Source organism: Candidatus Methylomirabilota bacterium, from assembly GCA_035315345.1.
Lineage (GTDB): Bacteria > Methylomirabilota > Methylomirabilia > Rokubacteriales > CSP1-6 > CAMLFJ01.
Window position 1 is genome coordinate 1 of the sequence record DATFYA010000004.1, and the last position, 48,279, is coordinate 48,279.

Consider the following 48,279-nt stretch of genomic DNA (forward strand, 5'->3'; position numbering starts at 1 on the left):
CTCACCGGTCACCTCGTCTTCTCCACCCTCCACACCAACGACGCGCCCGGCGCGGTGACCCGACTGCAAGATCTGGGCTGCGAGCCCTACCTGGTGTCCTCGGTGCTGAGCGGCGTGCTCGCCCAGCGGCTCGTGCGACGCGTCTGCCCGGCGTGTCGCGCGCCCGATCATCCGGACGGGGCCGAGCTGCTGGCCATCGGGATCGCCGACATCGCCGGCGTCGAGCTCTTCCGCGGCAAGGGCTGCGACGATTGCCGGGGCACCGGCTACCGCGGGCGCATCGGAATCTACGAGCTGTTCCGGATCAACGACGAGACCCGCAGTCTCATCGTGCGGCGGGCGCCCGCCGGCGAGATCCGCCGTCACGCGGTGGAGCACGGCATGCTCACGCTGCGCGAGGACGCGTGGGCCAAGGCGTGCGCGGGCCTCACCACGGTGGACGAGATCCTGCGCGTGACCCAGGAGGACACGTAGCGTGGCCGTCTTCGCCTACCGCGCGGCCGATCAGCGAGGCCAGACCGTGGACGGGGTGATGGAGGCGCCCGACGTGCGGGCGGTGGTCGAGCGCCTGCAGCGCGACGACTACTTCCCCATCAAGATCGCGGCGCAGCGCGAGCAGCGTCGCCTCTGGCCCGACATCGGCGGCCGCCGCGTGGCCGGGCGAGACCTGGTGTCGCTCACCCAGCAGCTCGCCACCCTGCTGGAGGCGGGCCTGCCCCTGGACCGCGCGCTGGCCATCCAGGCCGAGCTGGCCCCGACCGCGCGGCTGCGCTCGATCATGGCCGACGTGCTGCGCACGGTGCGGGGCGGTAGCTCGCTCGCGGACGCGCTCGGCAAGCACCACCCGCGCCCCTTCTCGCGCCTGTACATCAACATGGTGCGGGCCGGCGAGAAGGGCGGCGTGCTCGAGACGACGCTCCGCCGTCTCGCCGAGTTCCTCGCCGAGTCGCAGGAGTTCCGCGACGCGCTCGTGTCGGCCCTGATCTACCCCACGATGCTCGTCGGCGTGGGCTCGGCCGCGGTCGTGTTCCTGATGACCTTCGTGATCCCGCGCTTCGCCGCCATCTTCAACGACCTCGGCGCGAGCATTCCCTGGCCGACCCTCGTCCTGCTCGAGGTGAGCGCGGCGCTCCAGCACTACTGGTGGGCGTTCCTCGGCGGGGTGCTGGCCGTCCTCCTGGGGGCTCGCATGGTGCTGGCCACCCCCCGCGGGCGCCTCACCGCCGATCGCCTGCTCCTGCGGCTGCCGCTCGCGGGCGAGGTCATCGTGAAGACCGAGGTCGCCCGCTTCACCCGGATCCTCGGCACGCTGCTCCGGAGCGGGATCGGCATGATCCCGGCCCTCACCGTGGTGAAGGAGATGATGGCCAACCAGGTGCTCGTGGGGGCGGTCGACCGGCTCGCGGACGGCGTGCGGCGCGGGGCCGGCCTCGCCCAGCCGATGACCGACTCCGGCGCGTTCCCGGCGCTGGCCATCCACATGGTGCGCGTGGGCGAGGAGACGGGCCGCCTCGAGGAGATGCTCCTGCGCGTGGCCACCGAGCTCGAGGCGGACACCCGCAAGCTCGTCAAGCGGCTCATCGCGCTCGCCGAGCCGTGCATCATCCTGGTGATGGGCGTGGTGGTCGGCTTCATCGTCGTCGCCATGCTGATGGCCATCCTCTCCGTCACGGATGTGCCGCTGTGAGACGCGCGCCGACGAGCCGGTTCCTGCGGGATCAGCGCGGCTTCTCGCTCATCGAGCTCCTGGTCGTCATCATCATCCTGGGGCTCATCGCGGGACTGGTGGGCCCCCGCCTGTTCGGCCGCGTGGGCCAGAGCAAGCAGGCGGCGGCCCGGGCGCAGATCGAGCTGTTCGGCGCCGCGCTGGACCAGTACCGGCTGGACATCGGCAGCTATCCGCCCGCGACGGTCGGACTGCAGGCCCTTGTCCAAAATCCAAACGTGGCAAACTGGAGCGGGCCGTATCTCAAGAAGCCGGTGGTGCCGCTCGATCCGTGGGGACGCCCGTACCAATACAAGTGCTGTCCGGGGGATCACAGCGACTACGACATCTGGACTCTGGGCGCCGACGCCACTCCCGGCGGCGACGGCGAGAACCGCGACGTGACCTCGTGGGAGGCCCGATGACCGGGTCGCGCGCGGGCTACACGCTGATGGAGCTGGTCGTGGTCCTGGCCGTGCTCGCGATCGCCACCGCCCTGGTCGCGCCCGCGGTCGGGCGGACCGCCGAGGACGTGGCGGCGCGGGCCCAGGTCGCCTCCGTTGCCGCCTTCCTGCGCGGGGCGCGAGAGCAGGCGGTCACGAGCCGGCAGACCGTCGAGGTGCGCGTGGACCGGGACGCCCACGCGCTCCTGCTGCGACGCGCCGCGCGCGAGGGCGAGGACACGCCCCCGGCCCGTCGCGCGTTCGCGGCGGCGCTGCGCGTGGAGAGCGCGACGACCCCGTCGGCGATCGTGTTCCAGCCGCAGGGCATGTCGAGCGGCGCGCGGGTCCTGGTGGAGACGACGGGTCCACGGCTGTTCGTGGTCACGGTCGACCTCCTGACCGGCCGCGTGACCACCCAGCGAGTGGCCCGGTGAGCCGGGGCTTCACGCTCCTCGAGGTCCTGGTGGCCCTGACCATCCTGGCCATCGCCATCGTCACGCTCATGCAGCTGTCGTCGCAGGGCCTGCGCCTGCTTCGGCTCTCCGACGACTACCAGCAGGCGGTCCTGGTCGCGGACCGCGTGGTCCGCGCGGTGGACGTGCCGCGCGAGGGCATCGAGTCGGGCCAGGAGGGCGCCTTCCGGTGGGAGCGCCGGGTGAGCCTGGTGCCGCTGCCCGAGGAGCTGACGCCGGGAGCGGGTCCCAAGCCCAACCTCTTCGCCCTGTCGGTGGCGGTGCGATGGGGCAGCCGCACCCTCGAGGTCGCGAGCCTGCGCGCGGTGCCGGGGAATCCGGGTCAATGAGCACGCGCCCGCGCGGCTTCACCCTGCTCGAGCTGATGCTGGCGCTCAGCATCGTGGCCGTCCTCATGGTCATCGTGTCGGGCGGTCTGCGCATCGGGTTGACCGCGTGGCAGCGCGGCGAGGAGCGCACCGCGAGGCTCGATCGCGACCGCAGCTTGGTCGTCCTCCTCGAGGGCGCGCTGGCCGGCGCGTTCCCGTACCGCGTCACCCCGGGCGACGCCGAGGAGCCTCGCCTGCTCTTCGAGGGCCACCCGGATCGGATCACCTTCGCCACGCTCTCGCCGCCGCTCCCGACCGCGGCGCCCGCCGCGTTCAGCGTCGTCAGCCTGGCCGCCGACCCGGCGGGCCTGACGCTGCGCCAGCAGATCCTGCCGAGCCCGGTTCCCCTCGACCGCGTGGAGCCGCTGCTGGTGGACGCCCACACCAGCGGGCTGCGGTTTCGCTACCTGGGGCAGGAGGCGGACTCCTGGGAAGACGTATGGGACCTGACGCGGGAGGACTCGCTGCCCCGCGCGGTGGAGATCACCCTGGTCAGCACCGTGGGCTCGCGAAGCACCTCGCAGACCATCACCGTGCCCATCCCGGCGAGCGGGCCATGAACGGCGAGCGCGGCGTCGCCCTGATCGTGGTCATGCTGGTGCTCGCGCTGCTGGCGCTGGTGGTCACCGAGTTCGCCTACTCGGCCCGGCTCGAGGCGTCCATGGTGCGCGCCTATCGCGACACGGTCCTCGCCCGGCATCTGGCCGAGGCCGGCGTCCAGCAGGGGATCCGCGAGATCCTGAGCCAGTCGCAGATCGGCGCCCTCGACGAGAGCGGACAGCTCGTCTTCTATCGCGTCCTGCCCGGGCAGACGACCCCGACGCGCGTGCCCCCCCTGCCGCGCACCCGAGTGCCCCTGGGCGCCGGCGAGTTCTCGTATCGCATCACCGACGAGGCGGCACGGCTGAACGTCAACGTGGGTGACCCGGTGCGGATGAACCGGCTGCTCGACGCGCTCGAGGTGGATCGCACCCAGCGCGACATCATCAGCGACTCGATCCAGGACTGGCGCGACGGCAACGAGCTGCATCGCGTGCACGGCGCCGAGAGCGACTACTACCTGAAGCTGGCCGTCCCCTACCGGGCGCGCAACGCCAACCTCCAGGATGCGGCCGAGCTGCTGCAGATCCGCGGCGTCACGCCCGAGGTCTACTACGGAAGCGGGGGCCGACCGGGACTGGGCGACCTGGTCACCGCGGTGGCCCTGAACGCGGTGAGCCTCAACGCGGCGCCGGCGCCCGTGCTCAAGGCGGTCGGCCTCTCGGACGCCGAGATCGACGAGGTCGTGCGGACCCGCGTGCGGACCCCCTACGCGGCGGTGCCGGCACGATTCACGGGTCGCGGCTTCACCACCGGCAGCGCCATCTTCCGGATCGAGGCCGAGGGGCTCATCGGCGGCGTCAGCCGCAGCCAGCTCGTGGCGGTGGTGCGGCGTGGCCGTCCCGGCCGCGTGCTGGACGTGACGGTGCTGTCGTGGCGCCCGGGAGCCGGGTCATGATGCCGGCGCGCATCGGCCTCTTCCTGCACAACGGCCGCGCCACCGTGGTGGCCATCACCGGCCGCGATCGCCTGGAGCACTTCGTGGTGGAGGACGCGGAGGATCCCGCGGCCACGCTGGCCGCGGAGCTGCGGGCCCGCGATGTGAGCGGCCGCGGCATTCGCGTCGGGCTCGATCGGCGGCTCGCGGTGGTGAAGGCGATCGACCTGCCGCGCGCGGCGGGCAGCGACCTCGGGGCGATGGTCGGCTTCGACCTCGAGCGGCACGTGCCCTTCCCGACCGAAGGCGTGCGCTTCGACTGGGTGGAGCTTGGCAGCGGACCCGACGAGCCGCACCGCGTGCTGGTGGGCGCCGTCGAGCGCCGCACCGTGGAGCGGCCGCTCGCCCTGCTGACCGGCGCCCATCGCCGGGCCTCCACCATGGTCATCGCCTGCCACGAGCTGCCCGCGCTGCTCGCCCGCGAGCTGCCGGCCGGGCAGGCGGTCTGGGCGCACCGCCATCGCGAGGGCGCCGATCTCTTGCTGCTCGACGGCCGTCGGCTGCTCATGAGCCGTCACGTCGCGGCCTCGGACGTCGAGGGACTGGCGCGCGAGATCCACCGCAGCCTGTCGCTCGTCAACTGGAGCGACTGCCAGGCGGTCTGGCTGTCGGGTCCCGACGCCGCGGAGCTGGAGCCCGCGCTGGCCGCCGCGCTCCGCACCCCGGTCTCCGAGCCGCCGTACGCCGCGGCCAAGATCCCGCTGATCGAGGCGCTGCCGGCCGACGACCAGGACGGCGGCCTGCTCGCCCTCGCCGTCGCGGCGGGATCGCGGCATCCGAGCCTGAACCTGCTCCCCGCCGAGGCCCGGCCGTGGGCCGCCTCGCGCGAGCAGATGACGACCGCCGCGCTGATCGTCATCACCGGGCTCCTCGGAATCGCGCTGGCGCTGACGCACGTGATGAAGACGGAGCGCTACCTCGACCGGCTGTCGCAGGAGATCCATCGGCTCGATCCGGAGGTGAAGACGGTCGAGGGAATGTCCACCGAGCTGGCCCGCAAGCGCCGCGTGCTCGCGGCCCTGCAGGCGGCGCAGGACGGGCGCGTCCCGGCGCTGCCCGCGCTGCGCGATCTGGCCGAGATGCTGCCGCCGGGGGCGTGGCTGCAGGGCATCACCATGGACGGCCAGGGTATCGAGCTGGTCGGCCAGTCCGACGCGGCCAGCTCGTTGATCCCGCTGCTCGACGCCTCCGACCGGCTCGAGCGGGTCGAGTTCACCTCGCCGGTCACCAAGGCCCAGAACAAGGAGCAGTTCCGGATCCGGGCGTCGTGGGAGCGCCCGCCGATCGAAACGGCGGCACCGGCCGCGGGGAAGGACCGCTGAGATGCCGACGCTGAGCCCCCGCGAGCGGCTCGTGGTCGGCGTCGGCGCCGCCGTCGCGCTGGTGATCGGCGGCTACCTGCTGATCGTCGAGCCGCTCATGAACCGCTCGCGCACCGCCGAGGCCACCGTGCCCATGCGCGAGGAGGTGCTCGAGCGACGCCGCCAGCAGATCGGGCAGAAGGTGAAGCTCGCCGACGAGATCGCCGGGGTCAACGAGCGGCTGCAGGCCGAGTCGAGGCGGCTGCTCCGCGGGCCCACGGCGCCGCTGGCCGCCTCCGAGCTGCAGCAGCTGGTCAAGGACGGCATCGGCGTGGCCAGCGTCGAGGTCCGGAGCGAGCGCGTGCTGCCCGTCACCGACCAGCAGGGCCTGCAGGAGATCTCGATCGAGCTGGCCTTCATGGGCAGCATCCGCGACACGGTGACCGCGATGGCCGCGCTGGAGCGCTCGCCTCACCTGCTCGCGCTGAAGGACGTCAAGATCCGGGTCGTCACCGTCGGCCAGCCGCGCGAGCTGCTGACCACCCTGGTGGTGGCCGGCTATCTCATGCCCGCGTCCATCGGGGCCGCCAAACCCGGAGCGACCAGCGGCGCCGCGCCGGGCCCGCCGATCGGCTCCTCGGTCGGCTCGACGGACGAGGACTAGGCCGTGAACCGGCGCCTGTTCCTCCTCAACGCGGTGCTCGTGCTCGTCAGCGCGCTGTTCGCGGCCGCGCTGGCGCGCGAGCTGCTGACGCCGCTGCGGCTGCCGCCGCCCGGACCCGCGCGCCCCGCGCCATCGGCCACCGCGTCCGGCCCCGAGGCGCCGACCGCGCCGCCCGTCGGCAGCGGTGCGTATCTCGTCATCGTGAGCAAGAACCTGTTCAGCCCGACTCGCGCGGAGGGCCTGGCCGCGTCGGGCGGCGCCCCCTCGGCGCCCAAGCCGCTGCTTCACGGCGTCGTGATGGATGGCCCGCGGAGTCGCGCCTATCTCGAGGATCCGAACGCCAAGCGCATCTACGGCTACGCCGTCGGCGACGCCGTCGCGGGCGGACGCGTGCAGTCGATCAACGGAGACCGCGTGATCATCGCCCGGCCCGATGGACGGATGGAGGTCCTCTTGCAGGATCCGGACAAGCCCAAGCCCGAGCCGACGCCGGCGGGCGCCCCGCCCCAGCCGCCCGCGCCGCAGCAGCCGATGATGGCCCCGGCGCCCGCCCCGCCGACCGGGGGGCCCGTGCCGGCGCCGTCCGGCGCTCGCACCTTGCGCCGCGCACTTCCCGCGGCCGCTCAGGGGACCTCGCAATGATCCCTCGCCGGGACCTCGTGTGCTGGCTGGTCATCGCCGGCATGCTGACCGGCTGCGTGTCAGCGCCGCCCCAACCGGCGCGTCCCAACACGGGCACGCGGGTCGACGTCCAGACCGAGCCCGCTCCCGTCCCGCCGCCGGCTCCCGTCGAGCCCCGGCCGGCCGCCCCGGATCGGACCGAGGCGACTCCGCCGCCGGCCCCGCCGCCCCCGGCGCCGCCGCCCGCCCCGAGCGCGCCGCCGCCCGCGGCCGCGCCGGCCCCGCCGCCGACGCCCAAGGCGCCCGCGCGGTCGGTCGTGCTGAACTTCGACAACGCCGACGTCGAGGTGGTGATCCAGGCCGCGGCCGAGATCGTGGGCTTCAACTACGTGCTGGCCCCGGGCGCGCGCGGGCGCAAGGTCACGGTGCAGACCAGCGGCAAGATCTCGAGCGACGAGGTCTTCGGCGTGCTGCTCACCATTCTGGACGTCAACGGGCTGGCCGCGGTGCGCTCGGGCAACCTCTACCGCATCATTCCCCGCGAGGGCGTGGCGCAGACGCCGGTGAAGACGGTCGTGGGCCGCGAGGTCGCCGCGAGCCTGCCGTCCGACGAGGTCATCACGCAGGTGGTGCCCCTGCGCTACATCAACTCGGCGGATGCGGTGAACCTGCTGCGGCCGTTCGTGGCCGCGCAGGGCGCCATCACCGCCCACCGCGAGACGAATCTGCTGATCCTGACCGACTCGGTGGCCAACATCCGTCGGCTGCTCGACATGCTGCAGCTGGTGGACGTGGAGGTCGCGCTCAACGAGCTGCAGATCATCCCGCTCAAGCACGCCGACGCCAACGAGGTGGCCCAGCTGCTCACGCAGCTGTTCATCGCCCGGCAGGCTGCGCAGCAGGGACAGCCCGGCGCCGCGCCGCTGCCGCCGCTCGCGCCGCCGGGCGGCCAGCCGGGTGCGCCCGGAGCACCGAGCACGGGCCCGCTTGGCCCCGCCGCGGCCGAGACGCCGCTGATCGTGCCCGAGCGCCGCTCCAACTCGCTGGTCGTCCACGCCCGGAAATCGGACATGGAGACCATCCGCCGGCTGCTCGAGAAGATCGACGTCGACATCTACGGCGGCCAGCGCGTGTTCATCCACTTCGCGGAGAACACCAAGGCGCGCGACCTGGCGACCACGCTCGACGCCATCTACGGCCGCGGCGACCGGGGCCCCGCGATCACCGGCACCCAGCCGCAGATCCGCTCCTTCACGAGCATCTCCGGCCTCTCCGGACCGAGCGCCCTGCCCCTGCCGGCGCCGTTGACGCCGCCGGGGCCCATCCTGGGCGCAGCACCGGTGGTGGGCGCCGTCCCGCGGACCGGGCCCGGCGGCTTCCCGGGAGTGTCGGGCGAGGGCGCGCCGCCGTCGGTGGACATCCGCTTCGTGGCCGACGAGGTCACGAACGCGGTCATCGTCACCACGTACCCGCGCCTCTGGAAGGAGATCGAGGAGACCATCAAGCGGCTCGACAAGATGCCGCGCCAGGTCCTGATCGACGTGCTGGCCGCCGAGGTCCGGCTGGACGACGACATGAAGCTGGGCGTCGAGTGGGCGATCCGCTCGGGGAACTTCGTCATCACCTCGTCGCCCTCGGGCCTGCTGCCCGCCAAGCCGCCCCAATCGATCATCCCCTTCGGCGGCCTCGCGGTCCCGCTCGGCCTGAACGTGTTCGCCTTCGCGGCGGACAAGGTGCTGGCCGCGCTCAACGCGCTGTCGACCGAGAACCGGGTCAACGTGCTGTCGAACCCGACCATCATGACCACCGAGAACCGCAAGGCGGTCATCAATGTGTCCACCTCGGTGCCGATCGTGACGTCGCAGCAAGTGCCGGTGGCCACCGGTGGGATCACCGGCAACTCGATCACCCAGACCGTCGAGTACAAGGACGCGGGCATCATCCTCACCGTGACCCCGCGCATCGGCGAGCAGGGCACCGTCGCGCTCGACGTCAAGCAGGAGGTCAACGAGGTCGGGGCCAACGAGCCACCGCCCATCAACTCGCCGCGATTCACCAAGCGGGAGGCCGAGACCTCGGTGGTGCTGCTGAACAACCAGACCCTGGTGCTGGGCGGCCTCATCCAGAATCGGCGCACCAACATCCGGATCGGCATCCCGTTCCTCAACCGCATCCCGATCCTGGGCTATCTCTTCGGCACCACCGAGGAGCGGGTCGAGCGCACCGAGTTGATCTTGTTGATCACGCCGCGCACGGTGGGCACCCCGCTGGACGCCAACCGGGTCACCGATCAGATGCGGCGGATCACGCCGGAGATCGAAAACTCCGTGCGCCAGGCCCCGCGGATGCCGCCGCCCACGCCGACTCCCCCGCCGCGCTAGCCCGCGTCGAGCCTCCGGGCCGGTGTTATCCTGATGGCCCGATGAGTCATCAGCCCATCGACGTCGAGGGAAAGCTCGCGCAGCTCCGCCAGGAGGTCCGACGGCACAACGAGCTGTACTACGTCGAGAGCCGCCCCGAGATCTCCGACGCCGAGTACGACCGCCTCTGGCGCGAGCTGATCGCCCTCGAGGACGCCCATCCCGAGCTGATCACGCCGGACAGCCCGACCCGGCGGCCGGGCGGCCGACGGGCCGAGCTGTTCGCGCCGGTCGAGCACCTCGTCGCGATGCTCTCGCTCGACAACGCCATGACCGCCGACGACGTGCGCGAGTTCGAGGCGCGAGTGCGCCGCGCGCTGCCCGGCGCGACCCCCGGGTACGTGTGCGAGCCCAAGATCGACGGGCTCGGCGTGGCCCTGCTCTACGAGGGCGGCCGACTCGTCCGCGGCGCCACGCGCGGCGACGGACGGATCGGCGAGGACATCACCCAGAACCTGCGCACCATCCGGTCGATCCCGGGGACCCTGATCGGCCCCTTGAAGGGCGCCACCCGGCTCGAGGTCCGCGGCGAGGTCTACATGCCGCGTGAGGCCTTCGCGCGCCTCAACGCCGGATTGGAGGAGGCCGGGCAGCCGGTCTTCGCCAACCCGCGGAACGCGGCCGCGGGCGCGGTGCGCCAGAAGGACCCCGCGGTCACTCGCTCCCGCCCGCTCGAGATCTTCCTCTACCACGTGAGCGTGCTAGAGCCCCCGGCGCTGGGCACGCAGTGGGAGCGCCTGGAGGCCCTGCGGGCCAGCGGCTTCCCGGTGAATCCGCGCTCCGAGCGCTGCGGAGACCTCGACGCGGTGCTGGCCTGCTTCGCCCGGCTGGAGGCCGACCGCGACACGCTGGGTTACGACGCCGACGGGCTGGTGGTGAAGGTGGACGACCTCGAGCAGCAGCGGCGCCTCGGGGCGACCGCGCACCACCCGCGGTGGGCGATCGCCTACAAGTTCGCGGCGCGACAGGCCACCACCCGCGTGCTCGGCATCACCATCAACGTGGGCAAGTCGGGCGCGCTCACGCCCACCGCGCAGCTCGAGCCGGTGGAGCTGGCCGGCGTGACCGTCTCGAACGTGAGCCTGCACAACGAGGACGAGGTGCGCCGCAAGGACGTCCGGGTGGGCGACACCGTGCTGATCGAGCGCGCCGGCGACGTCATCCCCTACCTGGTCCAGGTGGTGACCGCCAAGCGGCCCGAGCCGCCGCCCGAGCCGTTCCGGATGCCCGGCCACTGCCCGGCCTGCGGCGGGCTCGCCGCGCGCGTCGAGGGCGAGGCGGTCTGGCGCTGCACCAACACCGCCTGTCCCGCCCAGCTGCGCGAGCGGCTCTTCCACTGGGGCTCGCGGCGCGCGATGGACATCGAGGGCCTGGGCGAGGTCATCATCCGCCAGCTCGTGGAGCGCGGCCTCGTGCGCGATTTTGCCGATCTCTATGGGCTCTCGGTGGAGACGCTGGCCGGCCTCGAGCGCCTCGCCGACAAGTCCGCCCAGAACCTCCACCGCGCCATCGAGGCGTCGAAAGGCCGCGGGCTCACGCGCCTGCTCAACGCGCTCGGCATTCGCATGGTCGGCGAGCGGGCCGCGCAGCTCCTGGCCTCGCGCTTCGGCACCATGGAGCGCCTGCTCGCCGCTACCGAGGCCGAGATCAACGACATCTACGGCATCGGCCCGCAGATCGCCCAGGCGGTGACCAGCTTTCTCGCGGAGCCGCGCAACCGCGCGACCATCGAGCGCCTGGCCGCCGCCGGCGTGGCGATGCGCGAGGAAGGCCACACCGAGGGGCCGCGGCCGCTGGAGGGCAAGACCCTCGTGCTGACCGGGGGCCTCGTGACGCTCAGCCGCGATCAGGCCAAGGACCTGATCATTCGCCTCGGCGGCCGCGTGACCGGGTCGGTCTCGAAGAAGACCGACTACGTCATCGTCGGCGAGGATGCGGGCTCGAAAGCCGACGATGCCAAGCGACTGGGCGTGGCGACGCTCGACGAGGCCGCGTTCCTCGACCTGGTGGGGCGCTCGTGAGGCGCGCGCTCGCCGCGCTGCTCCTGATTCTCACCACCCTCGTGGCGGTGGCCGGCGCCCAGTCGCGCTCGCCCCTGACCCGCGAGCAGGCCCTCGCCGACCTCCGCGGGCCCGACGTCGAGACCCGCCGGCAGGGCGCCGCGTGGCTCGGCGAGGTGGGCACGATGGCCGACGCACCGGTCCTGCTCGGCGCGCTGTCCGACGCCGACGAGGTCGTCCGCACGCTGGCCGAGCGCTCGGTCTGGCAAGTGTGGAGCCGCTCCGGCGACGCGGAGATCGACCACCTGCTCCAGATCGGCATCGAGCAGATGGGCCGCAGCGAGGGGCCGGCCGCGGTCGCCACGTTCAGCGCGGTCATCCAGCGGCGGCCCGATTTCGCGGAGGGCTGGAACAAGCGGGCCACCGTCTACTTCTTGATGGGCGAGTACGAGAAGTCGCTCCAGGACTGCGACGAGGTGATGAAGCGCAACCCCAGTCACTTCGGCGCCCTGGCCGGCTACGGGCAGATCTATCTCCAGCTGGACCAGCCCGAGCGCGCGCTCGACTACTTCCGGAAAGCCCTGCGGGTGAACCCCAACCTGCGCGGCGTCGCGCAGATCATCCCCCAGCTCGAGCGCGCGCTCATGGAGCGGCGCAAGGGCACCATCTGAAACCGGTTCCGATACCAAGGAGACGACGGTGACGCTCACGACCCAGCAGATCGACGCGCTTCGCAAGATCACCAGCCCCAGCGTGGCCAACGCCATCGAGACCTTCAAGGTGCGGCCCCGGGACGAGGGCAACGTGTCCTCCAGCATCCGTGCCCTCTTCCCCGCGATGGGGCCGATGGTGGGCTACGCGGTCACCGCGCTCATCCGGGCCGAGCGCGGGCCGATCGAGGGCCACCGGGCCAGCACCTTCGGCTGGTGGGACTTCATCCAGAGCATCCCCGCGCCGCGGGTGATCGTGGTGCACGACCTGGACGACCCGCGAGGCCAGGGCGCGCAGTGGGGCGAGGTGCAGGCCAACATCCATCGCGCCCTCGGCTGCGTCGGGGTGGTGACCGACGGCTCGGTGCGTGACCTGGACGAGGTGCGCGCGCTGGGATTCCAGTTCTGCGCCGCGCACGTGTCGGTCTCGCACGCCAACATTCACATGGTGGACTTCGGCCTTCCCGTCAAGGTCGGCGGTGTCTGGATCAAGCCCGGCGATCTGGTCCACGGCGACCAGCACGGCGTGGTGACGGTGCCGCACGAGATCGCGGCCCAGATCCCGGAGGCCATCGCGAAGGTGGAGGCGGACGAGCGCAAGATCATCTCGCTCTGCCAGACCGCCGGCTTCACCGCCGACAAGCTGAAGGCGCTCTACGGACAGATCCGGCCCGGCACGTACTGAAGCGTGACCTGGCGGCCCACCGAGAGCACCTTCTCCTCCCGCTCCGGGCCCCCGTAGCGGGTGTATTCGCCGACGAGCACGAGAGGAGTCCGGTCGTCCGAGAGTTGAGCGCGGGCCCGCCCGCGCTTACAATGCGCGCGGGCGCTCATGATCGAGATCAGACTGCCGCGGGTGGCCGATGAGATCGGCTGCCGCACCCTCGCCGGAGAGGTCATCGGAGAAGAGCGCGCCGGCGCGTTCATCCGATCGCATCTCGAGCGCCACCACCTGATCGTCGCCGAGGCCGAGGGCGAGGTGGTGGGATTCCTCGCCTATCGCATCGACTGGTTCCAGTGCACCTTCGTGACGCTGGTGGTGGTGCGCGAGGACTACCGGCGCAAGGGCATCGCGCGCGAGTTCTACAAGTCGGTGGAGGCGGTCTCGCCCACCCCGCGCCTGTACTCCTCCACCGAGGAGACCAACGCGGTGTCCATCCAGATGCATCGCGCGCTCGGCTTCCAGCCGAGCGGCCACATCGACAACCTGCCCCAGGGGGTCCGCGAGCTGCTCTTCTACAAGCGCATCCCGCCCCGATCCCTGGGCTGAGGCGGCCACGGAGGCGACGGCCATGTCCGAGAAGACCACCCTGCTGGGCGAGGCGGAGACCGAGTTCACCCGCTTCGAGCGCGCGCTCGCCGGCCTCGACGAGGCGAAGATGCGCGAGGTGTGGCTGGGCACGTGGAGCGCGCGCGACATCGTCGCCCACATCTCCGGCTGGCACCGCGAGATGAGCCCGGTGCTGGAGCGGCTCGCCCGGGGCGAGCGCCCGGTGCCGGAGGGCGTCTCCTACGACGACGTGGACGCCTGGAACGCGCGCTTCGCCGACGCGAAGAAGTCCGCGGCCACCGCCGACATCCTGACCGAGCTGGAGGCCTCGCACGCCGAGTTCATGCGGGCGGCCGCCGCGGTGCCCGAGGAACGCTACGGGCCGGGCAAGACCGCCTACAAGATCGTCGACTTCAACAGCCGCCATCACTATCAGGAGCATGGCGGGCAGATCGAGGCCTGGCGCGCAGGCCGATGAAAAAGGCCCATCTGCTTCGTTGCCGCCCTCGGCCGCACGCTCGACGTCACCCTCAACATGCCTACGGCATGTTGACCGTGGGCCACTCGAGCCGCGAGACGCCTCGCGTGCGGCCCTCGGGCGGCGCCTCGCATCTGGACCTTTTTCATCGGCCTGCACCTTTCTAGTGAGGGCCGCGCGGGCCCGATGGCGGATCCTGGTCGTTCCCGCCCTCCTGTACTTCCTGTCCTACCTCCACCGGGTGGCCCCGGTCGTGGTGGCCGGTGATCTCATGGCCGCCTTCGCGGTGTCGGCGGCGACGCTCGGCGCGCTGGCTGCGATCTACCCCTACTGCTTCGCGGCCATGGCCCTGCCCGGGGGCAGCCTCATCGATTTCCTCGGCCCGCGACGGACGCTCGCCCTGGGCGGGCTCAGCATGAGCGCCGGCTCGGTGCTCTTCGGCCTCGCCCCCGGCTTCGCGGTGGCCTTCGGGGGGCGCCTCCTCGTCGGCCTGGGCGCCTCGGTGATCCTGATCGCGTGGCTGCGGCTGGCCACCGAGTGGTTCCGCGCCGAGGAGTTCGGCACCATTGCGGGCGCGGCGCAGAGCGTGGGGTCGATCGGGGCGCTCGCCGGCACCACGCCGCTGGCCCTGCTCGTCGAGCAGATCGGCTGGCGTCAGGGCTTCGTCACCATCGGGACGACCACCGCGCTGCTGGCGGTGGCGTGCTTTTTCACCGTGCGCGATCGTCCGGACCGGAGCGACGAGCGGGAATCGCGCGCGCGGGCCACCGATCCGGGGCTCCGCGAGATCCTCGCGGGCATCCCGAGCGTGATCTTCAACCCGCGCTCCTGGACGGTCGGGGGCATCTCGGGCGGCATCTACGGCGGCTTCGCGGCCTTCGTCGGGCTCTGGGGCGTGCCGTACCTCACCCAGGTGTACGACCTGCCGCGCGTGCGGGCCGCCAATCTGGTCGCGCTGGCCGCGGTGGGCCTGCTGGTGGGCGCCCCGCTGATCGGCTGGCTCTCCGACCGGCTGGAGCGCCGGCGCGTGCCCCTGATGACGATCAGCGGCCTGAACGTCCTCACGTGGGTCGCGCTCGTGGTGCCCGGGACGCCGATCGCCCCCGGCTTCATGCCGCTCGTCTGCTTCCTGATCGGCCTGGGCTCGAGCGTGGTGGTCCTCGCCTTCGCGGCCATCCGCGAGGTCAACGACCCACGATACGTGGGGGTCGCGCTGGGCTTCCACAATCTCCCCACGTTCCTGTCCTTCGGCGTCATGCAGTGGCTGACCGGGATCGTGCTCGATCGGCACTGGGAGGGCACGCTGGTCGCGGGCGTCCGCGTCTACGGGGCCGGGGCGTATCGCGCCGCCTTCGCGCTCTGTCTCCTGCTCGCCGTCGGCGCCTTCGTCTCGGCCTGCCTGGCCCCCGAGACGCGCGGCCGCAACATCTGGAAGGCCGCCTGATGGGCAGCATCCGGGAGCGCGCCGAGGCGTGCTGGGTGGGCCGCGTCGACCCGCGCGAGTTCTGGAAGCCGACCGGCGAGCGCGAGGAGATCGCTCCCGGGGTGTTCTTCGTCCATGCGTTCGCCAACGTCACGGTCGTGCGCACCGGCCGCGGCCTGGTGCTGGTGGACACCGCCAACTACGTGGCCCGGGACCGCACGTTCGCGTCGGTCCGCGCGATCGATCCCGGCCCGGTCCACGCCGCGATCTACACCCACGGCCACGCCGACCACGCGTTCGGCCTGCCCCCGTTCATCGCCGAGGCGGCCGAGCGCGGGTGGCCGCGCCCCCGCATCGTCGGCCACCGGAGCGTGGCCGACCGCTTCGACCGCTACCGAGCGACCGCCGGCTACAACGGCCTCATCAACGCGCGCCAGTTCTCCATCGCCGCGTCCTGGCCCACCGAGTACGACTACCCCGACACGGTCTACGACCAGGCGCTGCGCTTCGAGGCGGGGGACGTCACGCTCGAGCTGCGGCACGCGCGGGGCGAGACGGACGACGCGACCTGGGTGTGGTGGCCGGAGCGGCGCATCCTCTGGACCGGCGATCTCTTCATCTGGGTCGCTCCGAACGCGGGCAATCCGCAGAAGGTCCAGCGCTACGCCGCGGAGTGGGCGGCGGCGCTGCGGGAGATGGCCGCCCGCGGCCCCGAGCTGCTCATCCCCGGCCACGGCCTGCCGATCGTCGGAGCCGACCGCGCGCGGCAGGCTCTCACCGACACCGCGGACTGGCTCGACTCGCTCGTGAGCCAGACCCTCGCGCTGATGAACGCGGGGGCCGGCCTCGAGCAGGTGCTCGGCGAAGTCCGGCCGCCCGCGCACCTGGCCGAGCGGCGCTATCTGCAGCCGGTCTACGACGAGCCCGACTACGTCGTGCGCAATCTCTGGCGGCTCTACGGCGGCTGGTACGACGGCGTGCCCGCACACCTCAAGCCGGCGCCCGAGGCCGAGATCGGGCGCGAGATCGCGATGCTGGCCGGCGGCATCGAGGGGCTCATCGCGCGGGCGCGCGCGCTGGCCGGGGAGGGTCGCCTCGCGCTGGCGAGCCACCTGATCGACTGGTCCATCGCGGCCGGGCCCGATCACGTGGCCGCGCACGCCGTGCGTGCCGAGATCTACCAGCGGCGCGCCGACGAGGCCCGTGCCCTCATGACCCGCGGCATCTTCTCCGCCGCCGCCCGCGAATCCGCCGAGAAATCGACGCCTCCCCCCTCCCCTCAGGGGGGAGGGCCCGGGTGAGGGGCGGCGTCCCATGGCCGCCAGCTACCGACTCGGCCTCGGCCGTCGCGCCGCGAATCGCCTGGTCCGCCTCCTCCTGCGCCTCGGCCTGATGCCCGGTCCGACGTACCTGCTGACCGTGCCGGGCCGACGCACCGGTCGGCCGATGTCCACACCGGTCACGCTCGTCGAGGACGGTGGAGAGCGCTGGCTGGTCGCCCCGTACGGCGACGTCGGCTGGGTCCGCAACGCGCGCGCCGCCGGGCAGGTCAACCTGAGCCGCGGCGGCCGCTCCGAGACCCTCCCGATTCGCGAGCTGAGCCCCGCAGACGCCGCGCCGGTGCTGCAACGCTACGTCACCCGCGTCGCCATCACCCGCCCCTACTTCGACGCGCGCCCCGACTCCCCCCTCACCGCCTTCGAGACCGAATCGCCCCGCCACCCCGTCTTCGTGCTGGGGTCAGGTCTTGCATTACGACATTTCCAAGCGCGCAGCCCGGACCGCCCGGCGTGAAGATGTCGTAATGCAAGACCTGACCCCGGACTAGACGACCTCGTCGGTGCGGGAGAGGACTTCGCCGAAGCGGGAGAGGGCGGGCGGAGGCAGTGACTTGTAGACCTCGGCGATGCGGAGGTTGATCTCGCGGTTCGCGAGGGCGAAGAGGCTTCGGCCCTCGGCGTCGCCTTCCACCAGGAACGGGCCGAGCCGCTCGACCTCGAGCACCCAGCAGGCCTGGGCGATCCCCAGCTCGCGAAGCCAGTGCACGTCGAGCACGCGACGGATCCCGCGGCCGTACGCCGCGCCCATGCCGTAGCCCACGGTGGTGAGGTACACCGCCCGGTGCGGCACGAACCACTCGCGGTAGGCCAGCTCGGTGAGCCCGGCCTTGCCCACGATGACCCGGGCCCCCGAGCGCTCGAACCACGGACCCATCGACTTGCCGAACCGGAAGCTGGCCGTTGCGGTCACCGCTTCGACCACGTGGGTGCCGTCGGGCCGGGTGGCCGCGGCGGGCGAGCAGTGGAAGTTCACGTTGGTGAGCACCCGCAGCGCCTCCGGGAACGGCACGCCGCGGTCGACCACTTGCCGGTAGACACCCTCGCGCGCGGTGTAGAGGGCGCCGCTCACGTAGACGACGTCGCCCAGCTTCAGCGAGCGGATCGCCGCGTCGGAGACCGGCGTGGTGAGATGGACCTCATCCATCGTCACGTCATCGAGCCGCGCCATCGCGGTGCCCATCACTCGATCCCGGACCGGCGGTAGTAGTCGGTGAACCAGCCCGGATCGCTCCGGAATTCCACGCGCCCGTCGGAAGCGATCCGCGCAGTCGCCCGTCGTGACGAGAGGCAGAACTGGTGGATGCCGACCGGCATCCCGCCGGTGTGGGTGTAGGCCAGCTCCACGTGGGTGGCCACCACCATCGAGGTGCCCGCGAAGCCCATCGCCCCGATGCCGATGTAATTGCCGAGCGCGGTCAGCTCGTCCTCGAGCGCGGCCGCGGCGGGGTCCGGATTGCGGCTCCCGACGGTGCGCAGGCACGCCGCCTCCTTGCCGATGCGCACGCACGTGTCCTTGGCCCCGCCGATGCCGACGCCCACGATGGCGGGCTGACAGGCCAGCCCGCGCTTGCCCGACTCGATCAGGGTGTCGACGAAGAAGCGCTTGATCCCGGCGACCCCGTCGCCCGGGAAGAGCATGCGGTAGTCGCTGCCGAAGAGGCCGCCCTTGTGCACGGTGGTGACGTCGATCCAGTCGGCTCCCGGCTCGACCGCGTACGTGATCTCGGGCGCGTGGATGCCGACGTTGTCGTTGCGGTCCTCACGGGTGAGCGGGTGCACCCGGTTCGGCCGCAGCGGAATCGCCTGCGTCGCCTCCGCCGTCGCCTTCCGCAGCGCCCGCTCCAGCGCCACCAAGCCACCCTCCACCACCGCCTCGTTCCCCAGCTTCACGTAATATCTCGGCAACCCGGTATCCGCACACATCGGCCGCCGATCCGCACTGGCAATCTCCCAATTCCCCAGCATCTGATCCAACACGAATCGCGCCAGCCGGTTTCCCTCCCGATCCCGCGCCAGCCGCACCCCCTCCCGATAATCCACCGGAATATCGATCGCGGCCCGAGCCATCAACTCCCGCGCCGTATCCTCCACGAGCTTCACCGAAATCATTCTCGCCATGTCACTCAACGTTCCACGAACGAAGACGCGACCATCAAGATTCTCAAACCAAGACTCCCAAAGCGGTAGCGCAGGGGGCCGCGGGGTGGCCGGTGGGGCGTGGGAGGGGGTCGGCTGACCCGTTCCCGCCAAGGCAAGCAAGGAATCTCATGTCGCTAGATTGGGAACTGCAACCAGCCCAAGACGAAAACGCGGGACGTGGTCAGAGACCCCCTCCCACCCCCGCCGGCCGCCCCGCGGCCCCCTGCGCTACCGCTTACCCTGCTTCTCGTCGCGCCGGAGCTTATATTCCACCGAGTCAACGAGCGCCTGCCACGACGCCTCGATGATGTTGTCCGCCACGCCCACGGTCCCCCACGTGTCATTCCCATCTCCGGACGTGACGAGCACGCGCGTCTTGGCCGCGGTGGCCTTGGCCTCATCGAGGATCCGCACCTTGTAGTCGAGCAGCGCCATCTCCCGCAGGTTCGGGTAGAAGTCCTCGAGCGCCTTGCGGAGCGCGTGGTCGAGCGCGTTCACCGGGCCGTTGCCCGCCGCCGCGGTGTGCTCCTCGATGCCCTTCACCCGCAGGCGTACGGTGGCCTCGGCCACCGGCTCGCCGTCGCCCGCATTCTCCTCGACGATCACCCGGTAGCCCTGCAGCTCGAAGTACGGCCGGTGGTTGCCGAGGGCCCGCTCCATCAGCAGCTCGAAGGACGCCTCCGCGCCCTCGAACAGGAAGCCCTCGTCCTCGAGCCGCTTGAGCATCTCGAGGATGCGCCGGGCGTCGGGCGTGTTCTTGTCCAGATCGATCCCGTACTCGCGCGCCTTCCACAACACGTTGGACTGCCCGGCCAGCTCGGAGACGAGCACCCGCCGCTGGTTGCCCACCGCGTCCGGATCCACGTGCTCGTAGGTCTCCGGATGCTTCAGCACCGCGGACACGTGGATGCCCCCCTTGTGGGCGAAGGCCGAGTCGCCCACGTAGGGCTGCGCGGCCCACGGCTTGCGGTTGGCCAGCTCGGAGACCAGGCGCGAGATGTCACGCAGCTCGCGCAGGTTCGCGCTCGGAATGCACTCGAGCCCCATCTTCAGCATGAGGTTCGGGATGATCGAGACGAGATTGGCATTGCCGCAGCGCTCGCCGTACCCGTTGATCGTGCCCTGCACGTGCTCGATGCCCTCCCCCACCGCGGTCAGGGAGTTGGCCACCGCGCACTCGGTGTCGTTGTGCACGTGGATGCCGAGCGGGGTGTCGGCCTTCACCGCCCGGCGGACTTCTCGGATGATGGCGGTGATCTCGTGGGGGAGGCTGCCCCCGTTGGTGTCGCATAGCACGAGGCAGTGGGCCCCCGCCGACTCCGCGGCGAGCAGCGTGCGCATCGCGTACTCCGGGTTGCGCTTGAAGCCGTCGAAGAAGTGCTCGGCGTCGTAGATGACCTCTTCGAAGTGCTTGAGGAGGTAGGCGACCGAGTCCCCGATCATGGCCACGTTCTCCTCGAGCGTGGTGCCCAGCGCCGCGGTCACGTGGAAGTCCCACGCCTTGCCGAAGATCGTGACGACGGGCGGGCCCGCCTCCACCAGCGCCTGGAGATTGCCGTCGTCCTGCGGGCGCACGCCGGGCCGGCGGGTGGCGCCGAACGCGCTGATCTTGGCGGTCTTGAACACCGCGCCCTGCACGCGCTTGAAGAAGCGCAGGTCCTTCGGATTCGAGCCGGGCCAGCCGCCCTCGATGTAGTGGATGCCGAGGGCGTCGAGTCGCTGGGCGATGCGGACCTTGTCCTCCATCGAGAAGGCCACGCCCTCGCCCTGAGTCCCGTCACGGAGGGTGGTGTCGTAGATCTTGATCGCGCGCGATCGGGACGTCACGGCCATGGGGGGCACATCATCCCGCCCCCGCCCGGGAGGTGTCAAGTTATGCTCGGACGGTGATTCCCGCGATCATGGCCGTGGTGGTGCTGGGGGCCGGCATCGTCAAGGGCGCCATCGGCTTCGGCTTTCCCTCCCTGGCGACGCCGCTGTTGAGCCTGGTGACCGACGTGAAGACGGCGGTGGTGGTGCTGATCCTGCCGAACATCATCATGGACGGCATCCAGTTCGTCCGGCGCGGCGCGCCGATGGCCACCGCGCGGCGCTTCGCGACCCTGCTCGTCTCGGGCGCGGCCGGCATGGTGCTCGGCACCCGCGTGCTCACCATGCTGTCGCCGCGCGCGGCCACGTTCACCCTGGGCTTCTTCGTGGTGGCCTTCGTGATCCTCAGCGCCACCGGCCTCTCGCCGAAGGTGCCCGCCCACTGGGAGCGATGGCTCTCGGCGCCCGCCGGCTTCGTGGCCGGCGTGGTCGGCGGCGTGACCAACGCGCCGGCCACGCCGCTGGTCCTCTACTTCCACGCCATCGGCCTCGGCAAGCACGACTTCGTGGCCTCGGTGGCCTTCACCTTCATCTTCTACAAGGCGGTACAGCTCGGCGCGGTCGGCTGGTACGGGCTGCTCACGTGGCCGGTGCTGTGGATCTCGGTCGGGCTGACCGCGGTCGCGCTGGTGGGGTTCGCGGTGGGACTCCGCCTGCAGGATCGCCTCGATCAGCGAACGTTCAACCGCGCGGTGCTGGTCTTCCTGGGCGCCCTCGGCGCCTGGCTCCTCGTGCGCAGTCTCAGATGATCCGCTCGCGCTCACCTGGCGGCGCCCGGCCTCAGGACGGGCGCATCGTGTAGGTCCAGCACTCTCCCTCGAGCAGCGTCACCCCATCCTGGTTGCGGATGGTGGCGCGCAGCTGGCAGACCGGCTTGTCCGGCTTGAGCGCCAGCACTTCCACCTGCGCGGTCAGCGTATCGCCCAGATAGGTCGGGGCCAGGTACTTGAGCGCCTGACTCATGAAGACGGTGCCGGGCCCCGGCAGGTCCATCGCCACCAGCGCGTTCAGCATGCCGGCCGCGATACCGCCCTGGGCGACCAGGCGGCCGAAGCGCGTGCGCGCCGCGAAGTCGGCGTCGAAGTGCAGCGGGTTGCGGTCGCCGGTGAGCCGCGCGTAGAGCTCGACGTCGTCAGCGGTCACGGTCTGGGTGCGTCGCGCGGTCTGTCCCACCTCGAGCCCCAGCGGCCCGACCGGCACGGATCCGGCCTACACGACGCCGGCGGCGCGCAACGCCTCGACGCGCGCCTTCGGCATGCGCAGCAGCCCGGTGAGGATCTCGTCGGTGTGCTGGCCCAGCAGCGGTGGCGCCGCGGTGGCCGCGCCCGGCGTGTCGTGCAGGCGCACCGGCACCCCCATCACGGTGATCGGGCCCGCCTTGGGATGCGGGAGCGAGACCATCATGCCGCGCGCGCGAAGATGCGCGCTCTCGCACACCTCGGCCACGCTCTTGATGCGGCCGGCGGGCACGCCCGCCTTGTCCAGGCGGGCGAGCCATTCGTCGGCCGGGCGCGCGCCCAGGATCTCGTTGAGCAGCGGGACCAGCACCTTGCGATTCGCGACCCGGTTGGCCTCGGTGTCGAAGCGCGGATCGCGGATCAGGTCCTCGCGATCCAGAGCGCGGCAGGTCCGCTCCCACAGCGAGTTGTTGGCGACCCCGAGCGTGAGATACACGTCTTTGGCCTTGAACACCTCGTAGGGCACGATCGAGGGATGCTCGTTGCCCCGCCGCGCCGGACGGCCCCCCGCGTTCCAGTAGAGGCCGGCCTGATAGGTGAGCAGCGAGGCCATCACGTCCAGCATGCCGATCTCGACCTTTTGCCCGGTGCCGGTCCTCTGGCGGCTCAGCAGGGCCAGCGTGATGCCCTGCGCGGCGGCCATGCCCGCGACGAGATCGCCGATCGAGTTGCCCACCTTCACCGGCGGGCCGTCGGGGAAGCCGGTGATGTCCATGACCCCGGACTCGCCCTGCACGATCAGGTCGTAGCCCGGCCGGTGGGCTTCGGGCCCGCTCTCCCCGAAGCCCGAGATCGAGCAGTACACCAGGCGCGGATTCATCTTCCGGAGCGCTTCGTAGCCGAAGCCCAAACGCTCCATCGTGCCGGGCCGGAAATTCTCGAGCACCACGTCGGCGGAGACGAGCAGCCGCCGGAGGATCGCCTGGCCCTCGGGCGCCTTCATGTTGAGGGTGAGGCTCTTCTTGTTGCGATTCACCGAGAGGAAATACGTCGCTTCCCCGCTCACGAAGGGCGGCCAGCCGCGCGTATCGTCGCCCCTGCCGGGCTCCTCGATCTTGATGACCTCGGCGCCCATGTCACCGAGCGACATGGCGCAGAACGGCCCGGCCAGTACGCGGGTGAGATCGATGACGCGCACGCCGTGCAGCGGCGGGCGGGCGGCGGGGCGGCCGGCGGTCTTCGCTCGGCGGGTCGGAGCGGCAGCCTTGCCGGATCGGGCTCTAGTCTTTGCCACGGGGCCTCCTGTTCCACACGCCCTGGACGACGCTCTTGCCGATGGCGGCGACGCGCTCGCCGCGGGCGCCCGCGCGCTTCCAGAACAGGCGCGCCCGGTCGGTGAACCCGATGTGGGAGAAGTAGAGCACGGAATCGACCGCCTCCACCGCGACGTGCGAGCCGATCTTCACACCCTCGGTCGCGGTCCCGTGGCAGAAGAGCCGCGCGCCGCCTTCGAGCTGCACGAGGGCGATGTGCAGCGGGGCTCGAAAGCCCTCGGGCGGCGAGTGCAGGGTGGTGAACGAGACCACCTCCCCGAGCGGCGGCAGCACCGCCGCCTCCATCTTGACCGGATGATCGGGACAGATGCTGGCCGGCGGCACCACGAGGCGCCGGCAGCGGGGACAGCGCGAGGCGCGCAGGTCGGCCATCAGCGGGCGGCCTCGACCAGCGTCACCCAGTTGTTGGTGGCGAGGCCGCCGATGGACTGGGCCAGGCCCACGCGCGCCGGCACCTGCCGGCCCTCCGCGGTGCCGCGCAGCTGCCAGCACAGCTCGACCAGCTGCGAGATGCCGGTGGCGGCCAGCGGATGGCCACGCGCCTTGAGCCCGCCCGACGGATTGACGGGCAGGCGCCCGCCGATCGCGGTCTCACCGTCGAGGGTCGCGCGCCCCGCCTTGCCCGACGGCACGAGCCCGGTGTCCTCGAGCGAGATCAGCTCGAAGGGCGTGAAGGCATCGTGGATCTCGGCCACCTCGACGCGTGCGGCTCCGAAGCCGGCCATGCGGTAGGCCGCCTCCGCCGCGCTCTGGGTGGCGCGGAACGAGGTGAGATCGCTCCGATAGCGCACCGCGATCGAATCCGCCCCCTGCCCGATGCCCGCGATGCGCACCGCGCGCCGCTCGCCGGTCAACACCAGCGCCGCGCCGCCGTCCGAGATCGGGCAGCAGTGGAAGAGGCGCAGGGGGTCGGCCACCACCCGGCTCTCCATCACCGTCTCCAGCGTGACCGGCTCGCGGAAGTGGGCGAACGGGTTGCGGGCGCCGTGCGCGTGGTTCTTCACCGCGACCTGCGAGATCTCCTTCAACGTGAGCCCGCGCCGGTGCATGGCCGCGCGAGTCACCAGCCCGGCGAGCGCCGGCATGGTGGTGCCGTAGCTCTTCTCGTAGGGATCGATCGAGCGGCCGATGATGTCGGAGACCCGCGGCGTCGCGATGTGGGTCATCTTCTCGCCGCCCACCACCAGCACCGAGCGGTGGAAGCCGGCCGCGATCGAGGCATAGGCCGAGTAGACGGCGGCCACGCCGGAGGACGTCGCGGTCTCGACCCGCAGCGCCGGCACGTGCGACAGCCCGATGCGGGTGGCGATCAGCGAGGCGAAGTTGCCCTCGCCGGTGAACTCCTCGGGGTTCATCGCGGCCACCACCAGGCCGTCGGGCCGCTCGATGCCGGCGTCGGTCATGGCGGCCAGGGCCGCCTCCGCCATGAGATCGGGGAGATTCTCGTCGCGCCGGCCGAAGCGGGTCATCCCCGCTCCCGCGATCCACACGTCGCTCACGCATCCATTTCAAACCGGGCCGCGACCGGGTGTCAACGTGTTTGAGCCGGTCGCGCCGACGCCTCCCCGCGTCGCGGTGCCATCGCCGCGGGCGGCACGCGGATCTCGAACTCGCGGATGAGGCGCAGCAGATACGTGCGCTGCAGGCCCAGCGCCCGCGCCGCGCGGGTGCGGTTGCCACCGGACTGGGTGAGCGTGGCCTCGAGCAGGTGCCGCTTGAACTCGGAGACCGCACCGTGGAAGCCGGGCAGCGCCCGGGCGGGCGCGGTGGGCAGCGCCGCGGAGTCGGACAGGCCCTTCGGCATGCGCGGGGCCGAAGACCGGGGAGCGGGCTCGGGAGCGGGCATCAGTAGGGTTGTCATGCGGGCGGAGCTTCGCAAGGCCTGTGCCACGCGGCGACGACGCGGTCGTCGAGCGAGAATCGCCGTCGAGGCGGGCCATGGGCGAGGCGCGGCGCGCCGACATCACGGCTCGTGCACCAGACCGTGTGCAGCCGGGGCGAGCCGTTGCCGTCGCGCGTGGGCACGAGAGACCGCGGACAAAAAAGAGGGGCCCGCGTGAGCGGGCCCCGATGACTCGAGCGGGCGTCGGCGGCGCTAGGCCTTGGTGGCCGGCTTGACGCCCGGATTGTCCTTGAAGAACTGCTTGTTCAGCTCGATGAAATTCTTCCAGTTGGCCGGTGTCTCGTCCTCCGCGAAGATCGCCTTCACCGGGCAGACCGGCTCGCACGCCCCACAGTCGATGCACTCATCGGGATGGATGTAGAGCATGGTCTCGCCCTCGTAGATGCAATCCACGGGGCAGACCTCGACGCAGGCCTTGTCCTTCACGTTGATGCAGGGCTCAGCGATGATATACGCCATTCCGGCCTCCTGTTAACCGGTCACCCGGGAAAAACCGCCTTCAAACCCACATACTTGTATCAACTCGCCCTGGGACGTGTCAAGGCGTTTGACCCGTCGTTAGAGCGTGCGAAGCTTGGGATCGAGCGCGTCGCGGAGCGAGTCGCCGAAGAGATTGAACGCGAACACGGCGAGGCTGATCGCCACTCCCGGAAAGAGGGCCATCCAGGGCGCGGACTCCGCGAAATCGACGGCCGCCCCGCGCAGCATCAGGCCCCACGCGGGCGTCGGCTCCTGCACGCCCAGCCCCAGGAACGACAGCGACGCCTCGGCCAGGATGGCCTGGCTCAGGAACGCGGTGAGCATGATGAGATACGAGGCGACCACGTTCGGCAGCATGTGACGCATGATGATCCGCGCGTGACCGAAGCCGGCGGCGCGGGCCGCGTCGACGTACGGCATCTCGCGGATGGTGAGCGCCGAGGAGCGAATCACGAGCGCGGCGCGCGGGATCATCGGGATCGTGATCGCCATGATCACGTTCGGGATGCTGTTGCCGAGGATGGCCACCAGGGCCAGCGCCAGGATGATGAGCGGAAACGAGAGGAAGATGTCCATCAGGCGTTGCAGGTACAGGTCCACCAGCCCGCCGAAGTACGCGCTGCCCACGCCCAGGATGGCCCCGAAGGTGGCGCCCAGCATCGCGGCCCCGAAGCCGACGAGCAGCGCGGTGCGCGACCCGTAGATGAGGCGCGAGAGCACGTCACGGCCGAAGGCGTCGGTGCCCAGCCAGTGCGCGGCGCTGGGGGCGGCCAGCATGGCCCCGAAGTCCACCGCCACCGGATCGTAGGGCGCGAGCACCCCCGCGAACACCGCGAGGATCAGCATGAGCAGCACCACCGCCGCTCCCACCGCCCCGAGCGTCCGGTGCCGCGCGAAATCGCGGATGGCGGCCCACCACGCGGCGCCGGCGGAGGGCTCGCTCGCTTCGGCCGCGATCAGGTCGATCGGAGTGTTGATGGCCATGGATTTGTCCGGTTTAGCGGTACCGAATCCGCGGGTCGATCCAGGCGTACATGACGTCCATCACGAAGTTCGCGAAGATGAAGATGCCGGCCACCAGCATCACCAGCGCCTGGATCAGCGTGTAGTCGCGATGGGCCACCGCCTGGACGAAGAGCAGCCCGATCCCGTTCAGGTTGAAGACCTGCTCGGTGACCACGAGGCCGCCGATCAGGAACGCGAACTCGAGCGCGATCACCGTCAACACCGGCAGCATCGCGTTCTTCAGCGCGTGGCGGACGAGGATGAGCCGCTGCGCGAGGCCCTTGGCCCGCGCGGTGCGCACGTAGTCCTCGCGCAGCACCTCCAGCATGGCGGAGCGGGTCATGCGAGTGGCCACCGCCGAGTAGCGATAGCCCACCGCGAGGGCAGGCCAGATGAGCTGCTGGAGGTTCTGCCACGGGCTCACCCAGAACGGGGTATAGACCATCGGGGGCAGCCACTTGAACACGATGAGGAACGTCAGGATGAACAGGATGCCCAGCCAGAAGGAGGGGCAGGCCAGCCCCGCGATCGAGAAGACGCGGACCGCGTAGTCCACCCAGGTGTCCTGCTTGAGGGCGGCGAGGATCCCGAGGGGCACCGCGAGCAGCACCGCCACCACCGTCGACATGATCGCCACCTGCAGGGACAGCGCGAAGCGCAGCTTGATCTCCTGCCAGATGGAGGCGCCCGTCCACATCGAGGTGCCGAAGTCGAGCCGGGCCACCCCGGTCATCCAGGTCACGAACTGCTTCCAGATCGGCTGGTCGAGCCCGAACCGCGCGCGCTCCGCGTCGATGGCGGCCTGGGACGCGGCGCCCCGGTCCCCGGCCAGCCGCAGCTCCACCACGTCACCCGGGATGACCCGGATGAGGATGAAGGTGACGACCGCCACCCCCACGATGGTGGGGAACATGAGCAGGAAGCGCTTGATCAGGTATTTCCACATGGGGGTGCAGGCGGGCCCGCGCCGGAGGGCGTCCGGCGCGGGCCCGCGGAGATCTCCCCTACTCCGACAGCCAGACCGTGTCGAGCATGTTGTTCAGATAGTGGCTGGGCGTGATCGTCCAGCCGTGGACCTTCGAGTTGTGCGGGATGATCCGGTGCCACTGCAGCGTGTAGATGACGTGCGTCTCCTCGTCGAGGAGCCGCTTCTCGAGCTGGCGGATGATCTTCTTGCGGTCCTCGATGTCGCCGGCCCGCGCCTGCTTCTGGTACAGCTCGTCGATCATCTTGTCCTTGTGCTTGCCGTAGTTGGCGTCCGACGTGCTGATGAAGCGCGCCAGGTCCAGGTCCGGCTCCACGATGAAGCCGCACTGGAAGTCCATCGCGACATCGAAGTCGCCCCGCTTCAGCATCGGGTGATACGCGGAGGCCTCGATGGTCTCGATCTTCACGTTGAGCCCGATCTGCCGCCACTGGTCCACGAGCCAGATGCCGACGGGCTCGTAGGGATGCGGGATGCCGCGATTCTTGAAGGTGAACGAGAAGCCGTCGGGGACGCCGGCCTCCTTCAGCAGCCGTTTGGCCTCGGCCCGGTTCGCGTTGATGTCGTGACCGTAGCCGGCGAGCTTCTCCAGCTCGGCGGGCGGCGTCGCGTAGGGCGTGCCCGGCACCTGGATGCCGCCCACGTCCTTCACGATGGTGATCTTGGAGAGCTTCTGCGAGGCCTCGTAGCGGTCGAGGGCCAGCGACAGGGCGCGGCGCACGCGCTTGTCGTCGAACGGCTTCTTCTCGTGGTGCATCGAGACGAAGTTCAGGCAGTCCCACGGGCTCTCCTGCACCGTGATCTTGTTGCCGAGCGCGGAGACCAGCTGGTCACGCTCCGGCGGGCTGAACCCGCGGAACTGGATGTGCGCCCGCTCCCCGCGGATGGCCGCCACCTGCGCGGCCGACGAGCTGATGAACATGGCCCGGTACCCGTCCAGATACGGCTTGCCCTTGTCCCAGTAGTTGGGGTTCTTCTTGCCCACCCAGTGCGAGCCCTTGACGTGCTCGACGAAGGTGAAGGGCCCGGTGCCCATGATGTTCTTCTCGTACCAGTGCATGTCCTTGGCGAGGATGTCCGCCTTGTAGATCCAGTTCCACGGCGAGCAGAGATTCAGGAGCAGCGAGGCCTCGGGATACTTCAGCCGGAAGCGCACCGTGTAGGGGTCCGGCGCCTCCACCACCTCGATCGACCGGTACGACTCCTTGCGGAGCGACTTCACGCCGGCGGGCGGGAAGATGATCTTGTCGTAGGAGGCCTTCACGTCCTTCGACGTCATCTCGGTGCCGTCGTGGAACTTCACGCCCTGCCGCAGCTTGAAGGTGTAGACCAGCCCGTCCTTGGAGATCGTCCACGACTCGGCGAGATCGCCGACCGGCTTGGTGCCGGTCTTGTCGAACGGATCGACCCGCATGAGCAGGTTGTAGTGCGGCGCGATCGGATGGATCACGCCGAACGTCTCCTCGGCGTGCGCGTCGTAGGAGGGCGGCTCCGACGGCACCACGTAGAGCAGCTCTCCCCCGGAGCGCGGCTTGTCCTGTGCCACGGCCGATAGGGGCCAGCTGGTCAGACCAAGAACCACGACGAGGATCGTCGGGATCAACCATTTAGTGCCAGGGCGCATGGACCACCTCCGCGCTGAGATTCTGCGAGACGGCTATGTGAGGATTCAATCCGTCAGGGCAAGCCAGGGTTCCCACTGATTTTCGCTAATTTAGCGGCACCCCACCCCCGTGTCAAGGTGCCCCCGGGAACCTATACTCGGATACAGGCCGCGTAATGGTCGGGCTTGATCTCCCGCAAGGCGGGGACCGTGGTCCGACATTCGGCCACCGCGATCGGGCAGCGCGGATGGAACACGCAGCCCGACGGCGGATTGAGCGGGCTCGGCACCTCTCCGCCCAGGACCACGTGCTCCCGCTTGGCCTCCACCGCGGGGTCCGGGATGGGCACCGCCGAGAGCAGGGCCTTCGTGTAGGGGTGCTGAGGATCCTCGTAGAGCGACTTGCGGTCGGTGATCTCGACGATCTTGCCCAGGTACATGACCGCGACCCGGTCCGAGATGTGGCGGACGACCGAGAGGTCGTGGGCCACGAACAGGTAGGTCAGCCCGAACTCGGCCTGGAGCTCCTCCAGCAGATTGATGATCTGCGCCTGGATCGACACGTCCAGCGCGGAGACCGGCTCGTCGCAGATGATCAGGCTCGGCTCCATGGCCAGCGCCCGGGCGATCCCGACCCGCTGGCGCTGCCCGCCGGACAGCTCGTGGGGGTAGCGCCGCGCCATCATCGGCAGCAGGCCCGCGTGACGCAGCAGCTCCTGCACGCGCGCGGCCCGGGCGGCGCGATCCGGCACGATGCCGTGCACGCTGAGTGGCTCCGCGATGATCTGCCCCACCGTCATGCGCGGGTTGAGCGAGCTGTACGGGTCCTGGAAGATGACCTGCATCCGCCGGCGCAGGCCGCGGAGCTCCGACTCGGACAGGGTGGCCAGGTTGCGGCCCTCGAAGATCACGTCGCCGCTGGTGGGCTGCTCGAGCCGGAGGATGGTCCGGCCGGTGGTGGTCTTGCCGCAGCCCGATTCGCCGACGAGACCGAGCGTCTCGCCGCGATGAATCGTGAAGCTCACCCCGTCGACGGCCTTCACGGTCCCGGCGGCGCCGCCGAAGAGGCCCCCGCCCACCTGGAAATGTTTGACCAGGTTCCTGACTTCTAGAATCGGCTGCGGCGTCCGATTCACCGGGGTCGCCATCTAGGCGCTGGCGGCCGCGGCGGCGGTGGGGAGGTCGCGGGCGAGCCAGCAGGCGGAGACGTGGTCGGGGGTGACGGGATCGAGCGGCGGCGTCTCGTGGCGGCAGCGCTCGATCACGTAGGCGCAGCGGGGGGCGAACGAGCAGCCCGCGGGCAGGCGGGAGAGATCGGGCGGCTGTCCGCTGATCGGCTGCAGCTTGGCCCGGCGCGGCTCGTCCAGACGCGGCACCGAGCGCAGGAGCCCGAGCGTGTACGGATGGCGCGGGTTGGCGTAGAGCTCGCGGGCGGTGGCCCGCTCCACGATCTTGCCCGCGTACATCACGTTGACCCGGTCCGCGTAGCGCGCCACCACGCCCAGGTTGTGGGTGATCATCAGGATTGCCACCCCGAGCCGCCGGGAGAGGCTCTTCATCAGCTCCAGGATCTGGGCCTGGATCGTCACGTCCAGCGCGGTGGTGGGCTCGTCGGCCAGGATCAGCGCCGGGTTGCAGGCCAGCGCCATCGCGATCATGATCCGCTGCCGCATGCCGCCGCTGAACTGGTGCGGGAACTGTCGCAGCCGGCGCGCGCCATCGGGGATGCCGACCAGCGACAGCAGCTCGACCGCCCGCGCCTGGGACTCGGCGCGATTCATGTTGAGGTGGACCTCGAGCGGCTCGGTGAGCTGTCGGCCGACGGTGAGGACCGGATTCAGCGAGGTCATCGGCTCCTGGAAGATCATCCCGATCTCCCGGCCGCGCACCTGACGCATCTCCTCCTCGCTGAGCGCGAGCAGGTTGCGGCCCTTGAACAGGATCTCACCGGCCTCGATACGCCCGGCCGGACGCGACACCAGGCGCATCACCGAGAGCGCGCTCACCGACTTGCCGCAGCCTGACTCCCCCACGAGAGCGACCGTCTCGCCCTTGCGGACGTCCCAGGACACCCCGTCCACCGCGCGGATCACGCCGCCCGAGGTGTGGAAGTGGGTGCGGAGACCCCGAACGTCGAGGAGGACCTCCATCAGTCGGGCAGTCTAACACACCGCCTGGGGGTGATCCCGCCCCGAGGCGGGCTAGCGCGTGCGCCCCGGGCCCTGCTGCTCCACCCCGGGCAGCGCGATCCTGAACGTGTCGCAGTCGTTGATCCGGCCGGTCTCGAGGCCGCGGCGGAACCAGCCGGCGCGCTGCTTGGCCGAGCCGTGGGTCCAGCTCTCCGGGCTCACCCGGCCCCCCATCTGCTTCTGGATCCGATCGTCGCCGACCGCGGACGCGGCGGCCAGACCCTCCTCGACGTCGCCTTCCTCGAGGAGCCGGCGCTCGTTGGTCGAGTGGGCCCAGACGCCGGCCAGGCAATCGGCCTGCAGCTCGAGCCGCACCGACAGCGCGTTGGCCTGCTGCCGGTTGCCGCCGCTCTGGGCGTCGTGCACCTTGTCGGAGATGCCCAGCAGGTGCTGGACGTGATGGCCCACCTCGTGGGCGAGCACGTAGGCCTGGGCGAAGTCGCCGGGCGCCCCGAAGCGACTGCGCAGCTCGTTGTAGAAGCCGAGGTCGATGTAGACCTTGCTGTCGGCCGGGCAGTAGAAGGGGCCCGCCGCCGACTCCGCGAAGCCGCAGCCCGAGCGGGTGGCGTCGGTGAACAGCACGAGGCGCGCCCGCTGGTACTCCCGTCCCGCCTTGGCGAACTCGCGGGTCCACGTGTTCTGCACGTCGTCGAGGACGAACGAGATGAAGTCGGCGACCTGCTCCTCGGCCGGAGTGCCCTTGCGGCCGGCCGGCGCGCCGCCAGGGCCGGGCGCCACCTCCGGGCCGGTCGATACCTCACCGCCCTGATCCACCAGCGCGAAGAAGTTCTGACCGAACACCAGGCTCAGCACCAGCAGGATCAGCACCCCGCCGATGCCCAGCCCGCCTCCCACGCGCATGCCCATGCCGGACGATGCACCACGACGATCCTCGATGTCGGAGCTGCGATCCCCTCGCGTCCAGCGCATGGTCGCTCCTCTCAGGCCCCCGCGGGCGCGCAGGAGGTCACCCCGAGCTCGGCGATGACCTCCGTGATGGCTCGGAGCACCCCGCGCATCTCGGCCTCGCCGAGCGCGCCGATGCAGCCGATGCGGAAGCTGTCGGCCACCGTGAGCTTGCCCGGGTAGATCAGGAAGCCCCGCTGGCCGAGGCGCTCGTAGAACGTCTCGAAGTGGAATCTGGGATCGGCCGGCATGCGCACCGTCACGATGATCGGCGCCTGCAGCCGGTCCGGCAGCAAGGTCTCGAAGCCGAGGCCGCGAAGGCCGGCCACGAGCAGCGCGCAGTTGCCGCGATAGCGGCGGCCGCGGCCCTCGACGCCGCCCTCGGCTGCGTGCTGCTCGAGGGCGGCGTCGAGGGCCGCGATCACGTGGGTGGGCGGGGTGAAGCGCCACTGCCCGTTCTTCTCCATCGCGATCCACTGGTCGTGGAGATCGAGGCTCAGCGACGGCGCCTGCCCCCGCGCCTCCTCCAGCGCCTCCCGGCGCACGATGGCGAAGCCCAGCCCCGGCGCGCCCTCGAGGCACTTGTTGGCCGAGGCCACCACCGCGTCGAAGGCGATCCGCCGCGCGTCGAGCGGCAGCGCGCCGAAGGCGCTCATCGCGTCGATGAGCAGGCGCCGGCCCGCCCGAGCGGTCACCGCCGCGATCTCCTCGACCGGGTTCAGCACGCCCGAGGTCGTCTCGCACTGCACCACCGCGACGTGGCTGATCGCCGGATCGCGGGCGAGCCTCGCCTCGAGCGCGGTCGGATCGGCCGGCTGGTCCTCCGCGGTCTCCACCGCCTCGCAGGCGCGGCGGTAGTACTCGCACATGCGGACGATCCGACGACCGTAGGCCCCGTTGACCAGCACGAGCAGCTTGCCGCGCGGCGGCAGCAACGTGCCGATCATGGCCTCGACGATGAACGTCCCGCTGCCCTGCAGCGGGACGCAGACGTGGCTGCCGTCACCGTGCACCAGCTCGAGCAGCCGTCGGCGCACCCGCGCGTTCATGGCGACGAACGCCCCGTCCCGGGAGCCCCAGTCGCGGAGCATGGCCTCCTTGGTGGCCCGCGACGTGGTGAGCGGTCCCGGCGTCAGCAGAAACGGCTCGCGCGGCTGGTCGTCCATGTCGCGTGTCCCTCCCTAGCTCCGGATCCGCAGCCCGCTCGGGTCGTAGGGGGCGGCGAGCCCGGCTCGGGCCGAGACGCGCTCGCCCGCGATGTCCAGCGCGAAGCGCCCGCCGTCGATGTACGGCTGATCGATCGGCCCGGAGTGGCGCACGTAGCCCATCGCCACCCCGCGTCCCAGCGTGTGGCCGAAGCCGGCCGAGGTCACCGTGCCCACCACCCGGCCCTCGCGCAGGATCGGCTCGTCGCCCCACGGGAGGGCCGCCGGGTCCTCCAGCACGAAGGTGAGCAGGCGCTTGGTGGGCGGCTCGTCGCGGCGGCGCCGCAGTGCCTCCTGGCCGAGGAACGGCGCCGCCTTGTCCAGCCGCACCGCGAAGCCCAGCCCGGCCTCCCACGGCGTATCCTCGATCGTGACCTCCCGGCCCCACGCCCGGTAGGCCTTCTCGAGCCTCAGCGTCTCCATCGCATAGTAGCCGGCGTCGCGCAGCCCCACGTCGCGTCCGGCCTCATGGAGTGCATCGTACACGTCCCGCGCGGACGCGGCCGGAATGTACAGCTCCCACCCGAGCTCGCCCACATAGGTGATTCGCGAGGCGCGCAGGCTCGCGCGGCCGATCGCGATCTCACGGGAGGCGCCGAAGGGGAACGCGCGGTTGGCGAGGTCGGCGCCGCTCACGCGGGCCAGCAGATCGCGCGAGCGCGGCCCCATGAGGCCCAGCACCGCGAAGGCGTCGGTGACGTCGGTGACGGTGGCCCGCGCCCCCGCGGGCAGGTGCCGGCGGATCCAGTCCAGGTCGCGAGTCGCCTGGCCCGCGCCGGTGACGACGAGATACGCGTCGGCGGCGAGCCGAGTCACGGTCAGGTCGCTCTCGAAGCCACCCTGCTCGTTGAGCATCGCGGTGTAGACGATGCGGCCGGGCGCGATCGCCACGTCGTTGGCGCAGAGCCGCTGCAGCGCCGCCTCCGCGTCCGCGCCGTCGACGCGGAACTTCGCGAACGACGTCTGGTCGAAGAGGGCCACCGCCTCGCGGGCCGCGCGGTGCTCCGCGGCCGAGTAGTCGAACCAGTTCTGCCGGCCGAAGGAGTACACCGGCGTCGGATCCACCCCCGCGGGGGCGAACCAGTTCGCCCGCTCCCAGCCCATCTTGGCCCCGAAGGAGGCGCCACGCTCGCCCAGCCGGTCGTGCAGCGGCGAGCGCCTCAGCCCGCGGCCGCTGGTCAGCTCGCGATTCGGGAACGCGATGTGGTAGTGCACGCCGACGATCTCGCTGACCCGCTCGCGCAGGAAGCGCCGGTCGGCGTGGAACGGAGCGAAGCGGCGGATATCGGCCGGCCACAGATCCATCGGCGGCCGATCTCCCACGATCCACTCGGCCAGCGCCCGGCCGGCCCCGCCCGCCGCCGCGATGCCGCCCGAGGAGAAGCCGGCGCCCACGTAGTAGCGGCGCACCTCGGGCGCCTCGCCCATGATGAAGTAGTTGTCCGGCGTGAACGACTCGGGCCCGTTCAGGAAGGTGCGGACCTCCGCGCGCTCGAGCGCGGGCAGGCGCTTGACCGCGTTGGTCATCAGCACCTCGAACTTCTCCCAGTCCTCCTTCAGCGTGGAGAACGAGAAGCCGTCCGGGATGCCGTCGGTGCCCCACGGCTTGGCCCACGGATCGAAGCCGCCCATGAGGAGGCCCTGCACCTCCTCCTTCACGTAGATGTGGCCGTCCGGGTCACGCAGCACCGGCAGGTCCGCGCTCACGCCCGTGATGGGTTGGGTGACGATGTACATGTGCTCGCAGGCGTGCAGCGGGATCGCCACCCCGCTCATGCGCCCGAGCTCGCGGGCCCACATGCCGGCGCAGTTGACCAGGATCTCCGTCGCGATGGGGCCGACCGAGGTCTCGACCCCGGCCACCGCCCCGTTCACCACCTTCACGCCGGTGACCTTGACGCCTTCCAGGAGCCGCGCGCCACCCGCCCGGGCGCCGCGCGCCAGGGCCTGGGTGACGTCGGCGGGATTGGCCTTGCCGTCGCCCGGAATCCACACCGCGCCGACGAGATCCTCGGTCCGCATCAGCGGATAGCGGGCCGCCGCGTCCTCGAGGCCGATGACGTGGGCCTCGACCCCGAAGGCGTTGGCCATCGCGGCGTTGCGCTTGAGCTGCACCATGCGCTCCGCGGTGCGCGCCACGCTGATGCTACCGCACCGCTTCCAGCCGGTGGACTGGCCGGTCTCGGCCTCGAGCCCGGTGTAGAGGTCCACGCTGTAGCGGATGAGCCGCGTGAGATTGATCGAGGAGCGCAGCTGGCCGACCAGCCCCGCCGCGTGCCACGTCGTGCCGCAGGAGAGCGTACCCTGCTCCAGCAGCGCCACGTCACGCCAGCCGAGCTTCGTCAGGTGATACGCGACGCTGTTGCCGACGATTCCGCCGCCGACGATGACGACGCGGGCGTGGGTGGGGAAAGGCGGGCTGAGGGCGGACATTCGTCTAGTTCTTCAGGCTCTTCAGCTGCGGGGGCCCGGACATGGCCCCCGCACTCCCCCATTCGGCGGACACCCCATTGCTTGAGGCTTCCGCACTTCCCCGCTCGGCGGACATCCCGTTGCTTGGGGCCGGCGCACGCCACCAGGCCGCGGACATCGCGTTCGCCTAGGTGGCGTGGTTCAGGGCGAGGTCGAAGATGTCGAAGTTGCGGAGGCGGCGGTTGGCGGCCCCGCGGGGCGTCGGCCGGTTCAGCAGCAGCGGCACGGTCTGCTCGCTGATCCCGCCATGGGAGCGCAGCGGCACATCCAGGCCCGAGAGGTCGTGGCGGGCCTCGCTGGTGCCGAGCACCACGTGCCGCTCCGACACGGCGACGAGATCGCCCACGCGATCCGGCGGCAGCTCGAACCGGCGGCAGGCCGCGTCGCGGCCGAGGACCAGCTCCATGCCGCCGAGGGCGGCCATCCGCTCCCGGATGCGCTCGCCGTCGGCGCCCTCCGGCAGATAGACGGTGGCGAAGGAGCCGAGCGCCCCGTGATGGACGACGTACGGATCGGTGATGGGCAGGATGACGCGGGCCTTCGCGGCGCCGAGCCACTCGTCGAGATGATCCTGAAGATAGATCACCCGCGGGCGGCCGGCCGCGTCGGTCTTGGCGTTCATGCCGTGGTCGGCGGTGACGGCCAGCGTCGCGCCGAGGCCGGCGAGCTTGGCGAAGTAGCCGTCCATCATGCGGTAGAACTCGTTGGCCTCCGCGGTCCCGGGCGCGTGCTTGTGCTGGACGTAGTCGGTGGTGGAGAGATACATGACGTCCGGGCGCATCGACTCCATCAGCTTCACGCCCGCCGCGAACACGAACTCGGAGAGATCGGCGCTGTAGACCGACGGCAGCGGCATCCCGACCAGGCCCAGGCCGTCTCCGATGCCGTGCTCGGCCATCGTGGTCTCGTTGGCCTTCTCGGCCGAGAAGCAGACGCCGGTCATCTGGTGGCCGAGCAGGCGGCGGAGCTTGTCCTTCGCGGTCACCACCGCCAGGCGCGCGCCCCGGGCCGCGAAGGCGGCGAGGATCGTCCCGCAGCGGAGGTAGCGCGGATCGTTCATCATCACCTCGGCGCCCGCATCGCGATCGAAGAAGTAATTGCCGCAGATGCCGTGCGCGGAGGGCGGCACCCCGGTGACGATCGAGAGGTTGTTGGGATTGGTGAAGCTCGGCACCACGCAATCGGCTAGGCGATCGGTGCCCGAGGGCAGTGCGGCGGCCAGATACGGCATGGCGCCGGCCGCGACGGCCTGCCGCACGTAGTCCGGCTCGGAGCCGTCCACGCACACCACGACCAGCGGGCGGTCCGGCCACGCGTAGGACCGGCCGTTCACGGTGACGGCATCGCGAGTCGTCATAGCCAGCTCCTGCACGGGGCGTGTGAGAGGTGCTGCTCGGCGGCCGGCCGCAGGCCCGAGTAGAGACGGCACACCGCCTCGGCCACGCACGGCCAGCGATGCTCGGCGGCCCAGCGCGCCGCCTGCTGGCCGAGCCGCCGGGCCTCCGGGCTGCCGACGAGACCGGCGATCGCCGCGGCCAGCGCGGCCGGATCGCCCTCCGGTACGAGGCGGCCGGTCACTCCGTCCTGCACGGTGGTGGTGAGCCCGCCCACGCGCGAGGCCACGACCGGGCTGCCGCAGGCCATCGCCTCGAGGGCCACCATGCCGAACGACTCGTAGTACGACGGCATCACGGTGGCGTCGGCCGCGGCGTAGAAGAGCCGCAGCCGCCGCTGGGGCTGCGAGCGGAGGAAGCGCACCCGACGCTCCAGCCCGAGCGCGGTCACCTGCTGTCGCAGGGCCGCGCCGTGCCCGTTCTCCGGCTCGTCCTGGTCGCCCCCGACGATCAGCAGATCGGTGGGGGCCGGCACCGTGACCATCGCCTCCAGCAAGGTCTCGAGACCCTTGATGGGCTGCAGTCGGCCGACATAGAGCAGGAGCGGATCGGGCGGCAGCTCCAGCAGATCCTTGGCCTTGGCCGGATCCATCGGCTGGAAGAGGTCGGTGTCCACTCCGCACGGGATCACCGCGATGCGATCGGTGCGCGCGCGGTAGTACCAGACGAGATGCGCGCGCTCCACCACGTTGGCGGCCACGATGCGGTCGGCGGCGGCCACGATGCGCGCCTCCTCGTCGATCCGCAGCGACGGCTCCATCTCGGCGGGGCTCTGGGCCACCGCGTTCTTGAGCCGGCCGAGGGTGTGGAACATCTGCACGAGCGGCGCGCCCCAGGCCTCGCGCAGCCGCAACCCGGCGACGCCGGAGAGCCAGTAGTGGGAATGGATCAGGTCGTACCGGATGCCGTGCTCACGCGCGAAGGCTTCCACGCCCACCGCGAACTCGTCCAGGTGTCGGTGGACCGCCTCGCGCGGCATCGGCGCCTCCGGGCCCGCGGGCAGGTGCACCACCCGCGCGCCCGGACCCAGCTCGACCACGCGGGGAATCGTCGAATTCTGCGACCGGGTGAAGACGTCGACGTGCACGCCCATGCCGCCCAGCTCGCAGGCGACCTGCCGGACGTAGACGTTCATCCCGCCCGTCTCCTTGCCGCCCAGCGCGGCGAGCGGGCACGTGTGCACCGAGAGCATCGCGACGGAGAGCTTCACGCGGTGACCTTCACGTTGAAGACGTCCTCCGGCGAGGGACCGAAGCCGTACTTGTACGGCTCCTCGCCGCGGAGAAAATCGAAGACGGGAACGCCGCGCTCGATCGCGTCGCGGATGACGTGGGCGAGCAGCACGATGCCGGGCGCGAGCTGCGCCCGCGCCGGATCGAACCCGGAGTTGTAGAGTCCGACGCGGCCCGCGTACTCCAGACACAGGAACGCGGCCACCGGGGCACCCTCGTGCTCGAGGAACCAGAGCCGCGCCCACCCCGCCGCGGCCAGCTGCGCGGTGGCGGAGCGGAAGAAGCGCTCCATTCGCTCGTCCATGAAGCGCGCCTTGCCCACTTTCGAGAGGCGGTGCAGCAGGAGGAACCGGGTCAGGGCCTCGTCCCAGCCCGCGGCCTCGCCGTGCGATCGCGCCGTCGCTCCGGGCAGCTCGCGCTCGAGCCGCCGCATCTTGCGTCGCAGCTCGTGCCGGTCCTTCCCGGACAGGCGCCCCAGGTATTCGTCCCACGTGCCGGGCAGCGCGAGCACCGGACAGCGGTCCTGGCGCTCCACCGAGACGGTGAGCCCGGCGCCGGCGGCGAGCGCGGGCAGGAGCGCGGCGGTGGGCGAGGCGGCGCGAATTCCGTGGAGGTCCCACTCGACCGGCTGGTCGGCACGGTGCTGGAGCAGGGCCTGCCAGACGGCCTCCTCGCGACCGTTGCGGGCGATCACGTCGAGGTAGTCGGAGATGTCGACCCCGCCGATGATCCGCAGGCGGCCCGGTGAGTCCTCGTACAGCGGAAGCAGACCGGCCAGCGTGCCGTCGGTGGAGGTCACGCTCAGGACCTGCCGCGGGCGGTCGGCGGCGAACGCCTGACTCCACTCCGTCTGCCACTGCCAGGTCAGGAAGACCGAGGGCAGGCGGGAGCCGTCGACCAGGTCATTCCACGTCGCCTCGTCGAGCGCGGAGAGGGCGGACAGCACATCGACCTTCATCGGCGCGGGCATGGGCTCAGAGCTCTCCGGAATCGCTCGAGCTGCCCGGATCCATCAGGCCGCCGTCGTCGCCACCGCCGCCGTCGCCCTCGGTCATGGCCTCGTCCATCGCGGCGTCGAGGTCATCGCCGAGATCCTCGCCCATCTCGTGGCCCATCTTCTTGACGAACCGGGCCACGCTCCGGGGGTCGTTCTCGTCGAGGTCTCCATAGCCGGACGGATCGGACAGGGCATCGAGGCGGGCGTCTTCGGACTTCACGGTGGCGAAACGGGACATCAGGCGGGATAGCTGGGCGCTGCCGCACCGTGGACATCGAGGGGCGTCGGCGGCGGCGAAGGTGCGGATGAGCAGGCTGAGGCGCCGCTGGCAGCCCTGGCACTCGTACTCGTAGATCGGCACCCCGTGCTCCCTCGCCCGATTTGGATGCGTCATTCTATCACGCAGATTCCGGGCCTTCAGGGACGGCGCCGGGCCGCCCGACGACGCGCTCGCCACTGCTCCTCCACCGCCGCGCGGTCGGCGGTCTCGAGCCCGAGCAGCTCCTTGATTTCCTCACCATTGATGGCGGGTGCGTCACCGACGTTGTTGTTGAGCTTGAAGTAGACCTGACGGGCCTGGCCGTCGAGGGCGCGTCCGCGCGCCACGATGCCGGTCAGCTCCTGACGGGTGTACAGATAGCCGTACTTCTCGGCCACGCTCGGCTCGCGGCCCTGCAGCTGCTTCATGAAGCCCTCGCGGTTGCGGCCGTGCAATCGCACGATCGCGACCGGCGCGGTGAGGGCCACCGTGTCGTCGACCGACGCGGGCGTCCGGGGGGCGTCCACCGAGACGTAGGCCAGCCCGCGCGCGCTCAGCAGGCCCAGGGTCTCCTCGGCGTGGGCGGGCAGCCAGGAGGCGTCGCGGAACTCGACTGCGATGGTCGTCCCGGGCAGCCGCGCCGGCAGGGACGCCAGGTACTCCAGCGCCGCCTCCCCGTACTTCACCCAGGGCGCCATCTGGAACAGCACGTAGCCGAGCTTGCCCGCGTCGGCCAGCGGCTGCAGGGCCTCGCGGAACGTCGCGAAGGCCCAGTCGCGCGCCTCCGGGCCGAAGACCCGGTTCTCGAATCGCCCGCGCGCGTTCGGCCGGGCGGAGGCCGGCAGCATGGGGAGAAGCGGCGGCGGCAATCGCGCCGCGTCGAGGTGGTGCCCGGTCAGCAACGCGTAGGCCTTCACGCTGAACAGGAAGCCGGGTGGCGTGCGCTTCGTCCAGAGGACGGCGTTCTGGGCCGAGAGCGGGGCGTAGAACGTCGAGTTGACCTCAACGCAGTCGAAGAACCGGCTGTACCACCACAGCCGATCCTCGGCGGTCATGCTCTTGACCGGGTAGAACGACCCCTCGTCGAGCATGCTCTTGTCCTGCCACGCGCAGAGGCCGACGCGATACTCGGTGACGACCGGGCGGTCGGGGTGGTAGCGGATCAGCGGGGGCGCGGGCGGTGGGCTATCGGGAGACGACTTCGGCATTGGCGCGGCGCTCGCCCAGCCCGAGCCGGCGATGGAGCGACGCCAGCGATGCGGGGGCCCACCAGTTCCACCGCCCCATGAGCCGCATCGTGGCCGGGACCAGCAGCGCCCGCACGATGGTGGCATCGATGACCACCGCGAGCCCGATGCCGATGCCCACTGCCTGGATGATCACCGACCCCGCGGTCGCGAAGCCGAAGAACACCGCGGCCATGATGGCGGCGGCCCCCGTGATCAGCCGGCCGGTGGACTCCAGCGCCTCCGCCACCGCGTGCGCGGTATCGCCGCCGCGCTCGTACTCCTCCCCCACCCGGCTCAGCAGCAGCACCTCGTAGTCCATGGACAGGCCGAACACGAAGCAGAACATGATGATCGGCGTCGCGGTCTGGATCGGGCCCGGCGTGAATCCGAGCCACGTCGCGAGATGGCCCTCCTGGAAGATCCAGACCAGCGCGCCGTACGAGGCGCTGATGGACAGGAGGTTCATGATCACCGCCTTCAGGGGCAGCAGGACCGAGCCGAGCAGCAGGAACAGCACCACGTAGGTGGCGAGCATCACGAGGCCGACCACGCGCGGGGCGTGACGGGTGACCAGGTCCACGATGTCGAGATCGAACGCGGTCTGCCCGGTCACCAGCACCTCCCCGCCCATCGCCGGATGCGACGAGCGGATCTCCTGCACCAGCGCGCGGGCCTCCGCGCTGGACGGCTTCAGCGGCGTGGACACCACGAGGAGCGCGAGCCGGCCGCCCACCGTCTGGCGCAACAGCTGGCCGACGCCGGGCGGAAGCAGGCTGGCCGGCGTGGTGGCGAGCTGCTGATACTGCTCGCGGGTCACGCTCGGATCGAGGTCCACCAGACTCTCCACCCGGCCCACGCCGGGCCGCGCGATGAGCCAGCGGCTGAGGTCGTAGAGACGGCCCACCCGCTCGCCGGTCAGCGGCGAGCCGTCGGGATACTGCACGACCACCAGGATGCGGTTGCTGTCACCCCCCGGGAAGTGCTCGCGCAGCGCCTCGTCGCCGCGCCGCGAGACCGCGGAGGGGGGCAGCGCGTTGACGTCGCCGGACCCGACCCGCAGGTGGATGAACGGCAGCCCCAGGATCACGAGCCCGGCGGACACCGAGAGGAACACCAGCCACGGATGGTTCATCACGGTCACCGCGACGCCGTGCCACAGGCCGCGTCCGGTGCGCGACCGCTCGGGATGGATGAAGGGCAGCCGCAGCGAGTTCACCCGCGGGCCGAGCACCGCGAGCAGCGCGGGCAGCAGGGTGAGCGCGTACACCACGGCGAGCGTGACCACCACGGTGCCGGCCCAGCCGATCGAGCCGAGGTTGCCGAGGCCGAGGAAGACCATGCCGAGCAGGCCGATCGCCACCGTGAGGCCGGAGAAGAGAATCGCCCGCCCGGCGGTGGCCATCGTGCGCGCGAGCGCGTGCGGACCGTCGTGGACGCGGATCTCCTCCCGAAAGCGGCTCACGATGAACAGCGAGTAGTCGATGGCCACCCCGAGCCCGATCATGGTCACGATGTTGGGCGCGTAGACCGATACCGACGTGTAGCGGGCCATCAGCAGGGTGGCCGCGATGGCGCCGGCCATCGAGAGCGCGCCCACCGCGAGCGGCAGCAGCGCGGCCACCACCGAGCCGAACACCAGCAGCAGCAGCACCACCACCACCGGCAGGATCACCAGCTCGGCCCGGCGCAAGTCGGCGCGCGTGACCTCGGTGAAATCGTGATTGAGGGGAATGTTGCCGACCGGCAGCACCTCGAGCGTGTCGGTCTTCACCTTGGCCCGCAGCGACGGGTACACGTCGGGGGGGAGCACCGAGAACTCGAGGAGGGAGAACGCGGCCGCCTCGCCCTTGAGCTCGACCACGGCCAGGGCGCGCCGGCCGTCGCGCGAGATCAGCTCGGTGGCGGGCACGGCCAGATCGTGCGCGGGCGGGTCGTACGCGGTGACCACGCGCGCCACCCGCGGGTCGCTCCGCAGCGGGGCCAGCGCGCGCTCCACCTCCTGACGGAAGGCGGGATCGCGCGCAGCGCGTGTGGAGCTGCTGAAGATCAGGCTGAACGAGGGCGGCCGGCCCGGCAGCTCACGGCCGATGAGGTCGAGCGCGCGGCCCGACTCGGTGGTGGTGGGGACGTCGGTGGTGGCGAGGCGGCCTCCGTGGACGATCAGCCAGCACGACGGCAGGAGGCTCAACAGCGCGAGGACGATGACGGCAACGCGAACGCGATGTACGTACCGACCCCACCTCGCGAGCATAGGCTCATATCGTAACCCGGATCGCGGGCGAGCCGACGGACTACGCGGCGGGCGCGGTGCTCTCCACGCCGCGCGCCGCGGTCGCGGCCACCACGCCGCCGGTCAGCAGGAGCGCGCCCGCGAGACTCCAGAATACCGGGCGATAACCGCCCAGCACGGTGTAGAGCACCGCCGCGCCCACCGGCCCGAGCGCGCGAGATCCGTTGGCGCCGAGCGCGATCGCCCCGCTGATGCTCGCGTAGTGCGCGGGGCCGAAGACCTCGGCGAGCGTGGTGGCGCGCGCCAGCGTGGCCATGCCGTTGGCGGCGCCGAGCACCGCGATCACCAGCGTGAGGCCGCCGGGCAGCGACGGCGCCAGCGCCACCAGCGCGAGGCCGAGCGCCTGCACCAGGAAGACCGCCATGGTGACGCCGAGCGCGCCGAATCGTCCCCCCACCGCCACGAACAGCAGCCGGCCCGGGATCTGCATCGCGCCCATCCAGCCGATCGCCATTGCCACCGCGGAGGCGGCGTGGCCGTGGGCCACCAGGTACGGAATGAGGTGCAGTGTCACCGCCGCGGTCGAGAAGTTGCCGATGGAGAACGCGACCGCGAGCGCCCAGAAGATCGGCGTGCGGGCCGCGATCGTGAGCGGCGTGCCGGCGTCCCGATCACCGCCGGCGCCCCGCCGGCCGCGGCCGGCGAGGTGAGGGGGCTGGCGACGGAGCACGATCGCGTGCAGCGGGATGGTGAGGACGGCGAGGATCGCGGCGAGGCCCAGCAGCGCGTGCCGCCAGCCGGCGCGCTCGAGCAGGCCGGCGGAGACCGGCATGAAGATCGTGCTGGCGAGGGCTCCGGCCAGGGTGACCGCGGTGAGCGCGCGGTCGCGATGGCGCGTCGGGAACCAGCGCACCACCGCCCCGAAGGCGGGCTCGTACAGCGTGGCGGCCAGGGCCAGGCCCATGAGGATCCACACCGCGTAGAGCGCGCCGAGGCTGTGCACGTGCGACCACGCCACCACCAGCGCGGCGCCGAGGCACGACCCCAGCGTCATCAGGGCCCACGGGCCGCGCCGGTCGAGCCAGCGGCCCACCGGCAGCGCGGCCAGCGCGGCCACCGCCATGCCGACGGTGAACGCGCCGGTGATCGCGACGCGCGAGGCGTTCAGGTCGCGCTCCATCGAGGCCAGGAACACCGGGAAGCCGTAGTACATGATGCCCCACGAGACGATCTCGGTGATCGACAGGGCCGCGACGACGGTCCAGCCGTAGCTCAGAGCAGGCGCTCCATGATGAGGACGTCGACCCAGCGCCCGTCGAGCCGTCCCTGCTCGTGGTAGACCCCGACCGGCGAGAAGCCCATCTTGCGGTAGAGGGTCACGCCCGCCTCGTTGCAGGGAAACGTCGCGAGCACCATCTTGTGGTAGCCGAGCGACTTCGCGAGGGGCAGCAGGTGCTGCAGGAGCGCGCGCCCCACGCCCCGCCCGCGCCAGGCGCGCTCCACGTAGACCGACAGGTCCACCACGTGATCGTACGCCGGACGGGGATTGAACGCGTTGAGGCTGCCCCAGCCGACGATCTGCCCGGCGCTCACCGCCACCACCACCGGATGCCGGGCCGCGCGCGCGGCCATCCACTGCCGGCGCTCGTCGGGCGTGCGTCGCTCGGTCTCCAGCGTGGCGATGCGGTCCTCGATCCCCTGGTTGTAGATGGCGCAGATGTCGGCGGCGTCCTCCGAGACGGCCGCGCGGATCGAAACGTCTCCCATGCGCGTCGTGCCCTCCTGCCCGGCAGTCTGCCCCGCCGGTGTCAATAAGGGAAATAGATTGTTCTCATGCAAACGATAAGGAATACTTTCCAAGCGATGGACCTGAACCCGATCCACGTGCGGACCCTGCGCGAGATCGCTCGCCACGGCAGCTTCTCCCGCGCGGCCGAGAGCCTGCATCTGAGCCAGCCCGCGGTGAGCCTGCACGTGCGCCAGCTGGAGGCGCGCTGCGGCACCCCCCTGCTCGAGCGCGTGGGCAAGCGGGCCTTCACCACCCCCGCGGGCGCGCTCCTGCTGGAACACGCCGGCCGCGCCTTCGCCGAGCTGGAGGCCGCGCAGGAAGCGCTGCGCCGACTGCGCGGGGTGGTGGCGGGACGGCTGCGCCTCGGCACCGGGGCCACCGCCAGCATCCATCTCCTGCCCCCGCTGCTGCGGCAGATGCGGGCGCGCTATCCGGAGATCGAGCTGATCGTGGTCACCGGCAACGCCCCCGACATCGCGGCCGCCATCTCCGACAACGAGCTGGACGTGGGCCTGGTCACCCTGCCGGTGACCGGGCGGCAGCTCCTGATCACCCCGCTGCGGCGCGACCCGCTGGTGGCGGTGGGGCCGCCGGGCCAGGCCTGGCGCGGCCGCGGCGGGCTCACCGCGGTCGAGCTGGCGCGCCATCCGCTGATCCTCTACGAGCGGGGCGGCACCATCCGGCGCGTCATCGACGCGTGGTTCCGTCGCGGCGGCGCGCGGCCGCGCGTGGTGATGGAGCTGGGCAACGAGGAGGCGATCAAGAAGCTGGTGGGCGCCGGGCTCGGCGTCTCGGTGAGCCCGGCGATGGCGGTGCGTGACGAGGTGCGGGCCGGCGCGCTCCAGGCGCGGCCGCTCTCCCCCGCCCTGGTGCGACGGCTCGGGCTGGTGCGGCGCCGCGACAAGGCGGAGACGCCGGCGCTGCGCGTGTTCCTGGCCGCGGTGGCCGGCCTCAGTGAAAATCGTGCGAGGGCACACTCGCCAGGCGATGCCGCAGCGGCCAGAGCCGCTCGGCGCGCACCGAGGTGACATTGTCCTGACGCTGCAGCGTGCCCTCGATCAGCAGGAAGGACTCCTCGACGAGGGCCAGGCGGTGACGGTGGAAGAGCGCGGGGCGCACGATGACGTTGATCAGTCCCGTCTCGTCCTCGAGGTTGAGGAACACGAACCCCTTGGCGGTCCCCGGCCGCTGCCGCACCACCACCGCCCCCGCCACCTTCACCCACGCTCCGTGACGGAAGGCGGCCAGGTCGCTCATCCGCGACACCCCCATGCGGCCGAGGCGCCCGCGGGAGAACGCCATCGGATGCGGGCCGAGGGTGAGGCCGGTGCCGTCGTAGTCGGCCACCAGGCGCTCCGACGCGCTCATCGTCCGCAGCGGCGACGGCTCCCGCGTGGCGGCGAGGCCCTCGTAGAGCGCGCCGGCGGGGCGGCCGGCCCGCTCCGCGGACCAGAGCGCGGCCCGGCGCTCCGGCTCGAGGCTGGCGAGCGCGCCCACCTGGGCGAGGCCGGTCAGCTCGTCGCGACGAAGCCGCCCGCGCTTGACCAGATCCTCCATGGAATCGAACGGCCGCCGCTGCCGCTCCGCCTCGAGCCGCCGCCCCGCCTCCTCGCGTAGCCCACGGACGTAGCGCAGCCCCAGGCGCACCGCGCCGTCCGGCTCGACGGTGCAGAGCCAGCCCGAGTAGCTCACGTCGGCGGGCCGCATGGCCTGCCCGTGCCGTCCCGCGTCGCCGACGATGGTGGCCGGATGGTAGAAGCCCATCGGCTGGTTGTTGAGCAGGGCGGCGTAGAACGCGGCGGAGTGATGGGTCTTGAGATACGCGCTCGCGTAGGCGAGCAGCGCGAAGCTGGCCGCGTGCGAATTGTGAACGATCAGATCGTTGGCGACGAAGTTGTGATCCTCTTCCACGGTGAGATCGTAGGTTTGCCGCATTCCCTCCGGTTCCACGCTGACAACTCGATCCCAGTACACCTCCGAATTCGCGAGTCTCTTCATTTCTACTGAATCGAGCACCGGCAGAACCCGAGGTGCGGCGATCTGGTCTTCTGGTTGGAGACTACCGAGCGGTTTCCAACCGCCTAGAGTGAGAAGCAGATGGTCCGGGGTGGCCACCAACTCTCGTCCCAGCGCGGTGCGTAGACGATAGACGACCCGGAGTCCGCTGGCGGTGGCGGCGAGAACCCGCCGCTTGCGGATCTTCAGCTCTGAGTCGCAGGCCAGGGTGTGCTGGAGCGGAATCCGTCCCTCCACCACGTCTTCGATTCGGACCCGGCGACCGGTGTCGGCATCGATGATCCGGGTATCGCCCACCACGCACTCCGGGAAGCCGTACAGGGCGAAGGCGGTGATGGAGTGGATGATGGCCTCGGCCGCGTCGCCGGTGATGCCCCGGAGGGCCATGCCCGCGCGGAGCTTCACCTCCACCTCGCGCATGGCGCGCTCCGAGCGCTTGAAGCCGAAGGCGCGCCGCAGCTCCTCGGCCTCGCCCCCCGTGAAGCCGGCGGTGGCCATCGCCATGCGGAGCAGCTGCTCCTGGAAGAGCGGCACCCCGAGCGTGCGGCGCAGGATCGGCTCGAGATCCGGATGCGGGACCGTGACCTCCTCGCGCCCGGCGCGGCGCCGCAGGTAGGGATGCACCATGTCGCCCACGATGGGGCCGGGGCGGATGATCGCCACCTGCACCACCAGGTCGTAGAAGCGCTCGGGGCGGAGCCGGGGCAGCGTGGCCATCTGGGCGCGGCTTTCCACCTGGAACACCCCGATGGTGTCGGCCTCCTGGAGCATGCGGTAGACGACCGGGTCCTGGGGCAGATGGGCCAGGTCCACCGCCCCGCCGCGGCGGCGGATCATCTCGAGCGCGTCCTGCAGCAGCGACATCATGCCGAGCCCGAGGAGGTCGACCTTCACGATGCCGAGGGCGGCACAGTCGTCCTTGTCCCACTGCACCACGCTGCGCCCGGGCATGGTGGCCGGCTCGAGCGGCACCACTCCGTCGAGCCGCCCCTGGGCGATCACCATGCCGCCGGAGTGCTGGCCCAGGTGCCGGGGCAGGTTCTGGATGCGGCGCCAGTACTCGCCGAACAGCCGCAGCCGCCGCTCGTCGGGGTCGAAGCCGGCGGCGCGCA

48 protein-coding genes are annotated in these 48,279 nt (G+C 71.2%); 21 read left to right on the forward strand and 27 right to left on the reverse strand.

Annotation, left to right across the window (positions count from 1 at the left end; translation table 11 throughout):
• The 14 genes from VKN16_00470 to VKN16_00535 all read left to right on the forward strand — a co-directional run.
• Positions 1 to 474, forward strand: a 474-nt coding sequence (locus VKN16_00470) for an ATPase, T2SS/T4P/T4SS family (protein ID HME92671.1), incomplete at its 5' end; no start/stop codon positions are given.
• Position 475: 1 nt separating this feature from the next.
• On the forward strand, positions 476 to 1,687 hold the full coding sequence (locus tag VKN16_00475; GenBank protein HME92672.1) for a type II secretion system F family protein: 1,212 nt from the start codon (positions 476 to 478) through the stop codon (positions 1,685 to 1,687).
• Complete coding sequence (gspG, locus tag VKN16_00480; GenBank protein ID HME92673.1) at positions 1,684 to 2,130, forward strand: type II secretion system major pseudopilin GspG; 447 nt, start codon at positions 1,684 to 1,686, stop codon at positions 2,128 to 2,130. The genes VKN16_00475 and gspG overlap by 4 nt, the downstream gene beginning before the upstream one ends.
• Positions 2,127 to 2,582 carry a GspH/FimT family pseudopilin gene (locus tag VKN16_00485; GenBank protein ID HME92674.1) on the forward strand — a complete coding sequence of 152 codons (456 nt, stop codon included), beginning with the start codon at positions 2,127 to 2,129 and terminating at the stop codon, positions 2,580 to 2,582. The genes gspG and VKN16_00485 overlap by 4 nt, the downstream gene beginning before the upstream one ends.
• A complete protein-coding gene (locus VKN16_00490; GenBank protein HME92675.1) occupies positions 2,579 to 2,950 on the forward strand; it encodes a prepilin-type N-terminal cleavage/methylation domain-containing protein in 372 nt (123 codons plus the stop codon). Before VKN16_00485 ends, VKN16_00490 begins: the two co-directional genes overlap by 4 nt.
• Complete coding sequence (locus tag VKN16_00495) at positions 2,947 to 3,549, forward strand: prepilin-type N-terminal cleavage/methylation domain-containing protein (protein HME92676.1); 603 nt, start codon at positions 2,947 to 2,949, stop codon at positions 3,547 to 3,549. The genes VKN16_00490 and VKN16_00495 overlap by 4 nt, the downstream gene beginning before the upstream one ends.
• Positions 3,546 to 4,487 carry a hypothetical protein gene (locus VKN16_00500; protein HME92677.1) on the forward strand — a complete coding sequence of 314 codons (942 nt, stop codon included), beginning with the start codon at positions 3,546 to 3,548 and terminating at the stop codon, positions 4,485 to 4,487. The genes VKN16_00495 and VKN16_00500 overlap by 4 nt, the downstream gene beginning before the upstream one ends.
• Positions 4,484 to 5,848, forward strand: a complete 1,365-nt coding sequence (locus VKN16_00505; protein HME92678.1) for a PilN domain-containing protein — start codon at positions 4,484 to 4,486, stop codon at positions 5,846 to 5,848. Before VKN16_00500 ends, VKN16_00505 begins: the two co-directional genes overlap by 4 nt.
• Before the next feature lies 1 nt (position 5,849).
• Positions 5,850 to 6,491, forward strand: a complete 642-nt coding sequence (gspM, locus tag VKN16_00510) for a type II secretion system protein GspM (GenBank protein HME92679.1) — start codon at positions 5,850 to 5,852, stop codon at positions 6,489 to 6,491.
• Positions 6,492 to 6,494: 3 nt separating this feature from the next.
• A complete protein-coding gene (locus VKN16_00515; GenBank protein ID HME92680.1) occupies positions 6,495 to 7,133 on the forward strand; it encodes a hypothetical protein in 639 nt (212 codons plus the stop codon).
• Positions 7,130 to 9,493 (forward strand): type II secretion system secretin GspD, encoded by a 2,364-nt coding sequence (gene gspD / locus VKN16_00520; GenBank protein HME92681.1) that lies wholly within the window; start codon positions 7,130 to 7,132, stop codon positions 9,491 to 9,493. The genes VKN16_00515 and gspD overlap by 4 nt, the downstream gene beginning before the upstream one ends.
• A 41-nt stretch (positions 9,494 to 9,534) precedes the next feature.
• Positions 9,535 to 11,553, forward strand: coding sequence for an NAD-dependent DNA ligase LigA (gene ligA / locus VKN16_00525; GenBank protein HME92682.1), 2,019 nt, complete (start codon positions 9,535 to 9,537; stop codon positions 11,551 to 11,553).
• Positions 11,550 to 12,203, forward strand: coding sequence for a tetratricopeptide repeat protein (locus VKN16_00530; GenBank protein ID HME92683.1), 654 nt, complete (start codon positions 11,550 to 11,552; stop codon positions 12,201 to 12,203). Before ligA ends, VKN16_00530 begins: the two co-directional genes overlap by 4 nt.
• 28 nt (positions 12,204 to 12,231) lie before the next feature.
• The gene (locus VKN16_00535) at positions 12,232 to 12,927 is read left to right on the forward strand and encodes an RraA family protein (GenBank protein HME92684.1); all 696 of its coding nucleotides are present in this window, start codon (positions 12,232 to 12,234) and stop codon (positions 12,925 to 12,927) included.
• On the opposite strand, the gene VKN16_00540 is transcribed toward VKN16_00535, so the two are convergent.
• Positions 12,897 to 13,076, reverse strand: coding sequence for a hypothetical protein (locus tag VKN16_00540; protein HME92685.1), 180 nt, complete (start codon positions 13,074 to 13,076; stop codon positions 12,897 to 12,899). The two genes, VKN16_00535 and VKN16_00540, sit on opposite strands and share 31 nt — an antisense overlap.
• On the opposite strand from VKN16_00540, the gene VKN16_00545 reads away from it, so the two are divergent.
• From VKN16_00545 to VKN16_00565, 5 genes are all read left to right on the forward strand, one after another.
• Positions 13,075 to 13,512 (forward strand): GNAT family N-acetyltransferase, encoded by a 438-nt coding sequence (locus tag VKN16_00545; GenBank protein HME92686.1) that lies wholly within the window; start codon positions 13,075 to 13,077, stop codon positions 13,510 to 13,512. The genes VKN16_00540 and VKN16_00545 overlap by 2 nt on opposite strands.
• Positions 13,513 to 13,534: 22 nt before the next feature.
• Positions 13,535 to 13,990 (forward strand): ClbS/DfsB family four-helix bundle protein, encoded by a 456-nt coding sequence (locus tag VKN16_00550; protein HME92687.1) that lies wholly within the window; start codon positions 13,535 to 13,537, stop codon positions 13,988 to 13,990.
• A 166-nt stretch (positions 13,991 to 14,156) separates the two neighbouring features.
• Positions 14,157 to 15,434 carry an MFS transporter gene (locus tag VKN16_00555; protein ID HME92688.1) on the forward strand — a complete coding sequence of 426 codons (1,278 nt, stop codon included), beginning with the start codon at positions 14,157 to 14,159 and terminating at the stop codon, positions 15,432 to 15,434.
• Complete coding sequence (locus VKN16_00560) at positions 15,434 to 16,714, forward strand: alkyl sulfatase dimerization domain-containing protein (GenBank protein ID HME92689.1); 1,281 nt, start codon at positions 15,434 to 15,436, stop codon at positions 16,712 to 16,714. Before VKN16_00555 ends, VKN16_00560 begins: the two co-directional genes overlap by 1 nt.
• Positions 16,715 to 16,727: 13 nt before the next feature.
• Entirely contained in the window at positions 16,728 to 17,207 is a 480-nt protein-coding gene (locus VKN16_00565) for a nitroreductase family deazaflavin-dependent oxidoreductase (protein HME92690.1), read from the forward strand.
• Between the two features lie 30 nt (positions 17,208 to 17,237).
• Here the strand turns inward: VKN16_00565 and VKN16_00570 are convergent, their stop codons facing one another.
• From VKN16_00570 to cimA, 3 genes are all read right to left on the reverse strand, one after another.
• On the reverse strand, positions 17,238 to 17,933 hold the full coding sequence (locus VKN16_00570) for a fumarate hydratase C-terminal domain-containing protein (GenBank protein HME92691.1): 696 nt from the start codon (positions 17,931 to 17,933) through the stop codon (positions 17,238 to 17,240).
• The gene (locus VKN16_00575; protein HME92692.1) at positions 17,933 to 18,862 is read right to left on the reverse strand and encodes a fumarate hydratase; all 930 of its coding nucleotides are present in this window, start codon (positions 18,860 to 18,862) and stop codon (positions 17,933 to 17,935) included. Before VKN16_00575 ends, VKN16_00570 begins: the two co-directional genes overlap by 1 nt.
• Positions 18,863 to 19,120: 258 nt before the next feature.
• A complete protein-coding gene (gene cimA, locus VKN16_00580; GenBank protein ID HME92693.1) occupies positions 19,121 to 20,725 on the reverse strand; it encodes a citramalate synthase in 1,605 nt (534 codons plus the stop codon).
• Positions 20,726 to 20,778: 53 nt separating this feature from the next.
• Here cimA and VKN16_00585 point away from each other — a divergent pair, with 53 nt between their 5' ends.
• Positions 20,779 to 21,510, forward strand: coding sequence for a sulfite exporter TauE/SafE family protein (locus VKN16_00585; protein ID HME92694.1), 732 nt, complete (start codon positions 20,779 to 20,781; stop codon positions 21,508 to 21,510).
• 31 nt (positions 21,511 to 21,541) lie between these two features.
• On the opposite strand, the gene VKN16_00590 is transcribed toward VKN16_00585, so the two are convergent.
• The 22 genes from VKN16_00590 to VKN16_00695 form a co-directional block, all read right to left on the reverse strand.
• Complete coding sequence (locus tag VKN16_00590) at positions 21,542 to 21,961, reverse strand: MaoC family dehydratase (GenBank protein HME92695.1); 420 nt, start codon at positions 21,959 to 21,961, stop codon at positions 21,542 to 21,544.
• 9 nt (positions 21,962 to 21,970) lie between these two features.
• Positions 21,971 to 23,233 (reverse strand): CoA transferase, encoded by a 1,263-nt coding sequence (locus VKN16_00595; protein HME92696.1) that lies wholly within the window; start codon positions 23,231 to 23,233, stop codon positions 21,971 to 21,973.
• Positions 23,220 to 23,645, reverse strand: a complete 426-nt coding sequence (locus VKN16_00600; GenBank protein HME92697.1) for an OB-fold domain-containing protein — start codon at positions 23,643 to 23,645, stop codon at positions 23,220 to 23,222. The genes VKN16_00595 and VKN16_00600 overlap by 14 nt, the downstream gene beginning before the upstream one ends.
• Complete coding sequence (locus VKN16_00605) at positions 23,645 to 24,772, reverse strand: hypothetical protein (GenBank protein ID HME92698.1); 1,128 nt, start codon at positions 24,770 to 24,772, stop codon at positions 23,645 to 23,647. The genes VKN16_00600 and VKN16_00605 overlap by 1 nt, the downstream gene beginning before the upstream one ends.
• Before the next feature lie 32 nt (positions 24,773 to 24,804).
• Positions 24,805 to 25,077 (reverse strand): helix-turn-helix domain-containing protein, encoded by a 273-nt coding sequence (locus VKN16_00610; protein ID HME92699.1) that lies wholly within the window; start codon positions 25,075 to 25,077, stop codon positions 24,805 to 24,807.
• A gap of 291 nt (positions 25,078 to 25,368) precedes the next feature.
• Positions 25,369 to 25,635 carry a ferredoxin gene (fdxA, locus tag VKN16_00615; GenBank protein ID HME92700.1) on the reverse strand — a complete coding sequence of 89 codons (267 nt, stop codon included), beginning with the start codon at positions 25,633 to 25,635 and terminating at the stop codon, positions 25,369 to 25,371.
• Positions 25,636 to 25,734: 99 nt separating this feature from the next.
• Positions 25,735 to 26,640, reverse strand: coding sequence for an ABC transporter permease (locus tag VKN16_00620; protein HME92701.1), 906 nt, complete (start codon positions 26,638 to 26,640; stop codon positions 25,735 to 25,737).
• A 13-nt stretch (positions 26,641 to 26,653) separates the two neighbouring features.
• Positions 26,654 to 27,607 carry an ABC transporter permease gene (locus VKN16_00625; protein ID HME92702.1) on the reverse strand — a complete coding sequence of 318 codons (954 nt, stop codon included), beginning with the start codon at positions 27,605 to 27,607 and terminating at the stop codon, positions 26,654 to 26,656.
• Positions 27,608 to 27,665: 58 nt separating this feature from the next.
• Positions 27,666 to 29,192, reverse strand: a complete 1,527-nt coding sequence (locus VKN16_00630) for an ABC transporter substrate-binding protein (protein HME92703.1) — start codon at positions 29,190 to 29,192, stop codon at positions 27,666 to 27,668.
• Between the two features lie 209 nt (positions 29,193 to 29,401).
• Complete coding sequence (locus VKN16_00635; GenBank protein ID HME92704.1) at positions 29,402 to 30,397, reverse strand: dipeptide ABC transporter ATP-binding protein; 996 nt, start codon at positions 30,395 to 30,397, stop codon at positions 29,402 to 29,404.
• Complete coding sequence (locus tag VKN16_00640) at positions 30,398 to 31,399, reverse strand: ABC transporter ATP-binding protein (protein ID HME92705.1); 1,002 nt, start codon at positions 31,397 to 31,399, stop codon at positions 30,398 to 30,400. It lies immediately after the preceding gene.
• Positions 31,400 to 31,450: 51 nt separating this feature from the next.
• Positions 31,451 to 32,368: a neutral zinc metallopeptidase gene (locus VKN16_00645; GenBank protein HME92706.1), complete on the reverse strand. Its 918-nt coding sequence runs from the start codon at positions 32,366 to 32,368 to the stop codon at positions 31,451 to 31,453.
• Positions 32,369 to 32,379: 11 nt separating this feature from the next.
• On the reverse strand, positions 32,380 to 33,510 hold the full coding sequence (locus VKN16_00650; GenBank protein ID HME92707.1) for a 2-aminoethylphosphonate--pyruvate transaminase: 1,131 nt from the start codon (positions 33,508 to 33,510) through the stop codon (positions 32,380 to 32,382).
• A gap of 15 nt (positions 33,511 to 33,525) precedes the next feature.
• A complete protein-coding gene (locus VKN16_00655; GenBank protein ID HME92708.1) occupies positions 33,526 to 35,982 on the reverse strand; it encodes an FAD-dependent oxidoreductase in 2,457 nt (818 codons plus the stop codon).
• Between the two features lie 166 nt (positions 35,983 to 36,148).
• On the reverse strand, positions 36,149 to 37,378 hold the full coding sequence (gene phnA, locus VKN16_00660; GenBank protein ID HME92709.1) for a phosphonoacetate hydrolase: 1,230 nt from the start codon (positions 37,376 to 37,378) through the stop codon (positions 36,149 to 36,151).
• Complete coding sequence (locus VKN16_00665) at positions 37,375 to 38,625, reverse strand: glycosyltransferase (GenBank protein ID HME92710.1); 1,251 nt, start codon at positions 38,623 to 38,625, stop codon at positions 37,375 to 37,377. The genes phnA and VKN16_00665 overlap by 4 nt, the downstream gene beginning before the upstream one ends.
• Positions 38,622 to 39,617: a GNAT family N-acetyltransferase gene (locus VKN16_00670; protein HME92711.1), complete on the reverse strand. Its 996-nt coding sequence runs from the start codon at positions 39,615 to 39,617 to the stop codon at positions 38,622 to 38,624. The genes VKN16_00665 and VKN16_00670 overlap by 4 nt, the downstream gene beginning before the upstream one ends.
• A 4-nt stretch (positions 39,618 to 39,621) precedes the next feature.
• The gene (locus VKN16_00675; protein HME92712.1) at positions 39,622 to 40,005 is read right to left on the reverse strand and encodes a zinc ribbon domain-containing protein; all 384 of its coding nucleotides are present in this window, start codon (positions 40,003 to 40,005) and stop codon (positions 39,622 to 39,624) included.
• 56 nt (positions 40,006 to 40,061) lie between these two features.
• Entirely contained in the window at positions 40,062 to 41,111 is a 1,050-nt protein-coding gene (locus VKN16_00680) for a DUF72 domain-containing protein (GenBank protein HME92713.1), read from the reverse strand.
• A complete protein-coding gene (locus VKN16_00685) occupies positions 41,089 to 43,383 on the reverse strand; it encodes an MMPL family transporter (GenBank protein ID HME92714.1) in 2,295 nt (764 codons plus the stop codon). Before VKN16_00685 ends, VKN16_00680 begins: the two co-directional genes overlap by 23 nt.
• 40 nt (positions 43,384 to 43,423) lie before the next feature.
• Positions 43,424 to 44,575 (reverse strand): MFS transporter, encoded by a 1,152-nt coding sequence (locus VKN16_00690; GenBank protein ID HME92715.1) that lies wholly within the window; start codon positions 44,573 to 44,575, stop codon positions 43,424 to 43,426.
• Between the two features lie 59 nt (positions 44,576 to 44,634).
• The gene (locus VKN16_00695) at positions 44,635 to 45,129 is read right to left on the reverse strand and encodes an arsinothricin resistance N-acetyltransferase ArsN1 family A (GenBank protein HME92716.1); all 495 of its coding nucleotides are present in this window, start codon (positions 45,127 to 45,129) and stop codon (positions 44,635 to 44,637) included.
• A 96-nt stretch (positions 45,130 to 45,225) separates the two neighbouring features.
• On the opposite strand from VKN16_00695, the gene VKN16_00700 reads away from it, so the two are divergent.
• Complete coding sequence (locus tag VKN16_00700) at positions 45,226 to 46,179, forward strand: LysR family transcriptional regulator (protein HME92717.1); 954 nt, start codon at positions 45,226 to 45,228, stop codon at positions 46,177 to 46,179.
• Here the strand turns inward: VKN16_00700 and VKN16_00705 are convergent.
• Positions 46,103 to 48,279: OB-fold nucleic acid binding domain-containing protein (locus tag VKN16_00705; protein HME92718.1), on the reverse strand; the 2,177-nt coding region annotated here is incomplete at its 5' end. The genes VKN16_00700 and VKN16_00705 overlap by 77 nt on opposite strands.

Coding starts and splice junctions, on each gene's coding strand:
- phnA (HME92709.1), bottom strand. CDS start 37,378: ATGACGACTCGCGATGCCGTCACCGTGAACGGCCGGTCCTACGCGTGG.
- VKN16_00565 (HME92690.1), top strand. CDS start 16,728: ATGGCCGCCAGCTACCGACTCGGCCTCGGCCGTCGCGCCGCGAATCGC.
- VKN16_00635 (HME92704.1), bottom strand. CDS start 30,397: ATGGCGACCCCGGTGAATCGGACGCCGCAGCCGATTCTAGAAGTCAGG.
- VKN16_00645 (HME92706.1), bottom strand. CDS start 32,368: ATGCGCTGGACGCGAGGGGATCGCAGCTCCGACATCGAGGATCGTCGT.
- VKN16_00500 (HME92677.1), top strand. CDS start 3,546: ATGAACGGCGAGCGCGGCGTCGCCCTGATCGTGGTCATGCTGGTGCTC.
- VKN16_00640 (HME92705.1), bottom strand. CDS start 31,399: ATGGAGGTCCTCCTCGACGTTCGGGGTCTCCGCACCCACTTCCACACC.
- VKN16_00680 (HME92713.1), bottom strand. CDS start 41,111: ATGCCGAAGTCGTCTCCCGATAGCCCACCGCCCGCGCCCCCGCTGATC.
- VKN16_00620 (HME92701.1), bottom strand. CDS start 26,640: ATGGCCATCAACACTCCGATCGACCTGATCGCGGCCGAAGCGAGCGAG.
- VKN16_00505 (HME92678.1), top strand. CDS start 4,484: ATGATGCCGGCGCGCATCGGCCTCTTCCTGCACAACGGCCGCGCCACC.
- VKN16_00495 (HME92676.1), top strand. CDS start 2,947: ATGAGCACGCGCCCGCGCGGCTTCACCCTGCTCGAGCTGATGCTGGCG.
- VKN16_00610 (HME92699.1), bottom strand. CDS start 25,077: ATGCCGAAGGGCCTGTCCGACTCCGCGGCGCTGCCCACCGCGCCCGCC.
- VKN16_00545 (HME92686.1), top strand. CDS start 13,075: ATGATCGAGATCAGACTGCCGCGGGTGGCCGATGAGATCGGCTGCCGC.
- VKN16_00570 (HME92691.1), bottom strand. CDS start 17,933: ATGGGCACCGCGATGGCGCGGCTCGATGACGTGACGATGGATGAGGTC.
- VKN16_00575 (HME92692.1), bottom strand. CDS start 18,862: ATGATTTCGGTGAAGCTCGTGGAGGATACGGCGCGGGAGTTGATGGCT.
- VKN16_00550 (HME92687.1), top strand. CDS start 13,535: ATGTCCGAGAAGACCACCCTGCTGGGCGAGGCGGAGACCGAGTTCACC.
- fdxA (HME92700.1), bottom strand. CDS start 25,635: ATGGCGTATATCATCGCTGAGCCCTGCATCAACGTGAAGGACAAGGCC.
- VKN16_00695 (HME92716.1), bottom strand. CDS start 45,129: ATGGGAGACGTTTCGATCCGCGCGGCCGTCTCGGAGGACGCCGCCGAC.
- VKN16_00690 (HME92715.1), bottom strand. CDS start 44,575: ATGTACTACGGCTTCCCGGTGTTCCTGGCCTCGATGGAGCGCGACCTG.
- VKN16_00560 (HME92689.1), top strand. CDS start 15,434: ATGGGCAGCATCCGGGAGCGCGCCGAGGCGTGCTGGGTGGGCCGCGTC.
- VKN16_00600 (HME92697.1), bottom strand. CDS start 23,645: ATGGCCGACCTGCGCGCCTCGCGCTGTCCCCGCTGCCGGCGCCTCGTG.
- gspD (HME92681.1), top strand. CDS start 7,130: ATGATCCCTCGCCGGGACCTCGTGTGCTGGCTGGTCATCGCCGGCATG.
- VKN16_00685 (HME92714.1), bottom strand. CDS start 43,383: ATGCTCGCGAGGTGGGGTCGGTACGTACATCGCGTTCGCGTTGCCGTC.
- VKN16_00670 (HME92711.1), bottom strand. CDS start 39,617: ATGCCCGCGCCGATGAAGGTCGATGTGCTGTCCGCCCTCTCCGCGCTC.
- cimA (HME92693.1), bottom strand. CDS start 20,725: ATGGCCGTGACGTCCCGATCGCGCGCGATCAAGATCTACGACACCACC.
- VKN16_00540 (HME92685.1), bottom strand. CDS start 13,076: ATGAGCGCCCGCGCGCATTGTAAGCGCGGGCGGGCCCGCGCTCAACTC.
- gspM (HME92679.1), top strand. CDS start 5,850: ATGCCGACGCTGAGCCCCCGCGAGCGGCTCGTGGTCGGCGTCGGCGCC.
- VKN16_00655 (HME92708.1), bottom strand. CDS start 35,982: ATGTCCGCCCTCAGCCCGCCTTTCCCCACCCACGCCCGCGTCGTCATC.
- ligA (HME92682.1), top strand. CDS start 9,535: ATGAGTCATCAGCCCATCGACGTCGAGGGAAAGCTCGCGCAGCTCCGC.
- VKN16_00625 (HME92702.1), bottom strand. CDS start 27,607: ATGTGGAAATACCTGATCAAGCGCTTCCTGCTCATGTTCCCCACCATC.
- VKN16_00485 (HME92674.1), top strand. CDS start 2,127: ATGACCGGGTCGCGCGCGGGCTACACGCTGATGGAGCTGGTCGTGGTC.
- VKN16_00650 (HME92707.1), bottom strand. CDS start 33,510: ATGGACGACCAGCCGCGCGAGCCGTTTCTGCTGACGCCGGGACCGCTC.
- VKN16_00700 (HME92717.1), top strand. CDS start 45,226: ATGGACCTGAACCCGATCCACGTGCGGACCCTGCGCGAGATCGCTCGC.